This window comes from Terracoccus sp. 273MFTsu3.1 (assembly GCF_000383675.1).
Classification (GTDB): domain Bacteria; phylum Actinomycetota; class Actinomycetes; order Actinomycetales; family Dermatophilaceae; genus Terrabacter.
The window spans coordinates 115,218-172,888 of sequence record NZ_KB911825.1 but is presented as its reverse complement, the minus strand read 5'-3'; the positions used below and the strand labels follow the sequence as shown (position 1 = coordinate 172,888).

Annotated in this window: 44 protein-coding genes (2 of these 44 cut by a window edge); 21 read left to right on the top strand and 23 right to left on the bottom strand. The window is 72.0% G+C overall.

Features of this window, described 5'->3' with window-relative positions:
* The 5 genes from H283_RS0117610 to H283_RS0117590 form a co-directional block, all read right to left on the bottom strand.
* On the bottom strand, positions 1–1,296 hold the 5' portion of the coding sequence (locus tag H283_RS0117610) for a Na+/H+ antiporter subunit D (RefSeq protein WP_020144850.1). 339 nt of this gene lie to the left of the window's left edge; the window shows 1,296 of its 1,635 coding nt (coding positions 1–1,296); it begins with the start codon at positions 1,294–1,296; its stop codon lies beyond the left edge, outside the window.
* Positions 1,293–1,775, bottom strand: a complete 483-nt coding sequence (locus tag H283_RS0117605; RefSeq protein WP_020144849.1) for a Na(+)/H(+) antiporter subunit C — start codon at positions 1,773–1,775, stop codon at positions 1,293–1,295. Before H283_RS0117605 ends, H283_RS0117610 begins: the two co-directional genes overlap by 4 nt.
* Entirely contained in the window at positions 1,772–4,660 is a 2,889-nt protein-coding gene (locus H283_RS0117600; protein ID WP_043649991.1) for a Na+/H+ antiporter subunit A, read from the bottom strand. Before H283_RS0117600 ends, H283_RS0117605 begins: the two co-directional genes overlap by 4 nt.
* A gap of 177 nt (positions 4,661–4,837) precedes the next feature.
* Positions 4,838–7,294, bottom strand: a complete 2,457-nt coding sequence (locus H283_RS0117595) for an immune inhibitor A domain-containing protein (protein WP_020144847.1) — start codon at positions 7,292–7,294, stop codon at positions 4,838–4,840.
* Between the two features lie 227 nt (positions 7,295–7,521).
* The gene (locus tag H283_RS0117590) at positions 7,522–8,193 is read right to left on the bottom strand and encodes a hypothetical protein (RefSeq protein ID WP_156023288.1); all 672 of its coding nucleotides are present in this window, start codon (positions 8,191–8,193) and stop codon (positions 7,522–7,524) included.
* A gap of 71 nt (positions 8,194–8,264) precedes the next feature.
* Between H283_RS0117590 and H283_RS0117585 the strand changes: the two genes are divergently transcribed.
* From H283_RS0117585 to H283_RS0117565, 5 genes are all read left to right on the top strand, one after another.
* Entirely contained in the window at positions 8,265–9,032 is a 768-nt protein-coding gene (locus H283_RS0117585; RefSeq protein WP_043650066.1) for an SURF1 family protein, read from the top strand.
* Complete coding sequence (locus tag H283_RS0117580; RefSeq protein WP_020144844.1) at positions 9,029–9,424, top strand: DUF3817 domain-containing protein; 396 nt, start codon at positions 9,029–9,031, stop codon at positions 9,422–9,424. Before H283_RS0117585 ends, H283_RS0117580 begins: the two co-directional genes overlap by 4 nt.
* Before the next feature lie 9 nt (positions 9,425–9,433).
* Positions 9,434–11,032, top strand: a complete 1,599-nt coding sequence (guaA, locus tag H283_RS0117575; protein ID WP_020144843.1) for a glutamine-hydrolyzing GMP synthase — start codon at positions 9,434–9,436, stop codon at positions 11,030–11,032.
* Between the two features lie 498 nt (positions 11,033–11,530).
* Positions 11,531–14,197, top strand: a complete 2,667-nt coding sequence (locus H283_RS0117570; protein ID WP_156023286.1) for a hypothetical protein — start codon at positions 11,531–11,533, stop codon at positions 14,195–14,197.
* A 180-nt stretch (positions 14,198–14,377) separates the two neighbouring features.
* Positions 14,378–14,905: a hypothetical protein gene (locus H283_RS0117565; RefSeq protein WP_020144841.1), complete on the top strand. Its 528-nt coding sequence runs from the start codon at positions 14,378–14,380 to the stop codon at positions 14,903–14,905.
* 75 nt (positions 14,906–14,980) lie between these two features.
* On the opposite strand, the gene H283_RS0117560 is transcribed toward H283_RS0117565, so the two are convergent.
* A complete protein-coding gene (locus H283_RS0117560; protein ID WP_020144840.1) occupies positions 14,981–15,460 on the bottom strand; it encodes a hypothetical protein in 480 nt (159 codons plus the stop codon).
* 158 nt (positions 15,461–15,618) lie between these two features.
* Between H283_RS0117560 and H283_RS25625 the strand changes: the two genes are divergently transcribed.
* Together H283_RS25625 and H283_RS0117550 are read left to right on the top strand one after the other, a co-directional pair.
* The gene (locus H283_RS25625; protein ID WP_156023285.1) at positions 15,619–16,365 is read left to right on the top strand and encodes a phosphatase PAP2 family protein; all 747 of its coding nucleotides are present in this window, start codon (positions 15,619–15,621) and stop codon (positions 16,363–16,365) included.
* Between the two features lie 10 nt (positions 16,366–16,375).
* Positions 16,376–19,042, top strand: coding sequence for an asparagine synthase-related protein (locus tag H283_RS0117550; protein ID WP_020144838.1), 2,667 nt, complete (start codon positions 16,376–16,378; stop codon positions 19,040–19,042).
* Positions 19,043–19,086: 44 nt separating this feature from the next.
* Here the strand turns inward: H283_RS0117550 and H283_RS0117545 are convergent, their stop codons facing one another.
* The 3 genes from H283_RS0117545 to H283_RS0117535 form a co-directional block, all read right to left on the bottom strand.
* The gene (locus tag H283_RS0117545; protein WP_020144837.1) at positions 19,087–20,763 is read right to left on the bottom strand and encodes a long-chain-fatty-acid--CoA ligase; all 1,677 of its coding nucleotides are present in this window, start codon (positions 20,761–20,763) and stop codon (positions 19,087–19,089) included.
* Positions 20,764–20,895: 132 nt separating this feature from the next.
* Positions 20,896–23,232 (bottom strand): heavy metal translocating P-type ATPase, encoded by a 2,337-nt coding sequence (locus H283_RS0117540; protein WP_020144836.1) that lies wholly within the window; start codon positions 23,230–23,232, stop codon positions 20,896–20,898.
* Positions 23,233–23,339: 107 nt separating this feature from the next.
* Complete coding sequence (locus H283_RS0117535) at positions 23,340–24,161, bottom strand: PIG-L deacetylase family protein (protein ID WP_020144835.1); 822 nt, start codon at positions 24,159–24,161, stop codon at positions 23,340–23,342.
* A 35-nt stretch (positions 24,162–24,196) separates the two neighbouring features.
* On the opposite strand from H283_RS0117535, the gene H283_RS0117530 reads away from it, so the two are divergent.
* Genes H283_RS0117530 through H283_RS0117515 form a run of 4 tightly spaced genes read left to right on the top strand, consistent with a single transcriptional unit; the run spans position 24,197 to position 26,679 of the window.
* Positions 24,197–25,321 carry a glycosyltransferase gene (locus H283_RS0117530; protein ID WP_020144834.1) on the top strand — a complete coding sequence of 375 codons (1,125 nt, stop codon included), beginning with the start codon at positions 24,197–24,199 and terminating at the stop codon, positions 25,319–25,321.
* The gene (locus H283_RS0117525) at positions 25,318–26,028 is read left to right on the top strand and encodes an NUDIX hydrolase (RefSeq protein WP_020144833.1); all 711 of its coding nucleotides are present in this window, start codon (positions 25,318–25,320) and stop codon (positions 26,026–26,028) included. Before H283_RS0117530 ends, H283_RS0117525 begins: the two co-directional genes overlap by 4 nt.
* A gap of 51 nt (positions 26,029–26,079) precedes the next feature.
* Complete coding sequence (locus tag H283_RS0117520) at positions 26,080–26,433, top strand: hypothetical protein (protein ID WP_028785695.1); 354 nt, start codon at positions 26,080–26,082, stop codon at positions 26,431–26,433.
* Between the two features lie 30 nt (positions 26,434–26,463).
* A complete protein-coding gene (locus H283_RS0117515; RefSeq protein WP_020144831.1) occupies positions 26,464–26,679 on the top strand; it encodes a hypothetical protein in 216 nt (71 codons plus the stop codon).
* A gap of 23 nt (positions 26,680–26,702) precedes the next feature.
* Here the strand turns inward: H283_RS0117515 and H283_RS0117510 are convergent, their stop codons facing one another.
* From H283_RS0117510 to H283_RS0117490, 5 genes are all read right to left on the bottom strand, one after another.
* Positions 26,703–28,370: an RNA polymerase sigma factor gene (locus tag H283_RS0117510; RefSeq protein ID WP_020144830.1), complete on the bottom strand. Its 1,668-nt coding sequence runs from the start codon at positions 28,368–28,370 to the stop codon at positions 26,703–26,705.
* Between the two features lie 134 nt (positions 28,371–28,504).
* Positions 28,505–30,076, bottom strand: a complete 1,572-nt coding sequence (locus H283_RS0117505; protein ID WP_020144829.1) for an amidohydrolase — start codon at positions 30,074–30,076, stop codon at positions 28,505–28,507.
* Entirely contained in the window at positions 30,073–31,056 is a 984-nt protein-coding gene (locus H283_RS0117500; RefSeq protein ID WP_020144828.1) for a quinone oxidoreductase, read from the bottom strand. The genes H283_RS0117505 and H283_RS0117500 overlap by 4 nt, the downstream gene beginning before the upstream one ends.
* A 10-nt stretch (positions 31,057–31,066) precedes the next feature.
* The gene (locus tag H283_RS25620; RefSeq protein WP_156023284.1) at positions 31,067–32,548 is read right to left on the bottom strand and encodes a wax ester/triacylglycerol synthase family O-acyltransferase; all 1,482 of its coding nucleotides are present in this window, start codon (positions 32,546–32,548) and stop codon (positions 31,067–31,069) included.
* Complete coding sequence (locus tag H283_RS0117490) at positions 32,549–33,037, bottom strand: GNAT family N-acetyltransferase (RefSeq protein ID WP_020144826.1); 489 nt, start codon at positions 33,035–33,037, stop codon at positions 32,549–32,551. It abuts the gene before it with no gap.
* Positions 33,038–33,116: 79 nt separating this feature from the next.
* Here H283_RS0117490 and pcrA point away from each other — a divergent pair, with 79 nt between their 5' ends.
* The gene (gene pcrA, locus H283_RS0117485) at positions 33,117–35,606 is read left to right on the top strand and encodes a DNA helicase PcrA (RefSeq protein WP_020144825.1); all 2,490 of its coding nucleotides are present in this window, start codon (positions 33,117–33,119) and stop codon (positions 35,604–35,606) included.
* Between the two features lie 197 nt (positions 35,607–35,803).
* Here pcrA and H283_RS0117480 read toward each other — a convergent pair whose 3' ends face one another.
* A complete protein-coding gene (locus H283_RS0117480; RefSeq protein WP_020144824.1) occupies positions 35,804–36,640 on the bottom strand; it encodes a M23 family metallopeptidase in 837 nt (278 codons plus the stop codon).
* 212 nt (positions 36,641–36,852) lie between these two features.
* Positions 36,853–37,845, bottom strand: a complete 993-nt coding sequence (locus H283_RS0117475; protein WP_231372317.1) for an alpha/beta fold hydrolase — start codon at positions 37,843–37,845, stop codon at positions 36,853–36,855.
* A 79-nt stretch (positions 37,846–37,924) separates the two neighbouring features.
* On the opposite strand from H283_RS0117475, the gene H283_RS0117470 reads away from it, so the two are divergent.
* From H283_RS0117470 to sucD, 4 genes are all read left to right on the top strand, one after another.
* Positions 37,925–38,401, top strand: coding sequence for a cobalamin-dependent protein (locus H283_RS0117470; RefSeq protein WP_020144822.1), 477 nt, complete (start codon positions 37,925–37,927; stop codon positions 38,399–38,401).
* 229 nt (positions 38,402–38,630) lie between these two features.
* Positions 38,631–39,584: a type IV toxin-antitoxin system AbiEi family antitoxin domain-containing protein gene (locus tag H283_RS0117465; protein ID WP_020144821.1), complete on the top strand. Its 954-nt coding sequence runs from the start codon at positions 38,631–38,633 to the stop codon at positions 39,582–39,584.
* 416 nt (positions 39,585–40,000) lie between these two features.
* A complete protein-coding gene (gene sucC / locus H283_RS0117460) occupies positions 40,001–41,188 on the top strand; it encodes an ADP-forming succinate--CoA ligase subunit beta (protein WP_020144820.1) in 1,188 nt (395 codons plus the stop codon).
* Positions 41,189–41,219: 31 nt separating this feature from the next.
* Positions 41,220–42,113: a succinate--CoA ligase subunit alpha gene (sucD, locus tag H283_RS0117455; RefSeq protein ID WP_020144819.1), complete on the top strand. Its 894-nt coding sequence runs from the start codon at positions 41,220–41,222 to the stop codon at positions 42,111–42,113.
* Positions 42,114–42,260: 147 nt separating this feature from the next.
* Here sucD and H283_RS25615 read toward each other — a convergent pair whose 3' ends face one another.
* Positions 42,261–42,968 carry a polysaccharide deacetylase family protein gene (locus tag H283_RS25615; RefSeq protein WP_020144818.1) on the bottom strand — a complete coding sequence of 236 codons (708 nt, stop codon included), beginning with the start codon at positions 42,966–42,968 and terminating at the stop codon, positions 42,261–42,263.
* A 205-nt stretch (positions 42,969–43,173) separates the two neighbouring features.
* Between H283_RS25615 and H283_RS0117445 the strand changes: the two genes are divergently transcribed.
* Positions 43,174–44,478, top strand: a complete 1,305-nt coding sequence (locus H283_RS0117445; protein WP_020144817.1) for a DUF6350 family protein — start codon at positions 43,174–43,176, stop codon at positions 44,476–44,478.
* Between the two features lie 58 nt (positions 44,479–44,536).
* On the opposite strand, the gene H283_RS0117440 is transcribed toward H283_RS0117445, so the two are convergent.
* Complete coding sequence (locus H283_RS0117440) at positions 44,537–44,929, bottom strand: hypothetical protein (RefSeq protein WP_020144816.1); 393 nt, start codon at positions 44,927–44,929, stop codon at positions 44,537–44,539.
* Positions 44,930–45,125: 196 nt separating this feature from the next.
* Here H283_RS0117440 and H283_RS26855 point away from each other — a divergent pair, with 196 nt between their 5' ends.
* The 3 genes from H283_RS26855 to purH all read left to right on the top strand — a co-directional run bounded on the left by H283_RS26855 (position 45,126) and on the right by purH (position 51,494).
* Positions 45,126–49,007, top strand: a complete 3,882-nt coding sequence (locus H283_RS26855) for an immunoglobulin domain-containing protein (RefSeq protein WP_156023283.1) — start codon at positions 45,126–45,128, stop codon at positions 49,005–49,007.
* Positions 49,008–49,045: 38 nt separating this feature from the next.
* Positions 49,046–49,702, top strand: a complete 657-nt coding sequence (purN, locus tag H283_RS0117430; RefSeq protein WP_081633926.1) for a phosphoribosylglycinamide formyltransferase — start codon at positions 49,046–49,048, stop codon at positions 49,700–49,702.
* Between the two features lie 157 nt (positions 49,703–49,859).
* The gene (gene purH / locus H283_RS0117425) at positions 49,860–51,494 is read left to right on the top strand and encodes a bifunctional phosphoribosylaminoimidazolecarboxamide formyltransferase/IMP cyclohydrolase (protein ID WP_020144813.1); all 1,635 of its coding nucleotides are present in this window, start codon (positions 49,860–49,862) and stop codon (positions 51,492–51,494) included.
* Between the two features lie 87 nt (positions 51,495–51,581).
* On the opposite strand, the gene H283_RS0117420 is transcribed toward purH, so the two are convergent.
* Both H283_RS0117420 and arcC read right to left on the bottom strand, forming a co-directional pair.
* Complete coding sequence (locus H283_RS0117420; protein ID WP_028785692.1) at positions 51,582–52,718, bottom strand: ring-opening amidohydrolase; 1,137 nt, start codon at positions 52,716–52,718, stop codon at positions 51,582–51,584.
* Between the two features lie 5 nt (positions 52,719–52,723).
* Complete coding sequence (gene arcC, locus H283_RS0117415) at positions 52,724–53,671, bottom strand: carbamate kinase (RefSeq protein WP_020144811.1); 948 nt, start codon at positions 53,669–53,671, stop codon at positions 52,724–52,726.
* 251 nt (positions 53,672–53,922) lie between these two features.
* Between arcC and H283_RS25605 the strand changes: the two genes are divergently transcribed.
* Positions 53,923–54,168 (top strand): hypothetical protein, encoded by a 246-nt coding sequence (locus tag H283_RS25605; protein WP_020144810.1) that lies wholly within the window; start codon positions 53,923–53,925, stop codon positions 54,166–54,168.
* Between the two features lie 22 nt (positions 54,169–54,190).
* Here the strand turns inward: H283_RS25605 and H283_RS0117405 are convergent, their stop codons facing one another.
* The 3 genes in view from H283_RS0117405 to H283_RS0117395 are tightly spaced (at most 3 nt apart) and all read right to left on the bottom strand, a layout consistent with a single transcriptional unit that may run on beyond the window.
* Positions 54,191–55,027: an SDR family oxidoreductase gene (locus H283_RS0117405; protein WP_020144809.1), complete on the bottom strand. Its 837-nt coding sequence runs from the start codon at positions 55,025–55,027 to the stop codon at positions 54,191–54,193.
* 3 nt (positions 55,028–55,030) lie between these two features.
* Positions 55,031–57,073, bottom strand: coding sequence for a hydantoinase B/oxoprolinase family protein (locus H283_RS0117400; protein ID WP_020144808.1), 2,043 nt, complete (start codon positions 57,071–57,073; stop codon positions 55,031–55,033).
* A gap of 1 nt (position 57,074) precedes the next feature.
* Positions 57,075–57,671 carry the end of a hydantoinase/oxoprolinase family protein gene (locus H283_RS0117395; RefSeq protein ID WP_020144807.1) on the bottom strand. The gene runs 1,539 nt beyond the window's last position, so the window shows 597 of its 2,136 coding nt (coding positions 1,540–2,136); its start codon lies beyond the right edge, outside the window; the stop codon is at positions 57,075–57,077.

Here is a 57,671-nt window from a genome sequence, read left to right as displayed (position 1 = left end):
GAGGGTCAGCAGGCTCGTGACGATGCCGCCGACGACGAGCACCCAGGCGAGCGGCGTGCCGAGCTCGATCCCGGCGTGGAGCAGCCCGACCTTGGCGAGGAAGCCCGAGAGCGGCGGGATGCCCGAGAGGTTCATCGCCGAGACGAAGAAGAGCGTCGCGAGCACGGGGGAGGCTACGGCGAGGCCGCCGAGGCGGTCGAGGGACGTCGTGCCGGCGAGGCGCTCGACGAGGCCGGTGATGAGGAAGAGCGCCGTCTGGATCGTGATGTGGTGCGCGACGTAGAAGATCGCACCGGCGGTGCCTTCGGGCGTCGCCAGCGCGATGCCGAAGATCATGTAGCCGATGTGGCTGACGAGCGTGAACGACAGGATCCTCTTGAGGCCCGACTGGGACACGGCGCCGAGGATGCCGATGACCATGGTGAGCAGCGCGGCCCACATGAGCAGCCCCTGCAGCGGCGAGTCGGGGAAGAGCAGCGTCTGGGTGCGGATGATCGCGTAGACGCCGACCTTCGTCAGCAGGCCGGCGAAGACGGCCGTGACCGGTGCCGGCGCGGTCGGGTAGCTGTCGGGAAGCCACGCCGACATCGGGAAGACGGCGGCCTTGATGGCGAACGCCGTCAGTAGCGAGAGCTGGAGCACGAGCGCGACACCGGGGGCGAGGTCACCGATGCGGATCGCCAGCTGGGCGAGGTTGACCGTGCCGGTCGCGGCATACGCCGCGGCGATGGCGACGAGGAAGAGCGCGGAGCTGAGCAGGCTGACGACGACGTACGTCGTGCCCGCGTGGATGCGCGCGGCCGAGCCGCCGAGCGTGATGAGGACGTAGGAGCTGAAGAGGAGGATCTCGAAGCCGACGAAGAGGTTGAAGAGGTCACCGGCGAGGAACGCGTTGGCGACGCCGGCCGAGAGCACGAGGTAGGTCGGGTGGAAGATCGTGAGCGGGGTCTCGCTCTCGCTCTCGTCGTCGCTGTCGGCCTGGCCCTGCCCGATGGCGAAGACGAGCACGAGCAGCGTGACGATGCCCGACACGAGGAGCATGAGGGCGCTGAGGCGGTCGGCGACGAGCGAGATGCCGAGCGGCTCCTGCCACGCGCCGAGCCACAGCACCTGCGGGCCGTTGACGTCGGTCTGCCACAGGAGGACCCCGGCGACGACGACGACGGCGGCGAGCACGGCGATGCTGACGCCCCGCTGCAGGCGCGGGGACCGCCGGAAGGCGAGGGTCAGGGCGGCGCCGAGGAGCGGGAGCAGCACCGGCAGCGGCACGAGGTTGGGCACGGCGGTGACGTTCATGGTCGAGGGCTCCCGTCGCCGTCCGCGAGCTCGTCCGACGTCGTCGTCGACTCCTCGGACGGGTCGTAGGTCGAGGACGTCTGGTCCTCGAGGGCGAGGCGCTGGATGCGGGCGTCCTCGGCGTCGTCGGGCACGTCGTCGGTGCCGGAGATCTGCCACAGGCGGTAGGAGAGGGCGAGCAGGAAGCCGATGGTCGCGAGCGAGATGACGATCGCCGTCAGCACCATGGCCTGCGGCAGCGGGTCGCTGATCGCGGCGGGGTCCTCGCCGACGAACGGTGCGCGCCCGGCGCGCCCGCTGATGACGAGGTAGAGCACGGCGATGCCGTTGCCGATGAGCACCATGCCGAGCAGGACGCGCACGAGGCTGCGGTCGAGTGCGAGCGCCGTGCCGGCGGCGACGAGCCCGACGGTGACGAGGACGAGCGTGATGTTGGGCTGCAGCGTCGACTCGATGAGTCCGGGGGCGAGCGTCGTCATGAGCGGGCCACCTCTGCCCGGCCGCCCGAGGAGGCGTCGGTCTCGTCGGTCTCCGCGGCCTCCTCCTCGGCGATCTGCCGGTCGATGCCGGTGCCGAGGCTGCGGACGATGTCGAGCATCATGCCGACGACGATGAGGTAGACGCCGACGTCGAAGACGAGCGACGTCACGAGGTGCACCTCGCCCCACGGCGGGAGGGTGAAGTCGACGGCCGTCGTCTCGAGGATCGTCCCGCCGAACGCGAGCGGGGCGAGGGCGGAGCCGACCGCGACGAGCAGGCCGAGACCGACGAGGAGCCCGGCGTCGAACGGCGCGGCCTCGTCGAGCTCGTAGCGGCCGCCCGCGAGGTAGCGCACGACGAGCGCGAGTCCCGCGACGAGACCTCCGGCGAATCCGCCACCGGGCTGGTTGTGGCCGGCGAAGAGAAGGAAGAGCGAGGCCGCGAGCATGATGTGGAAGACGAGCCGCGTCACGACCTCGAAGATGACCGAACGCTTCTCCTTGCGCATCGTCCGCCCCCCGTGCAGCCACGTGCCACGGCCGGCGTTGCTCGACGGCAGCGACTTCGACGTCGCGCGAGAGATCCGGGTGTTGCGGGTGCGGACGAAGATGAGGCTGGCGATGCCGGTCGCGGCGGCCACGAGGACCGACACCTCGCCGAGGGTGTCCCAGGCGCGGATGTCGACGAGCGTGACGTTGACGATGTTCTTGCCGTGGCCGAAGGCGTAGGCCTCCGTGGGGAACCCGGCCGACACGGGCTCGGCGGTGCGGCCCCCGGAGGCCACGAGCGCGATGGCTCCGACGGACGCCCCGACGGCCACACCGAGCGCGATGCGCCACGTGCGCGACGGCGAGTGGGGGTGGCGGGTGAACTTCGTCGGCAGTCGGCGCAGCGCGAGGACGAAGACGACGAGCGACACCGTCTCGACGAGCATCTGGGTGATCGCGAGGTCGGGAGCCCCGTGGAGGATGAAGAGCAGCGAGACGCCGTAGCCCGTCGCGCCGACGAGCATGACCGCCGTGGGCCGGCGGCGGGTCACGAGCACGAGCACCGCGGCGGTCACGACGACGACCCCGACGACGGCCTGCCCCGGGTTGTCCCAGAGCCGGACGTCCGGGACCGTGCCGCGGGTCACGGCCGCGAGACCTGGCAGGGCGACGAAGACGATGAGGATGCCGGCCAGGTAGATCGGGAGCGAGCCACGTTGGGTCACGGCGGTCGTCTCGACGGCCCCGCGGTCGACCCACCGCAGCGTGCGGGCGAAGCCGCGCTCGCCGTCGACGAGCGGCGGGACGCCGGACTGCACCCGGGCGACGAGGTCTCGCTGGGCGAAGAGGACGAGCCCGACGGCCACCGACACGAGCGAGAGCATCAGCGGCACGGTGACGCCGTGCCACAGGGCGAGCGACTGCGGCTCGGCCCCGACGGGGAAGCCCACGGCATACGGCAGCAGCCACGGGGACTCGAGTGGCGACAGGAGGCCGACGAACAGGCACGCCACGCCGAGCAGCAGCGGTGCGAGGACGAAGCCCGGGTGCGCTGCCTTGACCGGGGTCGGGGCGACGCCTGGCTTGGTCGCGAAGGCGCCCCAGAGGAAGCGCGCCGTGTAGGCGACGGTCAGGGCCGACCCGGCGACGACACCGAGGATCGCCAGCCAGCTCCACGGGGCCGGGAGCGGCGTGGAGGTCTGGACGTCCTCCCACAGCGACTCGAGCGCGCTCTCCTTGGACACGAACCCCGCCAGCGGCACGATGCCGGCCATCGAGAGGCCGGCGAGCGTCGCGGGCACGGCGACCGGGAGCAGCCGACGCCCGACGCCGGACAGCTCGCGCAGGTCGCGGGTGCCGGTGCACTTGTCGACGACCCCGACGGTGAGGAAGAGCGTCGACTTGAAGAGGGCGTGCGCGATGACGAGGGCCAGCGCGGAGAGGGCGGACGCCTTGGTGCCGAGTCCGGCGATCGCGACGATGAAGCCGAGCTGGCTCACGGTGCCGTAGGCGAGGAGCAGCTTGATGTCGTGCTGTCGCAGGGCACGCCACCCGCCGACGAGCATCGTGAAGAGGCCGAGGCCCACGGTCAGGGCGTGCCAGGCCGGGGCCCCCGCGAAGGCCGGGGCGAGCAGGGCGACGAGATAGATGCCGGCCTTGACCATCGCGGCTGCGTGGAGGTAGGCGCTGACCGGCGTCGGCGCGGCCATGGCGCCGGGGAGCCAGAAGTGGAACGGCACGAGCGCCGACTTCGACAGGGCGCCGACGAGCAGCAGCACGACGGCGGTCACGGTCAGGGCGTCGAGCGGCGGCGGGTCGGCGATCAGCGCGGAGATCGAGTACGTGTGGTGGACCCCGAGGGTGATGATGCCGACGAGCATCGCGAGGCCGCCGAACGTCGTGACGAGGAGCGCCTGCATCGCCGCGCGGCGGTTGGTCGAGCTTGCCGGGTTGTGACCGATGAGCAGGTAGGAGAAGACCGTCGTCAGCTCCCAGAACACGTAGAGCACGAGCAGGTTGTCGGTGAGGACGAGGCCGAGCATGGCGCCGGCGAAGGCCGTGAACACCGAGGTGAAGCGCCACAGCGTCGGGTCGCGGTCGGTGAAGTACCACGTGCAGTAGAGCAGGACGAGGGCGCCGACGCCGGTGACGAGGAGGCCGAGCACCCACGAGAGCGTCGTGACACGGAAGTCGAGATCGATCCCGAGGCCAGGGACCCACGAGATCCGTTGTGTCGGAAGGTTGCCCGCGCGAACATCACTCGAGACGGAGACGAGCCAGACGAACGAGGCGGCAGGGGCGAGCGCGAGGACGGGGAAGGCCTTCGTGCGCAGGACCGTGGCGAGCCACGGCGCGAGGGCGGCGGCGAGAAGGTGCAGGAGCAACAGTTGCGCCACGGCGGCCCCTCGGTCGTCGGGTGTGTCGAGCTCGGTCCAGTTCTGCGTCGGTCGTGACCCAATCCTAGGTGCAGCGAAGGGCCCCGCCGACCACTGGTCGGCGGGGCCCTCCCTGTCAGCTGCGGATCCGGATCGCTCCGGACCGCGGTGCCGGGTCGTCCCGGTCGGGGCGTCCCCTCACTTCGGGGCGACGAGGACGTTGAGCGAGTTGCCCTGCTTCGACGTGCCGACGACCCGGATCGTCGTGCCCGTCTTCGGCACGTCGACGCTGTACCAGCCGGGCTGGTAGCGGCCCGGGTGGGTGCCGGTGGCTCCGTGCTGGTCACTGCTGAACCACCACGTCCTCGTGTCGTCGAAGACCGACTGGGCCGGCTTCGAGGCCACGGTGCCGGCGGTGCCGTCGGCCGGGTTGTGCAGCGTGATCGCGTCGGTGGCCTCGAGCCCGAAGGTCGAGTCGTAGGAGAGGATCCGGTTGCGCATCAGCGTGCCGTTGGACCAGTGCGTGAACTCGGGGTGGGCGTCGACCGGGAGGACGAGCCCGGACCCCGGGTGGTCACCGACGTTGTTGTCGTTCTGCGAGGTGTCCCAGTAGTTGATGAGCAGCCCGTTCTGGTACGGGTAGCTCTCGACGAGGTCCGGCTTCGTCGGGAACCCGAAGTTGTAGGCCGTCCTCAGCGACGTGTCGTAGCCGTCGTACTGGCGGTTCTCGGCGATGTACGCGTTGAAGAAGGCCCGCTGGACCGATCCGGCGGTGGCCCGGAAGCCGCTGCCGTCCGCGGGCGTGAAGGTCCAGCCCGCCGCGGTCTCGGCGCCGTCGAGCGGCTGGCCCGTGATCGCGATGGCGTCGAGCTGCAGGCCCGGCGGCGGGGTGTCCACCCCGGGCTGCCCGACCTGAGCGCCGTCGGCCTTGTAGCGGAACTGCACGAGCACGGTCTTGCCGGCCCACGGCGAGAGGTTCGCCGTGAGGTCGGTCCACGACGCCTTGACGCCGGTGATGCCCTGTCCGAGGTTGTTGCCGTTCGGGTCGGTGGTGCGTGACAGGTTCGTCGGCACCTGGGTCCACGTGGCACCGTTGTCGGCCGAGACGCGCAGGTAGGCGTAGTCCCAGTCCTCCTCGATGTTGTAGCGGGCCTTGGCCGCGAGGCCGACCGTGCCGGCCGGCAGGGTCACGGACCTCGTCATCGTCGTGTCGAGGTCGTCGGCCGCGTCGCTGTAGTACATCTTCGAGCCCTCGTAGGGGTCGCCGAGCTCGAGGGGCACCATCTTGTCCGGCAGCACGGTGAAGAGGGCCTGCGCCTGCTTCGTCGCCGGCACGTTGGAACCGAGGGTGTGCGAGGAGCGCTTGCCGGCGTTCGCGACGTCGTAGAAGGGCCCCTGCTTGCCCTGCGGCTGGAGCCAGCCGAGCTGGAAGAGCTCGTAGGCGCCGAGGTCGGTCGGGTCGTCGCCGATCCCGTCCGGGCCGCCGTCGCCGATGTTGGCGCCGGAGCTCATGAGAGTCCAGAAGGCCGTGTTGTTCTCGGCGCCGCCGGTGTTGCCGGAGGTGTCGTAGAGGTCCGGGAGGCCGAGGTCGTGACCGAACTCGTGCGCGAAGACGCCGAGGCCGCCGTTCTCCGGCTGCATCGTGTAGTCGCCGACCCAGACGCCCGTCGGGTTGTTCGGCACGAGGGAGCTCGAGACGAGGCCCGCGTTGCTGCCGACGTTGACGCCGGCCCCGAGCGGCCCGCCGCCCTGGACGGCCGCGAAGGAGCGGTGGCTCCAGATGGCGTCGGTGCCCTGGTTCGGGTCGCCGGCGGCCTCGTCGCCACCTGCGTGGACGATCTGGAAGTGGTCGATGACGCCGTCGGGCTCGTTGAAGTTGCCGTCGCCGTCGATGTCGTAGCGGTCCTGCTGGTCAAACGTCTTGAGGTACGTCTGGACCTGGGCCATTGTCTGGCCGGCGTCGAGCTGGCTCTTGACCCAGACCGCGAGGGCGTCACGGACGAGGGCGGTCGACGTGTTGCAGACGATGCTGCCGCAGTAGTTGCGGCCGTAGAGCGCCTCGTTGAAGGGCACCTTGACCCATTCGGTGACGTCGCCCTCGACCGAGTAGCGGCCGGAGGACTGGCGCTCGTAGTACTTCGCCATCCGGTTGAAGTACATGTCCTGGTAGTGCGCCCGGTTGTAGTCGGTCTGCCACAGCGTCGAGTTGTCGACGGCGCGGTTCGGCGCCGGGATCTCGTTGTGGCGCGGACCGGTCACGTCGGTCGTGCTGCCGTCCGGCGGCGGTCCCTGGAAGATCGGGTTGGGGTACTGCTGGTCGCCGAACTCGACGATGACGACGAAGATCTTGTCGGTGCCCTCGCGTTCGAGCTGGACGTGCTGTCCCTTGCCGAGCGTGGCGACCTTGCCCTGGGCGCTCGGGTCGCCCTTGAGCCGCTTCTCGAGCGCCTTCTGGCGCATGGCGTCCTGCTTCACGGCCAGTGGCGAGCGCAGGTTGTCGTTGCGGGCCTTGCCCGATGCCGCGTTGTCGGCCTTGGTCTTGCCGACGTTGGGAGCCGCCTGCACCGGTGACGCCGCGATGGCGCCGGTGACGAGAGCTCCGGTGGCGAGCAGGCCGATGAGCCTGCGACGCCCGGTGTGCAGTGATTGCCTCACGAGGACCGTCCCTAGAAGTGTGAGTTTCCTGTGGGATGCCGTGCCCGCCGCTGTTCTTGCGCTGCGCCCCCGAGGCGCGACTTTCGCAGTCAAGACCTGCGCGCGGCGAGGAAGGCCCTTCGCTCCCCGTCGTTACCAATTCGAGATCTGACGGTCCATGCCGTTCGTCGGGTCGGTGCGCGTTTGTCCGCGTCTGCGCCCGGTTGTGCCGTCTGGGCGTCGGGCCCTCAGAAGGTGATGAACGTGTCGCGCGCGAGGAAGAAGCCGTGCCGGCTCGCCTCGTCGATGCACGTCACGCCGAAGCTCTCGCTGAGACAGGCGGTCGTCCCCGACGGTGGGGTGCGTGAGCCGTAGCCGAGCTCGGGCTCCCCGCCCGTGCGGATCGTGTCGGAGTTGCACACCGGCACCGCGCCCTTGGGCCCGAGCTCGATGCGGCCGATGTCCGTCGGCCCACCGGCCGGGCAGATCGAGGGCAGCGGTGGGTCGATCCGGCCCTTCTCCACCTCGCACGCGGCCACGCCGGAGTCGGTGCTGCGGCGGCACACGATGTTGCCGCTCGGGCTGCGGAAACGGTCGCTGACGGAGGCCGCGGGGCGGCCCGCGTCGAGGCGCGCCTTCGCCTCGTCGAACGACCGGGGTGCGCCGCGCAGCCTGCCGACCGCGAGGGCCGTCGGCACGTCCGTCGAGGTCGGCGCGCTCGTCGGCACCTGGGTCGGCGTCGCCGCCGGCGTGCCGGCACGCGCCGTGCTCGGCGCGTCGACGGTCACGGTGACCGTGCGTCGCGGCGTCGGGATGTCGGTGGCGCCGCACGAGGCGAGCAGGGACGCCACGGCGAGGGTGGCGGGAACGACGACGGCGGCTCCCGGCATACCTGCTCGGCGTCGGCGCAACGAGGACATGGCGCAGGAGTCTGGCACGGATGGGCGCCCCGGGTCAGGTCGGAGCCCGGGAGGTGACCTACCCTTGGGGCGTGTTCCGGCGCCTGCTCACCCCTCGCTGGGTCGGCATGCTCGCCGCCCTGGCCGTCGTCGTCGCCGCGTGCGTCCTGCTCGGCCTCTGGCAGCTCGGCGTGGCCCGTGACTCCGGCCGCCAGGACGCCGTGGCCACGGCCTCGACGCTCGAGCGGGCGCCCCTCGAGCAGGTGACCGCGCCGCACAGCGACTTCAAGAGCGACTACTCCAACCGCGCCGTCACCGTCACGGGCACGTATGCCGCCGGGCGCAGCCTGCTCGTCGTCGACCGCCGGCTCGACGGCAGGGTCGGCTCCTGGGTCGTGACGCCGCTCGAGACCGCGGGTGGCACCGTCCCGGTGCTGCGCGGCTTCGTCGACGGGACACCGGCGTCCGTGCCGGCGCCCCCGACCGGTGTCGTCACGGTGACCGGCACGCTGGGCCCGGGGGAGTCGCCTCGCGACGGCGCCCCGCTGCCCGCGCCGCAGGTGCGCTCGGTCGACCTCGCCTCGCTCGTCAACGAGTGGCCCGGCGATCTCTACAACGTCGTCGTGCTGGCCTCGGCCGAGTCCGCCGGGCCCACGGTGGGCACACCGCTCGCGGCCGCCGGTCTGACCCGCGTCCCGCCGCCGCCGCTCGATGCCCCGCTCAACCTGCGCAACGCGGCCTACGCGGTCCAGTGGTGGGTCTTCGGGATCTTCGCGATCTGGATGTGGTGGAAGATGTTCCGAGCAGAGCAGCAGGCGGACGAGCCCGTCGCTGCACCGAGAGAAGGCGCGACGACGTGAGCACGTACCCCCAGACCCTGGCCAAGCCGCAGCAGATCCGGTCGGCGCTGTCGATCTACCGGGTCCTCGCGACCGTCGCCGGCATCGCCCTCTTCGTGCTGATCCTCGAGATGGTCATGAAGTACGTCTTCAAGCAGACCAACGTCCTCACCGAGTACTGGAGCCCGATCCACGGGATCATCTACTTCGCGTATGCCGTGTCGGTCGCCAACCTCGGCCTCAAGGCCGCGTGGGGCCCGGTGCGCATCGTCAAGAACCTCCTCGCCGGGTTCGTCCCGGTGCTCCCGTGGATCGCCGAGCGGCGCAACACCGTCCAGACCGAGGCGCTGCTCTCCCGGGCCTACGTCGCGGGCGACGGGACGTCGTCGGAGGAGCCTTCACCGGGCCGATAGTCTTGGCGCGTGACTGACGCCGTGCCGAACGAGCCGACCGACCTCCAGAGCCACCCCGTCCTCGTCGTCGACTTCGGCGCCCAGTACGCCCAGCTGATCGCGCGGCGCGTCCGCGAGGCGCAGGTCTACAGCGAGGTCGTGCCCCACTCGATGGCCGTGGTCGACCTGCTCGCCAAGGAGCCGGCCGCGATCATCCTGTCCGGCGGCCCGAGCTCGGTCTACGAGGACGGCGCCCCGCGCCTCGACCCGGCGCTGCTCGAGGCCGGTGTCCCGGTCTTCGGCATGTGCTACGGCTTCCAGTCGATGGCCCAGGCGCTCGGCGGCACGGTGGCCCGCACCGGCGCCCGGGAGTACGGCAAGACCGACGCCGCGATCAGCGACGTCGGGTCGACGCTCTTCGCCGGCCAGCCGCCGAGCCAGACCGTCTGGATGTCCCACGGCGACTCCGTCAGCGCCGCACCCGAGGGTTTCGCGGTGACGGCCACGACCGCGGGCACGCCGGTCGCCGCCTTCGAGGACGACGACCGACGCCTCTACGGCGTCCAGTGGCACCCCGAGGTGCTCCACTCCGAGCAGGGCCAGCGCGTCCTCGAGAACTTCCTCTGGAAGGGCGCGGGCATCGCGCCTGACTGGACGCCCGGTCACGTCGTCGACGACCTCGTGACGACGATCCGCGACCAGGTCGGTGAGGACCGCGTCCTCTGCGCCCTGTCCGGCGGCGTCGACTCCTCCGTCGCGGCAGCGTTGGTCCAGAAGGCCGTCGGCGACCAGCTGACCTGCGTCTTCGTCGACCACGGGCTCCTCCGCGAGGGCGAGGCCGAGCAGGTCGAGCAGGACTTCGTCCAGGCCACCGGCGTCGACCTCGTCGTCGTCGACGCCCGTGAGCGCTTCCTCGAGGCGCTCGCCGGGGTCACCGACCCCGAGACGAAGCGCAAGATCATCGGCGAGCAGTTCATCCGCGTCTTCGAGCAGGCCGCGCGCGACGTCGTCCACGACCGCGGCGACGAGGAGCACCCCGTCAAGTGGCTCGTCCAGGGCACGCTCTACCCCGACGTCGTCGAGTCCGGTGGCGGTGAGGGTGCGGCCAACATCAAGAGCCATCACAACGTCGGCGGCCTGCCCGACGACCTCCAGTTCTCGCTCATCGAGCCGCTGCGCACCCTCTTCAAGGACGAGGTGCGTCAGGTCGGTCTCGAGCTCGGCGTGCCCGAGGTCATCGTGTGGCGCCAGCCGTTCCCCGGACCCGGCCTCGGCATCCGGATCATCGGCGCCGTCGACGCCGAGCGCCTCGCGATCCTGCGCCGCGCCGACGCGATCGCCCGCGAGGAGCTGACGCGAGCGGGCCTCGATCGCGACATCTGGCAGTGCCCGGTCGTGCTCCTCGCCGACGTCCGTTCGGTCGGCGTCCAGGGTGACGGCCGCACCTACGGCCACCCCGTCGTGCTGCGCCCCGTCGCGTCCGAGGACGCCATGACGGCCGACTGGGCCCGGGTGCCCTACGACGTGCTCGCGACGATCTCGACCCGCATCACCAACGAGGTCGAAGAGGTCAACCGCGTCGTCCTCGACGTCACGAGCAAGCCGCCGGGCACCATCGAGTGGGAGTGACCCGCTGAGACCGGACGACCCGACGAGGGCGGCCCCGACCCGATGGTCGGAGCCGCCCTCGTCGCATCCCGCACCGTGACGTCGCGCGGCGTCGCGCGTAGCACCTCCTGGTGTCGCCCGTCGGGATAACCACAGACCGTCGTCCCCCAATTCTTGGGGAGTGCCACCCCCCACCGTGGCGCATGCCCGGCGGCGGCGTGGCTCCCACGATGGACGCAAGTCCTTGAGGGGGGATCGTGATGAGTCGATGTGACGCTCGTCCGGCACCGGGTCGACCGGCGACCCGCAGGCGCTGTGCCGCGCCGACCGGCCGGAAGGTCACCGACGGCCACGGACCTCGCCGGCGCGCCGCCGCCGCCACGCGCACCCCGGGCCCTGGAGCCGACACCCGGGCACCGTGCCGCCGCGACCCGCGGGATCGGTCGCGGAGCCCTGTTCAGGGCGGGCCACCCCACGTCAATGCCAGTCAACGCAGCAGGAGATGGATGGAGGACGCAGATGTCTAGTCAACTGGGGGGTGCGCTCACGAAGCGCCACGTAGGCGGACCGGATCCGGGGGGCGGTGTCCGGCGACACCGACTGCTCGCGGCCGCGGCCGCCCTCGCACTCGCCGCGGGCCTGGGACCCGTGGCGAGCAACGCGGCGCACGGCGCTGCCACCCCGCTGGTCGCCCCGGCGATCAACCCGGCGGTGGCGTCGAGCACGCAGTTCGACATCACCGGGTTCCTGCAGTCCGCGACCCTCGACTCGGCGAGCGACCCGCACTCAGGTGGCACGCTGACGCTGAACGGTCACACGGTCGTCGTCCCGAAGGAGACGATCGTCATCCTCCCGGCGAGCGCCCTGACGTGGCAGGAGCTCTTCACCCACGCACCGGCGCCGTACGGCCCGACCCAGACCGGCATGGCCCTGGGCGACAGCCCGAAGCCCCTCACGACGTACGAGGTGCACGTCGTCGGCAACCGCGTCGTCAACGGCAGCGGTGACCGCTACATCGCCGGGATGGTCGACATCTCCGAGCAGGACCTCAACAACGGGGCCGGCTACGTGAGCTACCTCAACTACTCCACCGGCGAGATGGAGGTCGGCGGCACGCCCGGCGTCGCAGGCACGGGCACGCGCGTGCGCATCAACGACCCCGCCATCGCCGGGTCCACGACGTCCGGTCGCTACGGCCGGGCGACGTCGCCGGACGACCGCTTCCAGGTCGACCAGGACAACCCGACGATCCTCGCCGAGACCGGCTTCCCGATGTGCATCCCGCGCAGCGCGCCGACGACGACGAACGACGACCCCGAGTGCCCGCAGACGAACCGTCCGGTCTACGACGGGACGACGGACACCTCGGGCATCACCCCGCAGCCCGCGCTCCCGGTGGCCGGCGCGGCATACACGATGTTCCGGATGGACTCGCCGGCCGACGTGGACGCCAACACGTGCGCCCGCGGGGCGTGCGCGGACCCGCGCAAGCAGGCGCCCTTCGAGATCGGCGACTACGTGACGTTCGCCGGCAACCTCATCCAGGACGGCGGGGCCAACGGTGGGCAGTACATCTCCGCCCACACCATCGTGGCGAGCCTCGGCATCTACACCCAGCCGGGCGTCGACCCCGCCTACGTGTCCGTCGACGTGTCGATCCTCGGCACCGGTGGCCTGACGATCTTCGGTGCCGGTGAGGCAGCCGTGCGCACGAGGTTCGAGGGCATGACCACCGACGAGACGCGCATGATCCGTCTCTACGGAGTGGACATCAACCCGGCCACGGGTGCGACGAGCGACCGCGAGTGGGGCACCATCATGCCCGACCCCGGGCCTCCCGGCGGTGCGGTGCGCGGACGCTGGCGGTTCCGGCCCCCGTGCACGGCGACGGTCCCGACCCAGAAGGCGTGCACGCCTCCACCCGGTGGGCAGTTCATCCCGCCCACGCGTGAGGTCCGCGCGGTCGTCGACGGGCTGTCCGAGTTCGTCCCGGGCACCCTGGATGCGAACCCCCGCAGCCAGGTCCCGGGCACCTCGAGCGCCAGGACCGCGGCCAACGGGATCTACTACGGGCAGTACCACGCCCCGATCGGTGAGTACATCTTCCCGGAGAACGTCCCCGGCTCCCCGGTGCCGGAGAACAACTTCAACTCGATCCCGTTCCTGGCGTACGGCGGATACTCGTCGCTCACCGGCGTCCAGGCCGGCGTCCTGAGCCCGTGGCCCAGCAGCGTGGCGGCACCGGCCGTCGTGTGTGCCGTGCCGACGATCAACGGTGCTCCGTACTCCGTCGCCAACGGTGGGACGATCCCGCTGTCCGGCAGTGTCACCGCCGGTGCCTCCACCCCGGTGACCCTCCAGTGGACGGCCGGGACGTCGGCCGGAGGCACGAACCTCAACGGTGCGCTCACCGGTGCCGGCACCACGACCCCGACGTTCAACGCGACGGGACTCGCAGCGGGCACCTACCACCTGACGTTCACCGTCTCGAACGCCTGCGGCGTCGCCTCCGACGCCACGACGATCACCGTCCAGGCGGCACCCAAGCCGACGATCAGCCCGATCCAGAACCAGACGGTGACCGCGGGCAACCTCGTCACCCTGACGGCGACGAGCAGCTCGCTGCCGGCGCCCACCTGGGTCTGGAGCCAGACGTCCGGCCCGGCCAACCCGGCCCTCAGCCAGACGCCGTCGGCGGCCACGGCCACCGGGTCGTCGCAGCTGAAGTTCACGCCGACCGTGGCGGGGACCTACACCTTCGGCGTCACGGCGACGAACGCCAACGGGTCCTCGCCGGCCACGTCCGTCACGGTGACGGTCACGGCATCGGTGCCGACCAACGTCACGCTGACCCCGGTCGAGTACCGGACGTCCAAGCAGCGGCTGATCGTGACCGCGACGTCGACGGACACGACGGTCAGCAGCATGCGGCTCCTGCCGTACCTCACGGAGACGGGCACGATGTTCGACCCGGCGACGCTCGGCGCTGCGAACCTCACGGTCTCGCTCGTCGCGCCCGGCTCGTTCACCGTCACGGCCGTCGGGGCCCCCGCCCCGGCCTGCAACCTCGGCGGCGTGTATGCCACCCCGTGTGCGCAGACGCCACTGACGGTGAAGTCGCTCAACGCGGCCGGCTCGGTGATCGGCACCAGCGGCCCGTCGAGGCTCGACAAGATCCGGCAGTAGGCGCAGGGCACGGTGGCTGTCGGGGCCGCACCCCCCGACCCCGACAGCCGTCCGCAGGAGCCGTCGGGGCCGGGGCCCGCACCTCCCGGCCCCGACGGCGAAGCAGATGGACCCGGGGGACCGCCTCCTCCTCCCCGCGGAGGCGGTCCACCGGGCTCCGTCCACGACGAGGAGGGCCCCATGTCAGCCCGACCGGAGACCTCGCCCGCGCAACGTCTCGCCGCGGCGGCCACCGCGCTGCTCGTCGGCGCGGCGCTGTCCGGGTGCGCGGGCGGGTCCGACCCCCGACGGTCGCCTGCAGCGCTTCCTGCCGCGACGCCGCTGGTCGCCGCGACGTCGATGGCCGCGGACCCGGGTCCGGCCACCCCGAGCGGGACCGCCGAGCCGAGCGAGCCGGGTCGGCTGGTCGTGCCCGCGCCGCGAGCGGCCCACGTCGACCGGATCGAGGTCGGCAAGTGCTGGACCAACGCGACGAGAAGCCAGGGCGGTCAGCTGCTCATCGCCGCGCGGAGCTCGGACCCGGCCGCGCACCTGCGCGCCTACCGAGCGGACGGCTCCCTCATCGGGGATGTCGCCAACGGTGGCGGACAACGCTACGGCGGCACCGTCTTCGCCTACGAGCGCACCGACCCGGTGCACGTCACGATCCGCAGCAGCGCCGGCGGCAGTGTCACCGTCGCCACGACGTCGTTCCGCGTCGAGGACTGAGCCCCGGCCCCACGGTCAGGTATGCCGGGTGGCGGGCCACCCGGCATACCTGTCCGTCGCGAGTGGTGGCGAAGGTCAGAGGCCGGTGGCTGCGATGTAGACGGCGGGGTTGCCGTTGGGGTTGACCAGCACGGCGGGCATGTGGCAGTAGTCGGGCAGCCACACGGTGTCGTCGATGCGCGCGTCGCCGGCGGCGTCGAGCGGAGCAGCCATCGTCGTGGCGACGGGCATGCCGTTGCAGACGACCGTCGCGGTGATCGTCTTGACCATGCCGGTCCCGACGCCCGGGATCACCAGGCCCTCGACCCGCACACGGACCCGCCCGTTCTCACGGACGCGGGCGAAACCCTCGTCGACGACCCAGGGGCGAGGGGCTGGGGGAACCATCCCGATCATCGGACCGCCGGGCATGCTGCCCTGCAGGTCGGCGCGCAGGATGGTGTGGCCGGACCCGCCCGAGGAGCCGTGGCTGGCTGACGCAGCGGGGGCGACGAGCGCGGTGAGGCCGAGGACGGCGCCGGTGACGAGGGAAGCTGTGCGAAGCGTTCTGTGCATGTCGTGCTCCTCCGGTTGGTGGTGTGTCGCGGTGGGGGACGGGCCGTGGTCGACACGACGCGGCTCCTCATCCGAAGACGTCGGCAGCACACCGGTGAGTTCACACCGGGACGATGCGTGTGGTCCTCCGCCACCGGTCCCCTCGTTACCGTGGGGTCATGACGACCCGCGCGAACCGCCGGCCGGCGCGGGATCCCTCGCCGCCCGCGGGTGCTCCGGCGCCGGGGCACCCCGACGGGCTGTGGCACCACGTGTCGGGGCCGGCCGTGGCGCTGCTGCTCGGCGCGGGCTTCGTGCTCCTCACGCTGAGCGTCGTGCGGCACGGCGCTGCGATCAGGCTCGACGACCGCGTGCTCGCGCTGACCCCGGGGCGGGGCACCGGCCCGGTGCTGCCGGACCTGCTGACCTTCGGCATCGTGCAGCTGGCGACGCCGGTGCTCTCGGTCGCCGTGGTGGGCGCCGTCACGATGGCCGTCTGCCTGCGGACGGGTCGGTGGAGCCCGTTGCTGCTCGCCGCACCTTCGATCGTGGTGGTGTCGACCACGGTCCTCCTCGGCAAGGGCCTCATCAGCCGGACGTCCCCCGCTGTCCCCGGCATGCTCGGCGGCGACGGCTCCTACCCCTCCGGCCACACCGCCACCGCGCTCGTGTGCGCAGGTGTCACCGCAGAGCTGGTGTCGCGCCTGCGTCCGCGACGCCGGACGACGGCCTGGGCCGCTGCCCTGGTGTGGAGCGGGCTCGTCGTGGTGTCCCTCCTGTGGCTGCACTTCCACTGGCTCAGCGACGTCGTGGCCTCGCTCCTGCTGGGATCGCTCGTGCTGTGGCTGATGCTCCGGTGGCCGCTGCGCCTCGGGCGGGCGGTCGGCGCCCCGTGGCTGGACGAGGGGCCTCCCACGGCCCGTTAGGGTTGACGCCATGTGTGGAATCGCGGCCTACTGCGGGTTCGAGGCCGACGAGGCCCTGCTCGACCGACTGCTGGCGACGCACCCCGGTGCCGGTCCTGGCGCGACGTCCCGCGACGGAGACGCCGGCCTCGGAGTCCGCGCGGGACAACCGCAGGAGGCGGCCGACCACCACGACGCAGACGTGGCCAGGCTGGCAGTGTCCCGTGGTGGACGGTTCACGCTCGCCCTCGACGGCGAGCTGTACAACCGCGCCGAGCTGCGGGCCGACCTCGAGACCCTCGGTCACGACTTCGGTGTGGGCAGCGACGCCGAGGTCGTCCTCGCGGCCTTCACCGAGTGGGGGACCGACGGCCTCGACCGGCTCGACGGAGCCTTCGCGCTCGCGGTCTGGGACCGGGACACCCGGCGGATGACGCTCGCACGAGACCACTTCGGCGTGCGTCCCCTCTACCTCGCCCGGGCCGGTGAGGGGTGGCTCGTCGCGAGCGAGATCCGCGGCATCCTCGACAGCGGCCTGCACGAGCGTCGCCCCGACGACCGCACGATCTACCGCTACCTGCGCTTCCGCGTCCACGACGACGGCCGGTCCACCTTCTTCGCAGGCATCGAGCGCGTCGGGGCGGGCGAGGTCGTCACCCTCGGGGCCGACCTGCCCGGTGGTGTGGAGCGTCGTCCCTTCACCAGGCTGCGCGAGGAGCTGTTGGCCCTCGGCAAGGCGCCGCGGCCCTACTCCCCGTCGGTCGCCGCCGAGTTCCGGACCCTGCTGACGGCTGCCGTGCGACGCCGCGCCACGTCGTCGGGTCGCGTCGGCACCGCCCTGTCCGGCGGTCTCGACTCGGCGGCTGTCGCGGCGCTGCTCGACGTCGTCGAGCACGAGCCCGGCCGGTCGGCCGCCGATCCCGTTCAGGACACGTGGTCCGCGATCTACCCCGGTTCGCGCAACGACGAGCGCACGCACGTCGACGCCGTCGTGGCCGCGCTCGACGGGCGGGTGCGCGAGCATCGCATCGAGCCGTCGCCGACCGAGTTCAAGCAGGACCTCCGCGACCTCGTGCGCACCCAGGAGGAGCCGCTGGTCTCGACCGGTGCCTACACGCAGTACCGCGTGCTGCGCGAGGCGGCCGACCGTGACGCCGTCGTCCTCGACGGCCACGGCGGCGACGAGACCCTGGCCGGCTTCGGCCCGCACCACCTCATCCACCTGCGCGAGCTGCGCCACCGCAGCGCGGTGAGTGCCGCCTCGGAGCTCGGGCGCTCGCTCGACGTGCTCTACCGCCGGGGCCGGCCGCTCATCGGCGACCGGCTGCACGGCCGCAAGGACGTGCCGGTGGCCTCCCTGCTCGACGCCGACTTCGCCCGCGCCCACGCCGCCGAGGGCTACGACGTCGAGAAGGCCGACCTGCGGGCCCGTCTCGTGGACGACGTCTTCACCGGCTCGCTGCCGGCCCGTCTGCGCTACACCGACAAGAACGCGCGCCGCTTCGGCGTCGCCGTGCGGATGCCGTTCGTCGACCGCGACCTCGTGCGGTTCGTCTTCGGCCTCGCCGACGACGCCCTCGTCAAGGACGGCGTCGGCAAGCGCGTGCTCCGTGACGCGATGCGGGGACTGCTGCCCGACTCCGTCGTCGACCGTCGCGACAAGGTCGGCGCGACGACGCCGCAGGGCGAGTGGTTCATGCGCCTCAAGAACCACATCTACGGCGAGTTCCTCTCCGAGTCCTTCGCCAACCGGCCCTACTTCGACCAGACGGCGGTGCTGCACGCCTTCGAGGGCTGGATCAAGGGCACGAACTCGATCGACTCGATGACCGTGTGGCGCATGCTCAACCTCGAGCTCTGGCTCCAGGAGTTCTTCGACGAGCGCGAGCCGCAGGACCCCGGTCAGGCAGCGCACGTCAAGACCGACTACGAGCCAAACGCCCGCAAGCAGCTCGACCTCGTGACGGAGGACGGCACCGCGGTCCGCCGCTACCCCTTGCGCACGGAGCTCTACGCGCGCGAGGACGACCTCGAGGCCAAGACGCTCGGCTACATCGACCGCTTCTTCTCCGGCCTGCCCGAGGCCGGCCCCGAGCACGCAGCAGCCACGAGCGGCCGGTGGTACTTCTTCATCTCCGAGAAGATCGTCGCCATCACGCAGGGGCGCTCGTACTTCATCTGGGACATCAAGGTCGGCCGCCCGGCCCGGCTGCTCAGCCGCTACGTCACGCGCACCCCGGCCGGCATCGGCCTCGGCTCGCCCTTCACCATGCAGCTCGCCATCGAGGAGGCGGGCCTGCCGCGGGTGCTCTTCGCCTCGGCAGGTGGTGCCGTCGGCAAGGTGCTCGGCAAGCGGGGCCTGTTCTACGACCTCGTCGGCGGTGACATCCGTGCCATCGACGGTCCGACCGAGTACTCCGTCTACCCGGCCAACGTGTCGGCCAAGCTCGGTCCCAAGGACCCCGACGACGTGGCCGCACACCTGTCGGCAGCCATCCGCGCGCGGGTGCCGGAGGCCTACCGCGACACCTTCGGCGGCACGGTCGTCATGGACGCCAACGACATCGGCCGCAACGTCCTCGGCAAGGACGCTCCGGGAGCCAAGGAGCGCTACGAGCTGATGTTCGCCGACAACCCGCTGGGACAGGGATCCGAGCAGACGCCGATGGCCATCGTCTTCGAGACGCCCTCTGCCTGAAGGACTTTCGGCCGTATGCCGTCCGGCGGTGAGGGTGCCGGGCGTCAGCTCTCGATGAGCGACTCGCGCACCTGCTTGCGCAGGACCTTGCCGATCTGCGACCGAGGCAGCTCGTCGACGACGACGACACGGCGCGGCACCTTGTAGGCGGCGAGGTCCGCCCGGCAGCGGGCGCGCACGTCCTCGACGACGAGCTCGACACCCGGCTCGGTCGTCACGGCCGCCACGACGTCCTCGCTGCCGTCGTGCTTCGGCAGCCCGACGACGGCGGCGTCGGTGATGCCGGGGACGGTGCGCAGCACGGCCTCGACCTCCGACGGCATGACGTTGAAGCCGCCGGTGATGATGATCTCCTTGATGCGGTCGACGACCGAGACGAAGCCGTCGGGGTCGACGACGACGATGTCGCCGGTGCGAAACCAGCCGCCGTCGAGCAGGGCCGCCGCGGTCTCTTCCGGCCGGCCCCAGTAGCCGCCGAAGACCTGCGGCCCCCGGATGAGCAGCTCCCCACGCTCGCCCGGGTCGCGGTCGCGGGTCGGGTCGTCGGGGTCGACGACGCGGATGTCGGTGCTGGGGAAGGGCACGCCCACGGCGCCGGGCCGGCGGTCGCTCCCGATGGGGTTGCCGAGGGCGACGGGCGAGGTCTCGGTGAGGCCGTAGCCCTCGACGAGCAGGCCGCCCGTCACCTCCTCCCAGAGCTCGAGCGTCTCGCGGGGCAGCGCCATGGCACCGGAGATCGCGAAGCGCGTTGCCGTCAGGTCGATCCCGCGCTCGCGGGCGGCGGTGGCGAGGCGCTCGTAGATGGGTGGCACGGCGGGCAGGAACGTCGGTGGGTGCTTCTTCGCGGCGGTGAGCACGAGGTCGACGTCGAACCGGGGGAAGAGCACGAGGCGAGCCCCCATGCTCATCGCGAAGGTGAGGCACAGCGTGAGTCCGTAGGCGTGGAACATCGGCAGCACGGCATAGACGACCTCCTGACCCGGGGTCAGGCCGGGCACCCAGGCACGTCCCTGCGCGGCGTTGGCCATGAGGTTGCCGTGGCTGAGCATCGCGCCCTTGGGGACGCCGGTCGTGCCGCTCGTGTACTGGATCGCGGCGAGGTCGTGGACGGACGGCCCGGGCGTCGACCGGTCGAGCGGACCGTGCCTCAGGACGTCGGACCACGGGGTCGTGCCGGGAGCCGGCCCCGTGAGCTGCGCGCGCAGCGCCCGGACCCGGGGGACCGGCAGCCGCAGTCCGAGGCGCTTCGTCCAGGGCATCGACGCGGTGATGTCGACGGCGACGACGTGCGCGACACCCGAGAGTGCGGTGATCGTCGTGGCCATGCGGTCCCACGCGATCGCGACGGTCGCACCGTGGTCACCGAACTGGTGAGCCGTCTCGGTCGGGGTGTAGAGCGGGTTGTGCTCGACGACGACCGCTCCGAGCCGGAGCACGGCGTAGAACGCGACGATGTGCTCGGGGCAGTTCGGCAGGACGAGCGCCACCCGGTCGCCCGGACGGACCCCGAGCCGGCGCAGGCCCTCGGACGCCAGGTCGACCCGGCGCCCGAGGTCGGAGTAGGACAGCTCGGCGCCGAAGAACTCGAGCGCCGGACGGTCGCCGTAGGTGGTCACGGCCTCGGTCAGCAGGTCGACGAGCGAGGAGACAGGTGGCTCGATCTCGGCCGGAACACCCTTGGCGTAGTGGGCGACCCACGTGTGCTCCAGTCCCGCCGTCATCCGAGCCTCCGCTCCGGTGGTGCTGCCGCGCAGTGCGGCACGACCAGTATGGCGTGGTCGGCGGGACCGCACGGACGGCCCCCGCCCGGGCACACGGCATACGCCGTCGGCATCGTGAGGGGGCCCGTCCCGTCAGCCGGGTGCACGGTGACGACCGACGCGTCGGGCGGGCGCGGAGACGAGGGGCCCCGCTGGGACGAGCGCGAAGGCGCCCTCCTCCTCCTGGCTGTTGTGGAGGCGGCACACGGCGTACAGGCCGTAGAGCAGCCGCCTCAGCTCGGTGACGTCCTCGGGGGCGACGGAGCCGGCCTCGATCCCGTCGAGCAGCCGGCGCAGCCGCGACACCTGGTGCTCGATCTCCGCGTGCGTCCGCCGCATGGTCGTCGTGGCCGGCCCCCCGAGTGCCCGGGCCACGAGGGGCATGAGCTCCGCCTCGTCGTCGCGCTCGTGGGGGAGCAGCTCGGCCTCGAGCCGGTCGAGGAGCGCTCGCACGGGGGCGAGGTCGCACGCGTGGGTGTGCAGACCGTCGGCGACGGCCCGGACCTGCTCGACGGCGGCGATGGCGATGTCGTGCCCCTCGCGCAGGCGACGCGCCGTGGCGACGTCCTCGGCCGACATGGGGATGCTGTGCAGCGGGGTCGGGAGCAGGGCACGCAGGGCGATGCCGATCGCGAGGACGTCGATGCCCTCCTGGAGCACTGCGCCCGCCGCCGGCGCCAGGAGGCCGGCCGCTGCGGCGACCATGGCGACGAGCGAGAGACCCATCCCGACCACGACGGCCTCCAGCGCGACCCGGCGGGACCGGCGCGCGATGAGGATGGCGTCCGCGACGGCGTCGACCCGGTCGACCGTGAGCACGACGTCGGCGGCCTCCGACGACGCCGTCGCGCCACGGGCGGCGAGGGCGACCCCGACCCCGGCGGCCGCGAGGGCGGGCGCGTCGTTGACGCCGTCGCCGACCATGATGGTGCGCGCGGTGGCCGACTCGTCGCGGATGGCCGCGAGCTTGTCGGCGGGGTCGCGGTCGGCGAGGACGGCGTCCACGCCGACGATCCGGCCGACCGTCTCGGCGATGTCGGCGCGGTCACCGGAGAGCAGGACGGTCCGCCGGATCCCGGCCTCGCGCAGGGCCGAGACCATGCGCGGAGCATCCGCCCGCACGGGGTCCTCGAGCAGGAACGCTCCGGCCGGCAGGCCGTCCAGGGCGACGAAGACCGTGAGGCACCCGTCGAGCGCGGCCCGGCGGCGCACCTGGCGCAGCCACGCCGGGTCGGCACCGACGATCCACCGGGCCTTGCCGAGACGGACCGTCGTCGTGCCGACCCGGCCCTCGAGGCCGTAGCCGTGCACCTCGTGGACGGCCGTCGGGAGCACGAGGTCGAGGTGGCGGGCCCGAGCAGCCCCGACGAGGGCGCTCGCGAGCGGGTGGGGCGAGACCTGGTCGAGCGAGGCCGCGAGGCGCAGCACGTCCGCGGCGGGCGGGGCTCCCGGGGCGACGACGACGGCCGTGAGCTCGGGCCGCCCGTGGGTGAGGGTCCCGGTCTTGTCGAAGAGCACGACCTCAGCAGCCGCGAGGGCCTCCAGGGCCGCGCCGCCCTTGACGACGACACCGATCCGCGAGGCCCGGGACAGGCCCGACATGATCGCCACCGGAGCGGCGAGCAGGAGCGGGCACGGGGTGGCCACGACGAGCACCGCGACGGCTCGCAGCGGGGACCCGGCCAGGGCCCAGGCCGCGCCCGCCAGCGCGAGGGTCAGCGGGACGAAGAGCACGGCGAAGCGGTCCGCCGTGCGGACGAAGGGGGCCGAGGTCGCCTGCGCCTGCTCGACGAGTCGCACGACGTTCGCGTAGGTCGACTCGGAGGCCGACGTGGTGGCCACGATGTCGACCGGAGAGCCGGCGTCGACGACCCCGCTGCGCACGTCGTCCCCGCTCGGCCGCTCGACGGGCATCGGCTCGCCGGTCAGCGCCGACTCGTCGAACGTGCCGGCCTCGAGCAGCCGGCCGTCGACCGGCACGACCTCGCCCGTGCCGACGACGAGCACGTCACCCGGGGACACCTGCTCCACCGGTATGCGGTCCACGCGGGAGCCCGTGCGCCGCCGGGCCGTCCGCGGTGTGCGCTCGACGAGCAGGCGCAGCTCACGGTCGGCGCGGGCCGCCGCCCGGGCCTCGAGCAGACGGCCGCTCGCGAGCATCAGGGTGACCACGGCTCCCGCGAACTCCTCCCCGACCCAGAGCGCACCCGCCAGGGCCAGGACGGCGATGACGTCGACCGTGGCGCGGCGCTCGGCGACCGACCGCACCGTCCAGAGGACCGAGAGTGCGAGCCCGAGCACGGTGGCGGCCACCCAGAGCGCGCGGGACAGCTCCTCCCTCCCCGACAGGGCGGCGAGCGCGCCGCCGGCCAGCAGGGCGGCCGACGCGACGAAGAAGACCGCCGGGGAGCGGCCGCGCCACCAGGTCACACCTCCATGGTCCGCCGCCCGCGACCCCACAGCGCGCGTTCGGGACGGGCGTCACACCGTCCGGGCCCCGTCTGCGGGGCGCACCCGTCGAGAGGCCGGGAGGTGGGTCAGGCGACGCCGTCGAAGACGTCGCGGCGGATCGGGTCACCGGGGCGAGCCGAGCGGTCGACGAACCACTCGCGGCCGAAGACGAGGTCGTAGAGGGGGCGCGGGATCCGCAGGAAGGCGGCCAGGGTGCGGTCGGCGCCGCCGTCGGCGCTGGCCTGCGAGGCGTGGGCGCGCATCGAGGCGCGCTTGGCCGCGATGTGCCGGCGGACGCTGATCCGGTGGGTGATCTCGCTGCGCGCCGAGAAGGCGCGGTCGAAGCTCGACCGGTCGAACTCCGGCGGGAAGCGGTAGACCTTCGCCGCGAGGTCGATGGCGCGGCAGATCGTGTCGCGGGGGACCGTCGCCTCGAGCACCTTCGGGGTGCCCGCGAGCGCGGCGGCACGGGTGCCGACGACGTGGACCTGCTTGTGGTCCGGGTGCCCGTAGCCGCCGTTGGGCTCGTAGTGGAGCAGGACGTCGACGCGCTCCTCGCGGAGGATCGCGGCGAGGCGCTGGGCCGCCTCCTCGACGTCGACGCGGACGAAGCGCGTCGCGCCCGGCGGGTCGGGCGCCACCTCCGGACCGAGGCCGCTGTCGGCGTAGCCGAGGTGCTCGACGCGGGCGACGCCGAGGGCCCGGGCGCTCGCGCGCAGCTCGTCCATCCGGGTCGCGGCGAGCGTCCCGTCCCCGGTGAAGTCGGTGGAGGCCAGGCCGAGCTCGCCGTCCGTCGCGACGACGACGACGACCCGGTGGCCCTCCGCGGCGGCGCGCGCCATGGTCCCCGAGGTCAGCAGGGCCTCGTCGTCGGGGTGCGCGTGGAAGGCGAGGAGCGTGTGCGGCACAGTCACCCATCTTGGCCCATGGCACAGTGTCTTCCGTGAAGGTGGCGCTCCTGTCCGACTGTTACCTGCCCCGACTGGGCGGGATCGAGGTCCAGACGCACGACCTCGCGCAGCACCTGCAGGCCGCCGGCCACGAGGTCGAGGTCTTCACGGCGACTCGCGGTGCTGGAGGTGAGATGCACGGCGCCGTCACGGTCGTCGACGGCGTGCCGGTGCACCGGCTCGCGGCCCGCATGCCGTGGGAGCTGCCGATCAACCCGTTCGCCCCGGCCGAGCTGCGCCGACGGCTCGTGGCCGGGGGTTTCGACGTGGCCCACGTGCAGACCGGTGTCGTCTCGCCCTTCGCGTGGGACTGCACGCGGGTCACCGTCGGCCTGGGACTGCCGACCGCGATGACGTGGCACTGCATGCTCGCCGGGATGGCGCCGGTCTTCGACGCGGCCCGCTTCGTGCGGCGCTGGGCCGCGCGAGGGGTCGCGATGTCAGCGGTGTCCGACGTCGCCGCCGAGCCGCTGCGTCGGCTCGTCGGATCGGACGCGGCGGTGGGAGTGCTGCCGAACGGCATCGACGTGGCGCGCTGGGCCGTCGGTCCCGTCACGCGCCGACCGGGCCCGCTCCGACTCGTGACCGCGATGCGCCTCGCCGCGCGCAAGCGTCCCGCGGCGCTCGTCGAGCTCGTCGCCGAGGCCGAGCGGGTGGCCGGTCCGGGCTCGGTGACGCTGACCGTGCTGGGGGAGGGGCCCGACCGGCGCAAGGTCGAGGCCCTCGTGCGCGATCGCGGGCTCGACTGGGTGTCGCTGCCGGGGCGGGTGTCGCGCGACGAGCTGCGAGAGAGGTATGCCGCCGCCGACGTCTACCTGTCGCCGGCCCGTCTCGAGTCGTTCGGGATCGCAGCCCTCGAGGCGCGGACGGTGGGCCTGCCGGTCATCGGGCGATCCGGTTCAGGGGTGGGCGAGTTCGTCACCGACGGGGTGAACGGCCTTGTCGTGTCGAGCGACTCGGAGATGTCCGGTGCGATCGCCCGACTGGCCGCGAACGTCGGGGAGGTCGACCGCCTGCGACGGTGGAATGTCGAGCACCCGCCCGACCAGGAGTGGTCGCGTGTCGCGGCGCTCGCCGTGTCGGAGTACGAGCGGGCCGTCGGGCTGGTGCGGCGATGAGGACCAACGTGCCGGGTGGGCTCCGCGTCGTGGGGGTCCGGGGCGACGGCACGCGGGTCGCCGATGCCCGACTGGGTCACGGCGAGCACCCCGACGTCGTGCTCGGCGCGGCAGGCTGGCTCGTCGAGTCCCCGGTCTTCGCGACGGTGGTGGACGACGGGGTGCTCGAGGTCGGGTACCGCGTGCGCGAGCTGGACGGCATACGCCCTCGGGCCGAGGCGGTGTCTCGGGACGCTGGGGTCGGCGACGACGAGGTGGGCGAGCCCTACCAGCGGGTCGCGGCGTACGCCGTCGTGACGAGCGGACGCGGCCTGCTGCTGACGCAGTTCAACACCCAGACCCACGTGTCCGGGGACTGGGGGCTGCCCGGCGGTGGCCTCGACGACGGTGAGTCGCCCGTCGAGGGTGTCCACCGGGAGGTGTGGGAGGAGACGGGGCAGCGCATCGAGCTCGGCGAGCTGCTCACGGTCCAGTCGCAGCACTGGGTGGGGCGTGCGCCGTCGGGTGTGCTCGAAGACTTCCACGCCGTCCGGATCGTCTATGCCGCAACGTGTCCCGTGCCCACCGACATCGTCATCCACGACGTCGGGGGCACGACGTCCGACGCACGATGGGTGCCGTACGACCGGATCGGCGACTATCGCCTGACGTCCTCGTGGCGGCGGCTGGCCGCCCTGCACGAGCTGGCGGGTGAGCCGGGGTCCTAGCCGGGGAGGGGCGCGCTCGCACGACGTACGACGCTCCGTAGGATGTCGGCCATGGACCTCGTCTACAACCTCCTCGTCGCCCTCCACCTGCTCGGCATGGCCGCGGTCGTCGGAGGCTGGATCGCCGTCCGCAGCGGCCGCACCGTCATCGCTCCGATCGTGTGGGGTGCCCGTGCACAGCTCGTCACCGGCCTCGCGCTCGTCGGCATCGCCTCGGCGATCAAGGACGACGACCACACGGTCAACAACACGAAGATCGCCGTCAAGCTCGTCATCGCGCTCGTCGTGCTCGTCGCCGCCGAGATCGGCGCCGCCCGCGGCCGCAAGGGTCAGGACACCGGCAACCTGCTCGACATCGCTGGCGGTGCCGCGGTCGTCAACGTGCTCGTCGCCGCCCTCTGGTGACCGGGGCCCCGCACCCGGAGGGTTGCTGAGATGCGTTGGAGCGCAGGCGTTCTCGCTGGTCTGCTCATCGGCCTCGTCTGGCTGACGGTGGGACTCGTGCTCGTGGTCGTCGGGCGTCGACGTGCCGTCGAGTCCCGCGCCGAGGGCGCAGGCAACATGGCAGTCATCGGCTGGTTCCTGCTCGCCGTCGGTGGCTTGACGTGGTTCGCCACGCTGCTGCTGGCCGTCGTGCCCGGTGGTGCCTGAGCCCCACGTGGTCCCGCGGCGCTCTAGCCCACGGTGAAACGTGCGCCGAGCGCGATGACCGGCGGCACGTCGCTCGAGGTGAGGAACTGCGACACCCGCCGCACGACACCGGTCTCGACGTTCCACGCCATGATCCACGTCCCGCTGGGAGCCTCCGACACGTAGACGAGGTCGCCGTGCACGGTCCAGCCCAACACGGAGCAGCAGTCCACCGCCCGCGGCTGCTCCTCCCCGAAGACGAGCATGCGGTCGCGGCCCAGGCTGTTCGTCGCGACGATGACCTGTCGAGGGCTCACCGCCTCCACGTCCCGAGCAGCGCCCGCGGCGAGTCTGAACGCTGAGGCGAACTGCCTTGCGTCGGAGACGGTCTCGCCCACCGGTGCGATCCTCGGCCAGCCGACGCTTCGCGGGCGCGTGCCCACGTCGGGGGCGTGCTCGTCGAGGAGGGTGTGGCCGCCCTCGACCCGGAACTCACGCGCGCCCGGCCGTCGCGGCGGCTGTGGCGCGGGTGGGCTCGACGAGAGGCCAGGCGACCACAGCCCGTCGGCCGAGCCGGCCAGGAGATGGTTTCCTCGCCAGGCCGCCCACTCGAGCGTGCGGGACGGGACGGCGACGGAGTGCACCTGACGGGTGTCAACGTCGAAGACGACGACCTTGCCGGGCTGGGCGAAGGCGAGCGACGTCTTGTCGCCCGAGAACGCCCAGATGCCGAGCGGCGGGCGGATCTGCCCCGAGGCGGTGCGGACGTCCGTCAGCACGACGGTGTCGAGCGTGAGCAGCTCACCGTCGCCGTAGAGGAGCACGGGCACCCAGCGCCCGGGTGCACGCCGCTCGAGGTAGACGGCGTCGCCGAAGGCACCCAGGCCGGTGGGGCGCGGTCCGCTCGCCAGGTGATGCTGCCGGCCGGGGTCGATGACGGCGGGCATTCCCACGTCGAGCACCGGCTGGTCGGCCTCGGCGCCGGCCGGCGGGGCGACGACGTATCTCAGGCCTCCGGAGGTGGTGTGCCAGACGGCCTGCTGGAGCAGTGGCACCTGCGTGAGGCTGACGGGCGACGATGTCGAGGCGGGGGTGATGACGGGGTCGCGGCCGCCGAGGGCCGCGCCTCCGACGACGAGCGCGGCCGCCGCGAAGGCCGTGACGGCACGGCGTCGCGTCGTCGCCCGGCGCAGCAGCGCGTCGTGCCACGCGCGCTCCGCCAGGTCGACCGCGCGGACACCGGCGACCGCGGTCTCCAGGGTCGCGGTGACCGCGTCGTCCGTCAGCGGAAGGGGTGCCCCCGACGCGAGCGCCGCGCGCGCTCGACGCTCGGCCCGGCGCACCTTCTCGGGCGAGAGTCCGACGACCTCGGCCGTGTCGTCCACCGACCGGCCCTCGTACCGGCGCAGCACGAGAACGGTCCGTTCGCGGGGCGTCAGGTCACGCAGAGGCGGTGGCAGCCCGCTCGGGATGCGGCCGGCGTGCACGTCGTCCTCGGCGGCGCCCACGGCCGAGTGCAGCACGCGCGTCCGGACGTACGCGTCGGGGTCGCCCTGACGCACGTGGTGCCAGTGCAGGGCGACGCTCGTGAGGGCCGAGAGGACGACCTGCTCGGCCCGCTCCGGGTCCCCGCCGACGAGGCAGGCGGCGCGGTGCAGTCGCAGCTGCCGTGCTCGCGCCCACGCGGCGAAGTCAACGTCGATCTCGCGCATCCGTCCTCCTCCTCCAAGGATGGACGCCTGGCGACTCCCAGGACAGGGGATGCCAGGGGCCGCCCCGGAGGCGGTGCCTCAGGGGCCGCCCCCGAGGCCGTGGCTCAGGCGCGGCCAGTCCCTGCCGGCGGGTGTCAGCTGCGCTCGTGGACCAGCTCGCCACCCACCCGTGTCTGCAGCACCACGGTGTCGCGGATCTCGGCGGGCGCCGACTCCTCGAGCGCCCACAGGTCACGGTCGACCGCGACGAGGTCGGCGAGCTGGCCCGGCACGAGGCGGCCCACGTCGGTGCGCCCGACCGACTCGTGGGCGGCGACCGTGAAGGCGTGCACGGCTTCGGTCAGGGTGACCCGCTCCTCGGGGCGCCAGCCGCCGAGCGGCTGTCCGTCGGCCCGTTGCCTCGTGACGGCGGCGTGCAGGCCGTGGAACGGGTTCGGGTCCTCGACCGGCGCGTCCGATCCGAACGCCACGTGCACCCCGGCGTCGAGGAAGCTGCGCCACGCGTACGAGGCGAGCCGCCGCGGGCCGATGATCTCGTCGGCGAGCTCGAGGTCCGCCGTGCAGTGGCTGGGCTGCATCGAGGCCACGACGTCGAGCGCCCGGAAGCGCGGGATGTCGACGGGCCGCACGTGCTGCGCGTGCTCGATGCGCAGGATCCGCTCCAGCCCCTCGGCCCGCACCGCCTCGAAGGTGTCGAGGACGAGTCGGTTGGCCTCGTCGCCGATGGCGTGCGTGACGACGTCGAGACCGGCACGGGCGGCGGTCAACGTGCGCTCCAGCAGCGTCTCGTAGGGCATCGCGGCGATGCCGCAGCCCTCGTGGCCGATGAACGGTTCGGTCATGTGGGCGGTGTGCGATCCGAGCGCACCGTCGCTGAAGAACTTGACCGGCCCGACCCGGAAGACGTCGTCACCCTGGCCCGAGCGTCGCCCCTCGGCGATCGCGAGCTCGAGGTCGGGGTCGCGCGTGCACTTCGTGACCCGCAACCGCAGGGCGCCGTCCGCGTGCAGCTCGGCGTAGGCGGCGCGCGCCGCCTCGCCGTCGATGTCGGTGATGCTCGTGAGTCCGACGGAGAGGAGCCAGTCCTGGCACCGCTCGAGCCACGGCCGCAGTGGTGACTCCTCGTGCGGGATGACGGCGAGCAGCTCCTGCGCGGACTCGCGCAGGATCCCGGTGGGCTCGCCCGTGGCGTCGCGCACGATCTCACCGCCGACCGGGTCGGGGGTGTCCCGCGTGATGCCGGCCCGTTGCAGCGCAAGGGAGTTGGCCCAGATCGTGTGCCCGTCGACGCTCGACAGCGCGGCGACGCGGTCTCCGGAGACCGTGTCGAGGGCGTGCCGATCGGGCTGCTCCGGGACGGCCCAGCGGTTGTGGTTCCAGCGTCCGCTGTGCAGCACCTCGCCCTCGGGCAGCGTCTCGGCGTGCGCCCGGACGAGCTCGAGCGTCTCCTCGAGCGACCGTGCCTCGCGCAGGTCGACGGACGACAGGTCGCGTGCGAGCCATTCCGTGTGGATGTGGGCGTCGTGCAGGCCGGGCATGACGAGCGCCCCCGGGAGGTCGACGGTGTCGGTGTCCGCACCCGCCGCCTCGACGGCGTCGCCACCGACCGCGACGACGCGGCCGTCCTCGACGAGCAGCGCGGTCGTCCAGGGGACACCCGCGTCGCCGGTCCAGATGCGGTCGTGCCGGAAGAGCGTGCGGCTCATGCGGTGGGCACCAGGATGAGCTTGCCCGTCGTGCGTCGACCCTCGAGGGCCTCGTAGGCCGCCGCCGCCTCGGTCATCGGGTAGCGCCCGCCGACGTCGATCTTCAGCGAGCCGTCGGCCACCGCGCCGAGCACCTCGCCGGCCCGCCACTCGTACTCGTCGCGCTCGGCGACGTAGTGCGCCAGCGTCGGACGCGTCAGGAAGAGGGACCCGCCGCTGTTGAGGCGCTGGATGTCGAAGGGGGGCACCTGCCCGCTGGCCCCACCGAAGAGGACCATCGTCCCCCGCGGACGCAGCGAGGCGAGCGACGCGTCGAACGTCGACTTCCCGACACCGTCGTAGGCCACGTCGACCCCGCGTCCGGCAGCCGTGCGGACCGCGGCGGCCAGGTCGTCGACGGTCGAGTAGTTGATGAGGTGCTGGGCACCGAGCGCCTCGGCGATCGCGAGCTTCTCGTCGGAGCCGGCCGTCGCGACCACGGTGCCGCCGCGGGCCGTCACCATCTGCACGAGGAGCTGCCCGACGCCACCAGCCGCGGCGTGCACCAAGGCGACGGTGCCCGGCCCGACGGCATACGTGCTCGTGACGAGGTAGTGGGCCGTGAGCCCCTGGAGCATGGTGGCGGCCGCGACCTCGAGGTCGACGCCGTCCGGGACGGGGACGAGGAGGAGGGCCGGCTTGTTGACGAGCGTGGACTGGCTCCCGGACGACTGGCACCAGGCCACCCGGTCACCGACGGCGAGGTCGGTCACGCCGGGGCCGACCGCGGTCACGGTGCCGGCACCCTCCTCGCCGAGGACGAACGGGGTCGGCACGGGGTAGACGCCCTGGCGCTTGTAGACGTCGATGAAGTTGACGCCCGCGGCGGCCACCTCGACCTGGACCTCACCGTCGGAGGGGGCGGGGACCTCGTGGTCGCGGACCTGCAGGACGCTGCGGTCGCCGGGCTCGGAGACGAAGACGCTGGTCGCTCGGTTCATGCTCGCCACCCTACGACTGCGCCGGCCTCCTCCTCGGCCCGGTGGGCCCGGTGCGCCCGGTGCGCCCCGTGGGTCCGGCGGACCCCGCTTCGCCGATGCGCACGAGCAGGGCGAGCTCGTCCTCGAGTGCCGCGAGGAGCGACTCGGGGTCGGGGACGACGGACTCGTCGGCCATGATCCCGATGCGGACGGCGTCGGCGTACGTGACGATGCAGAAGCCGAGCGTGTGTCGCCCCGACCCGGGCACCCACCCGAGCACGCCCGTCACGGGGACGCCGCCGAGGTAGCGGACCTCGCGGGGCCCTGCGACATTGGTCGTCACGCCGATCGCCTTGTCCGCGAAGAAGTCCACGAGCCGGCGTTCCAGCTCGGCGGGGAAGCGGCCGATGACGGAGATGAGGGCGAAGGTGAGCGCCGCCTCGGGCGACGCCTTGAGCCAGTCCATCCGAGCCTTCGACAGGACGAGGCGCCCGAGGGGCGTGGCGTCGCGGCTCGGGAAGCGCAGGAAGACGAGCGCGAAGCGGTTGCCGAGCTCGCGCGGGAGCGGCTCGTCGAGCGGTCGGACGTTGACCGGCACCATCGTCACGAGGTCGACCGGCTCTCGGCCACGCCCGTCCTGGTAGGTGTGCAGGGCGCCGGCGACGGCGCTCAGCAGCACGTCGTTGAGCGTCGCGCCGACGAGGCGCCCGGCCTGCTTGAGCCCGGGAAGGGGCAGCGGCTGGGTCCACACGAGACGCTTGCGGTGCCCGGGGACGCCGCCGACGGCGCTCCTGGGGTTCGTCGTCAGGAGGAGGTCGGTAACGACCTGTCCGGTACGGAGGGCGAGCCCGGCGGCATCTGTCACGGCAGCGCGGGCGCCCTTGGAGCGCAGGCGATCCCAGCCCGTGCGCGTCGTGGCCCGGGCGAGCCTCAGACCAGACGCGACAGCCCCAGCGCTCGACGGCGCCCCGAGGGGGAGGGTCGCGAGGTCGGTCGTCGCCGGCGGGCCGACGAGGTCGCCGGGCCGCCCGTCGGCGTCCTCCGTGAGACCGAGCAGCACCCGGGTCAGGGCGATGCCGTCTGCGAGCGCGTGGTGGATGCGGAAGACGAGGGCGGCGCCCGCTCCGTGGCCGTCGACGAGGTGGACCTCCCAGAGCGGGCGCGAACGGTCGAAGGGCCGCGGCAGGTGCTCCTCGACGTATGCCTGCAGCTCGGCGTCCGCCTCGGCCGCGGTCCCCTCGCCGGAGAGGGTCACCCGCGTCACGTGCCGGGTCAGGTCGAAGTCGGGGTCGTCCTCCCAGCGGTGGCCGGACAGCCCCCGGGGTCGCCGCGCGCGCTGGCTGAAGACGGGGTACGGCTCGATGATCCGCTCGCGGACCACGTCGAGCACGCGGTCCCAGTCGGGCCGCGACTCCAGGAGGACGACCGAGACGATGACCATGAGGTTGGTCGGGCGGTCCATGTTGAGCCAGAGGACGTCGGCCGACCCCATCGGCCGCGGCGGGCGTGCCACCTACGGGCCCGCCAGTCGCGAGAGCGCGTCGCCGTCGAGACGGAAGGTCGTCCAGTCGTCGAGCGAGCGGGCGCCGTGGGCGCGGTAGAAGTCGATGGACGGCGTGTTCCAGTCGAGCACCGACCACTCGAGGCGTGTCCAGCCGCGCTCGACGCAGATGGCGGCGAGGCGCGAGAGCAGGGCCGTGCCGAGCCCGTGGCCGCGCTGCTCGGGGTCGACGAAGAGGTCCTCGAGCCAGATCCCGGCCCGGCCGGTCCACGTCGAGAAGCTCCGGAACCAGATCGCCATGGCGACGACCGTGCCCTCCCGCACCCCCACGAGGGCGTATGCGGTGGGGTCGCCCTGCGAGGGGAAGAGGGCCTCGCGGAACTGCTCGGGTGTCGCCGTCGCGGAGTCCGGCTCCTTCTCGTAGGCCGCGAGCCCCTGCACGAGGCGGATGAGGTCGGGGACGTCGTCGGCCGAGGCCTCACGGATCTGGAAGTCGCTCACGCCGCCATCCTCTCCCGACCCGCGCGGCTGTGCGTCGTGGTCCGGCGCTGTGGGTGGTTCGACGTAGGCTTGGTCGATCATGAGCACGCTCTTCGACGACCTCCCCATCCCCGGTTTCGAGCACGGTCAGGGCGCGCCCTCCGGCGGGTCCGGGCGTCCCGGGCGCGGCGCAGACGTCACCGAGCAGGGCGTCCCCACCTGGGCCGAGGCCGCCGCCCGCGGCGGTGTCGAGACCGCACCGCAGGGACGCGCCGACCTCGACCCGACGGTGCTGCTCGAGGGCCTCAACCCGCAGCAGCGCGAAGCCGTCGTCCACGAGGGCACCCCGCTGCTCATCGTGGCCGGTGCCGGGTCGGGAAAGACCCGCGTGCTGACCCACCGCATCGCGTGGCTGCTCGGCGAGCGCGGTGCCCAGCCGGGGCAGATCCTCGCCATCACCTTCACCAACAAGGCGGCGGCCGAGATGCGTGAGCGGGTCGCCGCGCTCGTCGGGCCCCGCGCCCGTGCCATGTGGGTCATGACCTTCCACTCGGCCTGCGTGCGCATCCTGCGCCGCGAGGCGGCCAAGGTGGGCATGAAGTCGACGTTCTCGATCTACGACGCCGCCGACAGCCAGCGCCTCATGAGCCTCGTCCTTCGCGGCCTCGACCTCGACCCGAAGCGCTACCCGCCGCGGGGCTTCTCGGCGCAGGTCAGCAACCTCAAGAACGACCTCATCGACGAGGAGACCTACGCCGGTCAGGTCACCGAGGGCAACCACTACGAGCGCACCGTCTCCGACGCCTACACGCAGTACCAGCGCCGCCTCCGTCAGGCCAACGCCCTCGACTTCGACGACATCATCATGATGACGGTCAACGTCCTGCAGGCCTTTCCCGACGTCGCGGAGTACTACCGCCGCCGGTTCAGGCACGTGCTCGTCGACGAGTACCAGGACACCAACCAGGCGCAGTACCAGCTCATCAAGGAGCTCGTCGGCGAGGTCAACGGTCCCGAGGGCGCGTACGCCGTGCCGCCGGCCGAGCTGTGCGTCGTCGGCGACTCCGACCAGTCGATCTACGCGTTCCGCGGAGCGACGATCCGCAACATCCTCGAGTTCGAGAACGACTACCCCGACGCGCGCACCATCCTGCTCGAGCAGAACTACCGCTCGACCCAGCGCATCCTGCGGGCTGCCAACTCCGTCATCGCCCGCAACGAGGAGCGTCGCGCCAAGAACCTCTGGACCGACTCCGGCGACGGCGCGATGATCACCGGCTACGTCGGTGACAACGAGCACGACGAGGCCGCCTTCGTGGCCAAGGAGATCGACGACCTCGCCGACCAGGGCGTCAAGCCGGGCGACGTCGCCGTCTTCTACCGCACGAACGCCCAGAGCCGTGCCATCGAGGAGGTGCTCGTGCGGGTCGGCCTGCCCTACAAGGTGGTCGGCGGCACGCGCTTCTACGAGCGCCGCGAGGTCAAGGACGCGCTGGCCTACCTCCGGGTCGTCTCCAACCCGACCGACACCGTCAACCTGCGCCGTATCCTCAACACTCCCAAGCGTGGCATCGGTGACCGGGCCGAGGCGTGCGTCGCCGCCCTCGCCGAGCGCGAGCGCATCCCGTTCGTCGCGGCGCTCGGTCGGGCCGAGGACGCACCGGGCATCGCGACGCGCTCGGTCGCGGCGATCCAGGGTTTCACGGCGCTGCTCGAGAAGCTCCGCACCTCCTACGAGGCGGACGACAGCGTCGCCGCGCTGCTCGAGATGACGCTCGAGGAGAGCGGCTACCTCGCCGAGCTGCGCGCGAGCCACGACCCGCAGGACGAGACCCGCGTCGAGAACCTCGCCGAGCTCGTGGCCGTCGCGCAGGAGTACGACGACCGCCGCGCCACCGAGCTCGAGGAGTCGGGCGGCGAGCTGCAGCCCGGCGTCGAGCCCGAGGACGTCGGTCCCGCAGGCGCGCTCGAGGAGTTCCTCGAGCAGGTCTCGCTCGTCGCCGACGCCGACGAGATCCCCGACGAGCCCGAGGCCAAGGCACAGGGCGTCGTCACGCTCATGACGCTCCACACGGCCAAGGGCCTCGAGTTCCCCGTCGTCTTCCTCACCGGGATGGAGGACGGCACCTTCCCGCACATGCGCGCCCTCGGCGATCCCAAGGAGCTCGAGGAGGAGCGCCGTCTGGCCTACGTCGGCATCACCCGTGCACGCGAGCGGCTCTACCTCTCGCGTGCGGCCGTCCGCTCCGCCTGGGGGGCGCCGCAGTACAACCCACCGTCGCGCTTCCTCGACGAGATCCCGGGCGACCTGCTCGACTGGCAGCGGCTCGGCCCGTCGTTCAGCGGGGCCCGCGGCTCCGACCGTCCGGCCGTGGCGACGCTCGCGGCCCGGCCGGGCGTCCGCAGCGCCGGCAAGCGTCCGGTCATCGCGCTCCAGTCGGGCGACCGCGTCAGCCACGACTCCTTCGGCCTCGGCACCGTCGTGCGCGTCGAGGGCGACGGCGACAAGTCGATGGCGCACGTCGACTTCGGCGCCGAGACCGGCACGAAGCGCCTGCTCCTGCGCTACGCCCCGCTCGTCAAGCTCTGAGCCCAGCGACCCGGAGCGGGCCCTGACCTGCGGTCACGACCGAAGGCGTATGCCGTCTGCCCGGGTCCCAGCGTCAGCCGGGTTCCGTTGCGGCACAGTGGCATACGGCATACCCGGTCGGCTACGGCCGTGGGTCTGCGGACGCGACGAGGCCCGTCCCCCGGAAGGGACGGGCCTCGTGACGTGGACGGCCTCGGTCAGAGGTTGACGCCGTGCGCGGCGAGCCAGGTGCGAGGTGCAACGGCCGACCCGTCGTCGGGGTGGATCTCGAGGTGCACGTGCGGGCCCGTCGAGTTGCCGGTGCTGCCGCTGTAGGCGACGCGCTGGCCGGGGGAGACCTCGTCGCCGACGGACACGAGCAGGCGGCTGTTGTGCGCCATCCACGAGACGGTGCCGTCCCAGTAGCGGATCTTGACCATGTTGCCGTAGCCCTCGTTGGACCAGCCGGCGAAGACGACGGTGCCGCTCGAGAGGGCCCGGACCGTGCTGCCCGTGGGGCACGCGAGGTCCTGCGCCGGGTGCATCTTGCCCCAGCGGAAGCCGAAGCCGGAGGTGAGGGTGTAGCCGGCGACGGGGGAGACCCAGCGGTGGGCCATGGCGATCGCACGCTCGCGGGCGGCGGCCTTGGCCTTCGCGGCGGCGACGGCCTTCGCCTTCTCCGCGGCGGCCTTGGCGGCCGCGGCCTTGTCTGCAGCGGCCTGGGCCTGCGTGGCGGTCTGCGCGGCGGAGGCGGTCGCGCTGACGATGAGCGTCTTGGCGTCGCGGGCCATGTCACGCGAGGAGCGGGCGCCGGACCGGCTCGCGGCAGCGGCTGCGACGACGTCGGGGTCCGCGGTGAGCCCGAGACCTGCGACCGAGTTGGAGACGTTCTTCATGGCAGCCGCCTCGGGGCTCAGCTCGCTCGCGCCGGCGTCGCGGATGACGAGGCCACCGGCGATGGTCGAGGAGAGCAGAGCGACGGGGACGACGAACTGTCGACCCCGTGAAGGCTTGGCTGCCGGCCTGTGCCGGCCGGAGTAACTGGTTTTGGGCACGAAAGAGATACCTATCGGTCACAGATTGCGAGTCGCCAGCCTAACGTGACCATTTCGTTATCCAAAATCACGCCACGTTTCTGGACGTCCCGGCGTCGCGGTGGAGGGTCGCGACTGCGCACGACACTAGGGCATGCCGAGACCCTGGTGCGGGATTTGCACAGGAGGATCTGCGCGAATTGTCGGCCCCTCGTGACTGGGGGTCGGCCGGGTCAGCGCGAGGGCGCGACGCGACCCGCGGTGCCACTCCGACGGGTCGTCGACGTGCTGCTGCGCCGGCTCCCCAGTGAGCTGACCCCGGGGGTGACGGTCGCCCCCGAGGTGTCGAGGTGGGCGAGGGCCGTGGAGATCCCGTGCACGACGCTGCTCGTGATCGGCAGGCTCATGTGGCCGACGCCGTGCAGGGCGACGTTGTGGACCGTGAGGTCGTCGTGGTGGAGGGCGGCGTTGCGCTGGGGCACGACGACCTGGTCGAGGTCGGACCAGTAGACGAGGAACCGGGTCTGGCACTCCTTGACCGGCGCGGCGAGCTCGTCCATGAGGGCGCTGCCCGGGCGCAGCTGACGGGTCAGCCCGTTGTTCCACGTGTAGGCGAGGTAGCTGCCCTGGTGCGGGGTGCCGAGCGTGACGAGCGTGTGCACGTGCTGGTCGCCGCCGAGCCGGGTCACGTAGTAGCGGGCGATGAGGCCGCCCATCGAGTGGCCGATGACGTGGATCCGCTCGTAGCCGGTCTCCTCGACGATGCGCTCGACCTCGGCGCCGAGGGCGGCCGCAGCAGCACGGACGTCGCCGGTGAAGATCGAGTAGTTGATCGTCTCGATGCGCCCGAAGCCGCGGCGGACGAGGCCGCGCCGCAGGACGGTGAAGATCGAGCGGTTGTCGACCATGCCGTGCACGAGGAGGATCGGCGTCTCGGCCGCCTCGACGTTCTGGATCGCGAGTCCCCGCTGGCTCGGTGGCAGGTGACCGAGGCGGTAGCCCTGGCGGCGGTCGCTGGCGCGCGATCCGAGCAGTCCGAGCGGGTAGAGCCCGAGGTGCAGCCCCATCCACGTCGCCTCGAGGGCCGCGCCCGCGATCCCGGTCGGGGTCAGGAGCGCACCCGCCAGCTCCCCGACGGTCGCCACGAAGCCCCGAGGGCCCGCCGCGGCACCCTTCGGGGTGTCGGCCTGTCGCGGCGTCGTCGCCGCCCGTGCTGCCACTGCCACGACCCGAACGTACCCCGACCGGTGGGCGATGCATCACTATTGCGCGTCGCGTCTCGCGGGGCTGGCTAGAGTGCCCGGCATGAGCGAGTCCCTGGGCGCCGACGCCGTTGCCGTGACCGACGACGAGACCGCGAGCGCGACCGGAGCGGGTGCGGCGTCGACCGACGTCATCCGCGTCGTCGTGGCCAAGCCGGGTCTGGACGGCCACGACCGGGGCGCCAAGGTCGTGGCCCGGGCGCTGCGCGACGCGGGCATGGAGGTCATCTACACCGGTCTGCACCAGACTCCCGAGCAGATCGTCGAGGCGGCCATCCAGGAGGACGCCGACGTCGTCGGGCTCTCCGTCCTCTCGGGCGCCCACATGACCCTCTTCGCGCGCGTCGTCGAGCTCCTCGCCGAACGCGACGCGAGCGACATCGTCGTCTTCGGCGGCGGGATCATCCCCGAGGACGACATCCCCGAGCTCGAGAAGCTCGGGGTGGCCAAGGTGTTCACGCCGGGCGCGACGACGATGGAGATCGTCGGCTGGGTCCGCGAGCACGTCCACGCCGCCTGACCCACCCGACCACCCCGCGCACCCCCCGCGCGGGCCCGACGTTTCGCGCGCTCGACGCCCGAGCGCGCGAAATCTGACACGAGCGCGCTGAATTCTGCGCGCCTGATGCCTGTTTCGCGCGCCCGGGCCGTCCCGGCCACTGTCCACACCCCACCGACCCTAGGCCTCGTCGTCCACAGCGGGCAGACGCCGCCTGCGCGCCACCACCTCGAGCGGACAGCCTGCGAGGGTGAACCTCGAGCTCATCGCCAGACACGGAGTCTTCAGCGCACGAGAAGCCCTGCGCGCCGGCATCGACGGACGGGCCCTGGCCCTGCTGTGCCGCCGCTCGACGTGCACGCGGCTCACCCATGGGTGGTATGCCGTGGGCGTCCCCGCGAGCGAGCGTGACCGTCACAGGCTCAGGGCCATCGCGCTGTCCCGAGCCTACGAAGGGGCGGCCGTGGTGAGTCACTCGTCGGCGCTCGTCGTGCTCGGGCTGCCACTGCACCGCGTCGGCCTCGATGTCGTACACCTGACTCGCGTGCGGCCGGCCGACGCCGAGCCGCCCAAACCTTGGAGTGGTCAGTCGCGCCGTCGGTCCGGGCTCCTGCTCCACCGCGAGCAGGAGGGAGTCCCCTGGAGCGGTGTCGAGCCGGATGGTTCCCACGGGGAGACGGTCCCACTGGCACCTGTCGCGCACGCCGTCGTCGGTAGTGGGCTCGTGGGTGACCCCACGGGAGCCCTCGTGGCTGCCGACGCCGCCCTCGCCCGAGGTCTGCTGACGACCGAGTCGCTGTCCGGAGCCCTCGCCGACTTCGAGGGCCACCGGGGGGTGGGCCCCGTGCGCGCCGCGCTCCGGTGTGCGGACGCCCGTCACGAGTCTCCGGGTGAGTCCCTCACGGCCTTCGTGCTGCGTGGGCTCGGCCACGAGGTCGAGCCGCAGTTCACGGTGGTGACCGAGGGCAAGACCTACCGGGCCGACTTCCGGATCGCCGGCACCCGCGTCCTCGTCGAGTTCGACGGCAGGGTGAAGTACGCCTCCGGCGCCGGCGCCGTCCTCTTCGACGAGAAGCGTCGGGAGGACGCGCTGCGCCGGTCCGGGTGGGTCGTGGTTCGGCTCACCTGGTCCGAGCTCGCGCGGCCGGGGCTCGTGCAAGGGCGCGTCCTCGAGGCCCTACGCCTGGCAGCCGTCGCCGCCTGAGAGGGCGCACGTCGTCAGCACCGCCACCAAAGCGCGTGACTCACCCGGCATACTTCCGGATCGCGCGCTCACACCAGAAGCGCGCGATCCGCCGACCGGGCGCGCGAAAAGTCCCGCGCATCTGGTGTGTTTCGCGCGCTCGCACCAGAAGCGCGCGAAACGGGGGGCGCGCGAAACGGGGGCCGCGCGAAACGGGGGCAGTGGAGGGGGAGGTGGCGGTGTGATCTTCGTCCGGTCGGGCGCACCCGATGGGGTCGCCACAGGTCACAGCCACTAGAGTCCGAGGGACAGCCTGATTCGGTTGCGCCTCGGCGCAGGGCCCGTCCTGGCGCGAGAGCGTGAGCACGTGAGCCCCGGGACGCCGCAGCGACGCGATCGACGACGATTCGAATCGACGACGAGGACGGACCCCACCCGTGGATCTCTTCGAGTACCAAGCCCGCGACATGTTCGAGAAGCACGGGGTGCCCGTGCTGGCCGGCGCCATCGCCACCACCCCTGAGCAGGCCCGAGCGGCCGCTGAGCAGATCGGACCGAAGTCGGGCGGTGTCACCGTCGTCAAGGCGCAGGTGAAGACCGGCGGCCGTGGCAAGGCCGGTGGCGTCAAGGTCACGAAGAGCCCCGACGAGGCCCAGGCCGCCGCCGAGACCATCCTCGGGATGGACATCAAGGGCCACACCGTGGGCACCGTGATGATCGCCCAGGGCGCTCGCATCGCCGAGGAGTACTACTTCTCGATCCTGCTCGACCGTGCCAACCGGACCTACCTCGCCATGTGCTCCAAGGAGGGCGGCATGGAGATCGAGGAGCTCGCCGTCGAGCGCCCCGAGGCCCTGGCGCGCATCGCCGTCGACCCCAACACGGGGATCGACGCCGCCAAGGCGCAGGAGATCGTCGACGCCGCCGGCTTCGACGACGCCGACAAGGCCGCCATCGCCGACACCATCCAGAAGCTGTGGACCGTCTACCGCGACGAGGACGCGACGCTCGTCGAGGTCAACCCGCTCGTCAAGACCGAGGACGGTGACATCGTCGCCCTCGACGGCAAGGTGACGCTCGACGAGAACGCCGGCTTCCGCCACGCCGACCACGAGGCGCTCGAGGACAAGGCCCACGCCGACCCGCTCGAGGCAGCGGCCAAGGAGAAGGACCTCAACTACGTCAAGCTCGACGGCTCCGTCGGCATCATCGGCAACGGCGCGGGTCTCGTCATGAGCACCCTCGACGTCGTCGCGTACGCCGGCGAGGAGTTCGGCGGCCAGAAGCCGGCCAACTTCCTCGACATCGGTGGCGGCGCCAGCGCCGAGGTCATGGCCAACGGCCTGCACATCATCCTCTCGGACCCGCAGGTCAAGAGCGTCTTCGTCAACGTCTTCGGCGGGATCACCTCCTGCGACGCCGTGGCCAACGGCATCGTCGGTGCGCTCGACGCGCTCGGTGACGAGGAGGACCGCCCGCTCGTCGTGCGCCTCGACGGCAACAACGTCGAGGAGGGTCGCCGCATCCTCCAGGAGCGCAACCACCCGCTCGTGACGATCGAGCCGACGATGGACGGCGCCGCGCGCCGCGCCGCCGAGCTCGCCGCCCGGCCCGCCGCCAACTGACCCCTCGCCACAGAAGAGAGAACGAGCGAACATGGCTATCTTCCTCAACGCCGACTCGAAGGTCATCGTCCAGGGCATGACCGGGTCCGAGGGCATGAAGCACACCCAGCGCATGCTCAAGTCGGGCACCGACATCGTCGGCGGCGTCAACCCCCGCAAGGCCGGCACGACGGTCGACTTCGAGGGCGGCGTCTCCGTCCCCGTCTACGGCACGGTCAAGGAGGCCATCGAGGCCACCGGCGCCAACGTGTCCGTGATCTTCGTGCCCGCACAGTTCACCAAGGCCGCGGCCGTCGAGGCGATCGACGCCGAGATCCCCCTCGCCGTCGTCATCACCGAGGGTGTCGCGGTCAAGGACACCGCGGAGTTCTACAACTACGCCAAGGAGACGGGCACGACGCGCATCGTCGGCCCGAACTGCCCCGGTCTCATCACCCCGGGCGTCAGCAACGCCGGCATCATCCCGGCCGACATCTCGGGCACCGGCCGCATCGGCCTCGTCTCGAAGTCGGGCACGCTGACCTACCAGATGATGTACGAGCTGCGTGACTTCGGCTTCAGCTCGGCCGTCGGCATCGGTGGCGACCCGATCATCGGCACGACGCACATCGACTGCCTCGAGGCGTTCCAGAACGACCCCGACACCGACGCGATCGTCATGATCGGCGAGATCGGTGGCGACGCCGAGGAGCGCGCGGCCGCCTACATCAAGGAGCACGTCACGAAGCCGGTCGTCGGCTACGTCGCCGGCTTCACCGCCCCCGAGGGCAAGACGATGGGCCACGCCGGCGCCATCGTCTCCGGCTCGTCGGGCACCGCGCAGGCCAAGAAGGAGGCCCTCGAGGCCGCGGGCGTCAAGGTCGGCAAGACGCCGTCCGAGACGGCCGACCTCATGCGCGAGATCATGAAGGACCTTGCGAAGTAGCCTGCGCCAGCAGCGTTTCCGAGCGGGCGGTCACCTCCGGGTGGCCGCCCGCTCTGCTGTCATCGGAGGGCGTATGCCGTGTGGCCGGCCACGTCGCGCCCGGCGCCCGGGCGCATGGCCCGGCGCGACGGCATACGCGATCGGTGGTCAGCAGGCCATGAGGCCGATGACGAAGCCGCGGGCTCGCAGCCTCGGGATGAGCAGGTCGAGCGCGGCCACCGTCTGCGACCGGTCGCCGCCGCCGTCGTGCAGGAGGATCCGCGAGCCCGGCCGCACGGCTGCCAGGACCCGGCTCACGATGACCGACGTCCCCGGGCGCGACCAGTCACGCGGGTCGACGGTCCAGAGGATCTGGCGCTGGCCGCGGTTCGCGATGATGGTCGCGATGCGCGAGCTCGTCGCACCGTAGGGCGGGCGCACGCAGCGCGGCCGGTAGCCGAGCGCCGACTCCATCCGGTTGAGCTGCGACGTGACGGCCGAGGTCGACAGGGTCGTGAGGTCGGGGTGGCTCCACGTGTGGTTGCCGATGAGGTTGCCGTAGGTGCGCAGGCTGCGGGTGACCGACGGGTACCACGAGACGTTCTGGCCGAGCTCGAAGAAGACGGCGTGCACGCCGTACTTCCGCAGGACGGCGAGGACCCTCGGGGTGTAGGTGGGGTTGGGACCGTCGTCGAAGGTGAGGTAGACGGTGCCCGCGTACGCGACGGGCACGGAGGCGACCTCGAGCGGCGCGGCGGCGACGACGCCGGTGCGCGGGGACGGGGTCGGGGCCGGGGCGGTCGGGCCGACGGCGGCCACGGTGATGGCGAGCACTGCCAGCAGGGGTGCCAGCAGGTGGAGGATTCTGCTGCTCATGATGGGTCATCCCCTTCTCCTCCATCGTCCGCCCGACGGGTCCGGAACGTGGCGCTTCCGGGCTGATCCGTGCCTCACACCGGTGCCTGTGTCCTGGCATCGACGGCCCACACGCGGGTCATCGGCGTGGGCGCTCGCTCCGCGGCGGCGATCTTGTGACCATGGGAGCGACCACGCACGAGCCCGCAGGACCCGCAGCGCAGGAGTGAGACCACTGGCCCCGCCGAGCACGACCACGACGTCGACGACCACGACGTCGACGACCAGCCCCTCGACGGCGATGCCGGCCGCCCTGCGTGCCGGAGCCCTGGCCGCCGTGGGCACGTGGTCGGTCGTCGTCCTGCCCGCGCTCGTCGGCTGGCTGGCCGCGCCCGAGAGCTCGGTCGGATGGTTCTCGGCGGTCTCGGTCGCCAGCGCCGTCTGGTTCCTCGGCCACGGACAGTCCGTCGGTGCCGGGACCGTGGCGATCTCCATGACGCCCCTGCTGCTCCTGCTCGTCTTCGTCCTCATCGCCTACCGCTTCGCCCGTCGCCTCGCGGCCACGGAACGGCTGCGCGTCGGCGCGACCGACTGGAGCCGCGTCGCGCAGTGGGGCGTCGTGCCGGGCTTCCTCATCGGCTACGGCCTCGTGTCGGCGGTCTTCGCGCTCTTCACCCTCGGGGGCCCGGCGACGCCCGGTGTCGCCGCGGTCGTGGGGTCGCTGCTCGTGCCGCTGGCGGCGCTCGGCTTCGTCATGCTGCGGCCCGACGACGAGACCGCTCCGGCCTTCGTGCGCACGTGGTTCCGACGCGGCCCGACGTGGCTGCCGACGGTGTGGCGCACCGGTTGGCGCGGGGCGGGCGTGCTGCTCGCCCTCGGGTTCGTCGTCGTCGTGGTGCGGCTCGTCCTGTCGTGGTCGACGGTCGCCGACATCCAGGACCAGTACGGCGCGAACCTCGGCGCGGTCGCCATCATCGCGCTCGCGCAGGTCGCCCTCCTCGGCAACGCGGCCACGTGGGCGCTGTCGTTCCTCGCGGGCCCGGGTTTCCAGGTCGCCCTCGGCTCGACGATCTCCGCCGGCGCCGCCCAGCCCGGGCTGCTGCCGCTCGTGCCCGTCCTCGGTGCCCTGCCGCAGGCGAGCGACTACCCCGCGACGATGTATGCCGTCGTGCTGGCTCCGGCGCTCGTCGGCGTGTGGCTCGGTCGTCGGGTCGACGCCGAGCTCGAGTTCTTCGGCAACGTGCGGGCCAGGCTGTCCGCCACGGCGGTCGCGGCGCTCGTCGCGGTCGCGGTCGTCGTCGCCCTGACCGCGCTCGGCAACGGTGCGGTCGGTGTCGACCGGCTCTCGGCCGTGGGGGCACACCTCTGGTCGTTCGGGGCCGCCCTGACGGCGGAGGTCGTCGGTGGCGCGCTGCTCTTCACGGGTGTGCTCGTGCTCCGCGACCGTCGCGCCGAGCAGCGCGAGCGCGAGTCGGCGGTGGCGCCGCGGGCCGGTGCGGACGCGGAGACCTCAGCCCCTGACGAGCACTGACGGGGACTGACGGAGACTGACTGACTGGGGGACTGGCGAGGAACGGTCGGGGTGGGCCTCAGCGGACGACGAGGCCGATCATCCCGGCGTCCTTGAGCGGCGCGCAGTCGCCCTCGGCGATGCTCGTCTGCGCCCCCGCGACGCACTCCTCGTAGGCGTGGACCGAGTCGTAGAAGACGACCTGCAGCGCCAGCGACGACAGCAGCATCCCGGAGATGACGAGGGTCACGACGGGCCAGATCTTCTCCTTGCCGCCGCGCGCCGACAGGAAGCGCAGCAGGCGCACGGTGAGCACGATCGCGAGCACGAGCGGCAGCACCGCGACGAAGCGCTTCGGCAGCGGGAGGTACATCGCCACGAGGCCGAGCAGCACGAGGAGCGCGACCGGCAGGGTGCGCTTCGCCTTCTCACGGGCGAAGGCGATCTCCTGCTCCTGCTGCGGGTCGGTCATGCGGTCCATCCTCGCCCATCGGGAGCACCGCATCCCGCAGGGGAGCTGTGCAGATCGGCATCGCTTCGGCGCCCGCACACCCAAACCGCCCCCTCCCGTCCGCGGGGTTGCCCATCTGACGATTCCTCGATGGAACGTCGGGCAGACTGCCATGCTGAGTTCGCGGGGGTGCACTCGGCAGAGGAGCCCAACCGTGATGAGCCGATTCTCGCGAATGGTGGCCGTATTCGGCCTCGTGACCGCCTCAGGACTCACGGTCGCCGCCGTAACGCCGTCACATCCCGCCGCAGCCGCCGAACCACCGACGCCACCGCCGATCATCAAGCTCTTCGAGCTGGTGCAGGATCCCGTCCTGCACATACCGCGGCCGCAGCCGTACTCGGCTGAGACCCAGGCGGCGCTCACGGCCTTCGAGACCAAGGCGGTCGCCGAGGTGCTCGAGAACAAGTCGCTCCCACCGAGCGACGAGCTGAGCGTCCGGGCGCTCGCCCGCGATGACGTCCGGACCCAGCTCTGGGCCGACCTCGGGGTGATCATGCTCAAGCCGGCCGCGAGCAGAACGGCGACGGAGGGACTCGTCCACGCGTGGTTCTCGGCCAAGGTGCGACGCACGCAGATCGGCGCTGCGAAGGCCGCCGTGGGTGAGTACATCAAGTGGTCAGGACTGAGTGAGAGCACGTACACGAAGACGGACACGTATGACCCCCAGCCGCGGAACGGCTCCGACGGCTACTGCAACTACCACCCGCCGGGCCGGTACGATACCACGGCCGAGTACAACGGACGAGGGACGACGATCTGCACTGAGTCAGGGCTCACGATCTTCAGCTTCCTCGTCTTCTCTCCACCCCGGCCGTCGTATGACCAGTTCGTGAAGTACGGGCAGTACCTCCAGCTGGAGTCGCTCTCACAGGGAGTGACGAACGCGTGGAATCCACTGACGTACAACGACTTCACCGTTCATGCAGGTCAGGTTTCCGCATTCGTGGGGATGGGTGTCGCCTTGGCCGCCAGCGGGGCGGCGATCCCCATCGCGCGGGCGTTGGCCGTCCCGTTGGGTGCGGACAACCTCTTCGTGACCAAGCTCTTCCCGTTCGCGGCACGGGCGAAGTTCATCGCCAGCCCCGCCCTCCAGGGGGCCGAAGCCACGATCAAGATCGCCGAGGCTGCCGCCGCTGACGCTCAGGCGCTGCGCTCGTTCACGGCGCTCAGGGCGGCGAACTCCCTCAAGGCCGGGGCCGTGACCGCCATCGCCGACGCGGAGGCGGCAGCTCGCGCTGCACGAGCGGCTGCGATGGCCGAGGCCCGGCTGACGGCCGGGATCAAGGTCTTCGGCGCCGTCACGTCGGTGGTGGGCGCCATCGTCGACATCGTGGTCACCACCACCATCGCATCGATCCAGATCAACAGTGACCTCGAGGCGCCGAAGAAGCTGGCCGAACTGCTGACCAAGGCGCAGGGGACCCCCGATCTGGCTGCGCTGATGAAGCAGGCTGAGGCCTATCCGGGAATGATGGCCACCTTCCTCAACGAGACCTTCCCCGAGCCCGAGTGGGGCTGCTCGGGTTTCATTCAGGTCGGCGTCGAGCTGCACGAGTGCGCGAACGCGCCCGCCAGCGGAAGCGACGGCAACGCTCCTGCGTGGACCGAAGCGGAGCCGCAGTTCCTCAACGGTGTCGAGTCCGGGGGAGCCGTCACCAGCTGGAGCCAGGCGCCGCGAATCTCCGTGGACCTGCCCGACGACGAGGGGTCGCTCTGGGTCCGACCGCACGGGGAGGGCTGGTGGATCCTGCAGCAGGTCCTTCCGGACGGCACGGTGACGCCGGAGTGGCAGTCGACGTGGTTCCCGTTCCGAGGGCCCGGCGGTGGGACCTACATCGCTGAGCGCACCCAGAACGCGACGGGCAAGTACTTGTTCAACATCGCCCCGGTCGGCGCCACGGCGCTGGACAGCTCGTGCTACCCCGGAGGCGGCGCCATCGCGCCGAGCGGGATGGCATGGATGTCGTGCCTTCGGGACGACATCACGTACGTCGACGGCCAGGGGCGGACCGCGAACGTGCTCGAAATGGTCCACGGCACGCCGCCGGACCCCGCCGCCCCACCGGCCTCGCCACAGATCAGGCTCGATGGACCGTGGGAGGCCACCCGAGGAGTTCCGGTCACCTACACCGCATCGGTGCTCGACGACTCCGGCGCGCCGTTGACATACGAGTGGCTCTACTCGTGCACGACCGCGGCCAACGGCTTCTGCATCGTCTCTGGCTCGTCGACTCTCGTCCTGGCGTTCGAGCAGAGCGGATCAGGTCACGTGGGTGTCAAGGTCACCAACGGCGCTGGCGGCTTTGCCTCGGTCACGCGCTCGTTCACGGTTTCCGAACCGTCCAACACGATCGGCTTCGACACGCCCGCCGACATGCAGTTCACGCGGAGCATCACCTACGGCCGACCCTACGAGACCCAGGGCGTCCGTGCCTCGGCGACGTCTCAGCTCCCCGTCACGCTCTCCGTCGACCCCGCATCGCAGAGCGTGTGCCGGCTCGACTCGGGCACCGTCACCGCCACCGGGGTGGGCACGTGCAGCATCACGGCCTCGCAGGCAGGGGACGGTGTCTTCCCGGCGGCGACCCCGGTCAGCAGGGCGTTCCAGGTCAGGCCCAGCGAGTTCCTCATCACCGTGAGCGACGGACCACTGCAGTACTCGGACCCGGCGTCTCCGCTGTCACCATTCGTCCCTGAACCCCTGGCCCTCGACGGGATCACCGGCACGCTCTCCGGATGCGAGCGGCTCATCGGTCTCGTCTCCGTGGCCGGGGAGGTCACGGCGGAGCCGGGTAGCTACCCGCTCAACGGCTGCGGCGGCCACTCGAGCGACCACTACGTCCTCAGCTACAGCGGGGCCACCACCGTCACCCCGGAGGACGCCACGCTGACCAGCACCACCCGAGCGGTGACGTCGCCCGGGCTCGCCGTCATGACCGCCACGTTGGCCCAGGTGGACGACGGCCACCCAGGGGACATCACCCGGGCACGGGTGGACTTCCAGCTCTTCCGCTCTGCCAACCAGACGGATACGCCGGACTTCCAGGTGGTCAACCAGGCAGTGAACGCGGACGGCCTCGTGGCGCGGACACTCGAGGGTCTCCCGGCCGACACGTACCGGCTCGTCGTCCGCACCTCGCCGAACGCGGTGTTCGCGGCGACCGCCTCCGAGCAGAGCCTGGTCGTCGAGGCGGCCGTGGCGCCCTCCATGGGTCTCGTCCCGCAGGACACCACGGTGACCGCGGGCGAGTCGGTGACCTTGACCTCGAGCGCGACGGGCAATCCGGCACCGACCGCACAGTGGTACCGCGTCACGGCTGGACCGACCTTCACGGCGATCCCCGATGCCACCGGCCCGACCCTCACGCTGCCGGCAGTGACGTACGCGCAGAACGGTGAACAGTACGTCGTCAGGTACACGAACGCCACGGGGACGGCGAACTCGGGAATCGTCACGCTGACGGTCCTTCCGGCTGCGCCACGTGTCGTGACCTCACCCAGCAGCAGCAAGGGTCTCGCGGGAGGCACGGCGACCTTCACGGCTGCGGCTTCCGGTGACCCCCAACCGAGCGTGCAGTGGTCTACCTCGGCAGACGGTGGCGTGACGTGGACGCAGATCGCCGGCGCCACCACCGCCCAGCTGACTCTCACCGATCTCCGGTCGTCCCAGTCCGGGACGAAGTACCGCGCCGAGTTCACCAACATCGGCGGCTCCGCCGTGACCGGTGTGGCCGTGCTCACCGTGGTCACCCAGGCCCCGCGCGTCACGTCCGACCCACAGGACGTCACCGTGAGGTCCGGCGCGAGTGCGACGTTCACGTCCGCGGCGAGCGGGGCACCGTCACCCACGGTGACGTGGCAGAGGTCGAGGGACCGGGGCCGTAGCTGGGTGACGATCCCGGGCAGCAACTCCACGCGGCTCGTCGTCGCGGGTGTCACGCAGGCGGTCACGGGAACCCGGTACCGCGCCGTGTTCACCAACGAGGCCGGTGTCGGTACCAGCCGGGCGGCCACGCTCACGGTGCGACCCCGGTGAGGGTCTCGGCCTGCGCAGGGGGCCCCTAGACTCGCGCCATGACGAGAGCCGCTGCCCGCGCATCGACACGGACTGACGGTGGCACCGCCCGTGACCAGGTGCCCGTCGTCGTCCTCGTGTCGGGTTCCGGCACCCTGCTGCAGTCCCTTGTCGACGCCTCGGCCGACCCGGGCTACGGCGTGCGCATCGCGGCGGTGGGGGCCGACCGCCCGTGCACGGGGCTCGAGCGGGCCGAGCGAGCCGGCATACCGACGTTCGTCGTGAGCCCCTCCGACTTCGAGGACCGGGCTGCGTGGGACGTCGCGCTCGCGGAGCAGGTCGCCGCGGCCGGACCACGTTTCGTCGTCACGGCCGGCTTCATGCGGATCCTCGGGCCGGCGACCCTCGGGGCGCAGCCCGTCGTCAACACCCACCCGGCCCTGTTGCCGAGCTTCCCCGGCGCGCACGGCGTGCGCGACGCCCTCGCCTACGGCGTCAAGGTGACCGGCACGACGTGCCACGTCGTCGACGCCGGCGTCGACACCGGTCCGATCATCGAGCAGCGGGTCGTGACGGTCGAGGACGACGACACCGAGGAGAGCCTCCACGAGCGGATCAAGGTCCAGGAGCGTGACCTGCTCGTCGACGTCGTGAGCCGACTCGCGCGCGAGGGCTTCGCCGTCGACGGGCGACGAGTTCGGATCGGACGGGCCTGACCGCTACGCTGGTCGCACACGACTGGCGCGGGTGGGACACCACCGGGGAGTGACGTCGGGAGCATCGACCGCCTGGGTGCCTCGCGAGAACGGATGCCATCAGGTCAGACCGACCGGATGCGCCGCGACCGATGTCACCGAACCAGGAGTGCACCCCATGACTGCTGCCCCGTCCGCCGCGACGTCCACCGACACCGACGGCCGCCGCCCGATCAAGCGGGCCCTCGTCTCCGTCTACGACAAGTCCGGCCTCGACGAGCTGGCCCGGGCCCTCGACGCCGCCGGGACGGCCATCGTCTCGACGGGCTCGACGGCGAAGACGATCGCCGCCGCGGGCGTGCCCGTGACGCAGGTCGAGGAGCTGACCGGCTTCCCCGAGTGCCTCGACGGCCGGGTCAAGACGCTCCACCCCAAGGTGCACGCCGGCATCCTCGCGGACACCCGCAACGAGGGCCACATGCAGCAACTCGCCGACCTCGGCGTCGAGGCCTTCGACCTCGTCGTCGTCAACCTCTACCCGTTCCGCGAGACCGTGGCGTCCGGGGCGAGCGAGGACGAGTGCGTCGAGCAGATCGACATCGGCGGCCCGTCGATGGTGCGCGCCTCCGCCAAGAACCACGCGAGCGTCGCGATCGTGACGAGCCCGACGGCATACGACCACGTGACGCAGGCCCTCGCGGCCGGCGGCTTCACCCTGACCGAGCGTCGCCGCCTCGCGGCCGAGGCGTTCGTCCACACCGCGAGCTACGACAACGCCGTCGCGAACTGGATGGGCAACGTCGTCGCCGACACGAGCGACGGCACGGGCTTCCCCGCGTGGACGGGTGCGACGTTCGACCGCTCGGCAGCCCTGCGCTACGGCGAGAACCCGCACCAGAGCGCCGCTCTCTACCGCCACTGGCGCCCCGGTGTCGCGAGTGCGGAGCAGCTGCACGGCAAGGAGATGTCGTACAACAACTACGTCGACACCGACGCCGCCGTGCGTGCCGCGCACGATCACGGCGACCAGCCGACCGTCGCGATCATCAAGCACGCCAACCCGTGCGGCATCGCCGTCGGGGACAGCATCGAGCAGGCCTACGAGCGGGCCCACGCGACCGACCCGGTGAGCGCCTACGGCGGCATCATCGCGGCGAACCGCACCGTCACCGCTGAGATGGCGACTGCCGCGAAGCCGGTCTTCACCGAGGTGATCATCGCGCCGGACTACGAGCCCGAGGCCCTCGAGATCCTCACCGCCAAGAAGAACCTCCGCGTCCTGCGCCTGCCCGCCGGCATGGCCGCGGCCGCCGACCCGATCGAGACGCGCGCCATCAGCGGCGGCCTGCTCGTGCAGACCGTCGACAAGGTCGACGCCGTCGTGCGCGGTGAGGGCGACGCCGTGACCGGCGGCGACGACGCGGCGAACTGGCGGCTCGTCGCCGGAGAGGCCGCGGACGACGCGACCCTCGCCGACCTCCAGTTCGCCTGGCGCGCGATCCGCGCCGTGAAGTCCAACGCGATCCTGCTCGCCAAGGACGGAGCGGCGGTCGGCGTCGGGATGGGCCAGGTCAACCGGGTCGACTCGTGCTACCTCGCCGTGCGCCGCGCGGGGGAGGAGCGGGCCCGTGGCTCCGTCGCCGCCTCCGACGCGTTCTTCCCGTTCGCCGACGGGCTTCAGATCCTGCTCGACGCCGGCGTCCGCGCGGTCGTGGCGCCCGGCGGCTCGATCCGCGACGAGGAGATCATCGAGGCCGCGAAGGCCGCCGGCGTGACGATGTACTTCACCGGAACGCGTCACTTCTTCCACTGACACCACCCTCGAGTGGCCCCGCAGTCACACGTGTTGCTGTGACGACGGGGCCACTCGACAAGGTGGGTGGAGCTCCGAGCTGTCGGGTCAGCGGGTCCAGCGGTAGCCGGTGGGCTCGCCCTCGCCGAGGTCGACGATCGCGGCGACCGGACCGCCACCGTCGGGGCCCTGGTGCGCCGCCGACACCGAGACGAAGACGGCCGGGTCACCCGTCACGGAGGCGGTGACGCCGCCGACGGCCGACTTGATCTGGCGGTGCCAGTGCACGTCGGAGTCGTCGAGCATCGCGTTGCGTCGACCGTGCACGGTGCCGTCCTGGCTCACCTCGCACTTGAGGAAGACGTTGACGAGCCGGCCCTGGATGTCGCTGCTGTGCGGGCGCTCCGGCAGGTCCAGCCCGGCGTCCTTGATCGCGCCCCACACGCCGTCGGCGTCGAGCGCGTCCTGCATGACCGAGTGGCCGATGCGGTAGCGGCCGCCGATGCCCGTGGTGTTGCCGACGACGACGACCTGCGCCTGGTCGAGCTCGACGCCCGAGCTGCAGGAGGCGACCGACGAGAAGAGCGACCGGTCGTGCATGATGTCGGCGTCGGTCGGCATCTCGATCTCACCGAGGGCGACGGCGATGCCGAGGCCGGTGGTCCCGTTCGAGAGGTCCATCGACTCGTGCGTGTGCTCGGTCCAGACCTCGTGACCCCGGGACTTCGCGTCGCGGATGGTGTGGATCGTCAGGAGCGGTGTCTTGGTCTGGACGTAGTGGACGTCCGCCGGGTCGGTGATGCCGGCACGCTCCATGGCGACCTTCACGGCGTCGGCGACCTTCTGGACCATCGCGACGTAGCCGATCTCCTCGGGCTTGATCGGCTCGCTCATCGCGAAGCCGACGGTCAGCCTGGGCTCGTCGGACTGCTCGGCCCGGTCGGCCGGGACGGTGGCGAAGATCGTCGCGTGCGGACTGATGATGCCGTCCGTGCCACCGGACCACACGATCGGGACCTGCTTGACCTGGTCGGCCGGGGCGCCCTTCTCGACGAGGACCTCACGGAAGGCGCGGTCGGCGATGATGCGCGTGTAGTCGTTGACGCCGCCGTTGCCCTCGGTCTTGCCGATGATGGCGACGACGCGGCTCGCCTCCATGACGCCGTCGTCGATGAGCGTGGCGAGCTCCGACGCGTCGGCGACCGAGTGGATGGGGACCTTGCGCACCTCAATGGCTTCGGGCACGTGAATCACCTTTCTCTTTCAGGGTTTTCGATGACGGTGCCGACGTGGCCGTCGACGGCGGTGGCGAGCTGGTCGAGGGCCGTGATGATCGATCGTGAACCGCCCGACCGGACGAAGCGCAGGGCGGCCTCGACCTTGGGCCCCATCGAGCCGGACGCGAAGTGGCCGGCGGCGGCATACGCCTCCATCTGCTCGAGCGTGACGTGCTCGATGTCGTGGGCGTCGGGGGTGCCCCAGCCGGCGACGGCGTGCGCGACGTCGGTGGCGATGACGAGGACGTCGGCGTCGACGGCGCGCGCGAGCAGCGCCGCGGTGAGGTCCTTGTCGATGACGGCCTCGACGCCCTGGACGCTGCCGTCGTCGGCGCGGACGACGGGGATGCCACCGCCCCCGGCCGTGACGACGACGTAACCGGCTGCGAGGAGCGTGTGGAGGGTGTGCGTCTCGAGGACCTCGACGGGCTCGGGCGAGGCGACGACACGGCGCCACCCCTTCTCGCCGCGGTCCTCCCAGCGCTCGCCGTGGTCGATGAGCGTCTGCGCCTGGTCGCGCGGGAGGAAGCGCCCGATCGGCTTGGTCGGGTGGGTGAAGCCGGGGTCGTCGGCGTCGACGAGCGTGCGGGTGATGATCGCGGCGACGCGCCGCTCGACGCCACGGGCGGCGAACGCGGCCTCGAGGGTGTCGAGCAGCGTGAAGCCGATGGTCCCCTGCGTCTGCGCGCCGCACCAGTCGAGCGGGACCGGCGGCACGACGCTCGCGGCGAGCTCGTTCTTGACGAGGAGGTTGCCGACCTGCGGTCCGTTGCCGTGGGTGATGACGACCTCGTGCCCGGCGGCGACGAGCTCGGCGAGGTGGTGGCTCGCCGTGGCGATCGCCGCGCGCTGGGCCTGGGGTGTCGCGCTGCCGTCGGGCCCGGTCATGGCGTTGCCGCCCAGCGCCACGAGCACCCTCACGGCGCGTCCTCGGTCGTCATGGCGAGAGCCTAGGGAGCGCGGCCGAGCGGGCGCGTTGTCACCTCCTGCCCAACACGGCCCCTCACATTGGCAGATGTATGCCGTCGGGTGCAGCGCGCGACCGTGCCGAGCCGGCAGGTGGTGGCCGTCACGAACCACGCGCGGCATACCGGTCGGGCGGGTACGAGGAACATAATGTCCGAGGGGGCGCCGTCCGGGGTGCCGCCGACCGAGCCGAGAGGTGGGGCATCGTGGGAGTCGGAGTCCTGCTCGCCGTCGTGGGGGCCATCCTGACCTTCGCGGTGCGGGCCAACACGTCCGTCATCAGCCTGCCCATCGTCGGCGTCATCCTCATGGTCGCGGGCGCCGCGCTCATCTGGCACGGGAGCAAGGGCACCCGTCGCAAGCGGATCATCACGCGCGAGGAGCGCCCGAGCGGCGCGACGACCCCGACGAGCACCGTGCGACAGACCATCGAGGAACGCGACATCGACTGAGCCGCAGGTGTCGGGCAGGCGCTCAGGTGCGGGTCAGGACGCCGGCCCACGGGCGCGGCTCGCGGCCGAGCAGCCGACGCAGGGGAGCGGCCTCGCCCACGAGGCCGCCGCGGTCGTAGGAGGCGAACATCGCCAGCAGGTCGTCGCGCGCCTGGGCCGTGAGCGACGCGCCGGGTCCGGCGACCCACTCCGCGAGCTCCACGCGCAGGGCCTCGACGGGGTGCCCGAGCACGGCGGCGGCGACGTGCGCCTGCTCGCGCACCGAGAGCACCTCCGGCCCGGCGAGGTCATGGGTGACGCCCTCGTGGCCGGGGCGGGTCAGCACGGTCGCCGCGACCTCGGCCACGTCGTCGAGGTCGACGTTCGTGAACGGGGTGTCGAGCGAGTAGGGGACCGCGAGCCGACCGGCGTGGGCAGCGTCGAGGAGGTTCTGGTGGTATGCCGCCGGGCGGAGCACCGTGGCCCCGGGCAGGTGGCTGCGCACGACCTTCTCGGCCTCCGCCTTGCGCAGATGGTGCGGCATCGACGAGTCGTGCGGGTGCAGCACGGAGTGGAACACGAAGCGGGTCACGCCGGCCCGCAGTGCAGCACTGGCGACGCGGTCGGCGATGGCGACCTCGTCGGGGTGGACGTTGGGCGCGAGGTGATAGACCGCGTCGACCCCGTCGAAGGCGTCGTCGAGACCGAGCCCGGACTCGAGGTCAACGACCGAGATCGACCGGGCCCCAGCGGCATACGCCGTCTCGGACCGTTCCGGCGATCGCACGGCAGCGCGCACGGTGACGCCGTGTGACGTGAGGGAGCGCGTGACGGCGCGGCCGGTCTTGCCGGCCGCGCCGATGACGAGGACCGTCGTCACCGCTCAGACCCAGTCGACATCCGCCGCAGTCCGTCCCGCGGCGAGCGTCACGTAGCCGGGGCCGCGGTCGAAGAAGGGCTGCTCGTCCGCGCGGTCGCCGCGCAGCTGCTCACGCAACGCGTCCGACGCGGCGCGGTCGATGACGGGCTCGTCGAGGTCGCCGGTCGCGACGACGCCGTAGTCGCGGCGCACGCCGTCGAAGGAGACCTTGCCCCAGCGCAGGTCGCGCTCGACCTCCTCGTAGGGCCGGTCGAGCGGGTCGCCCCAGCCGCCGCCACCCGTGGTGCGGATGCGGATGACCTGGCCGGCCTTGACGACCTCGGCGTCGGCGAGGGCGTCGACGGTGCGCTCCTCCGGACCGCCCACGTCGACCGTGACCTCGAAGGGACGACCGGCCTTGCCGCCCTTGACGCCCCAGCAGGCGAGGATCGACCGGTCGGCAATTGACATGAAGTGGGCGTCCTTGAGCATCCGGATGTGCTTCTCGTAGCCGAGGCCGCCGCGGTGCCGGCCGGCGCCACCGGAGTCGACGGCGAGACCGAGGCGCTCGACGATGAAGGGGAAGCGGCTCTCGGTGAACTCGGTCGGCAGGTTGCGGCTGTCGGGGACGACGTGGATCGTGTCCTCGCCGTCGGCGTAGTAGCGGCCACCCGAGCCTCCGCCGAGCACCTCGCGCATGAGGTAGTCGTTGCCGTCGCGGTCCTTGCCGTAGACGCCGGTGTAGCGGATCGTCTCCTGGTCGGCCGGCATCTTGCCGTCGACGGCCTTGGCGACGACGCCGGCGAGGACGCCGAGCAGGCGCAGGATGACGAAGGTGCGGGCGTTCGTCGGCGCGGGGTAGATGGGCGTGAGGAGCGTGCCCTTCTCCGGGAACCTCATCTCGATGAGCGGCACGATGCCCTCGTTGACGTCGAGCTCGGCCATCCGCTCGGGGGTGTCGGCCAGGTTGCGCAGGATGGGCGCGAGCCACTTCTTGAGGAAGTTGCCGCCGACGTAGTCGCCGCAGTGGTTGATCGGGCCCTTGGCCTGCGGCGCCGTGCCGGTGAAGTCGATGACGAGCTTGGGGCCACCGTCACCGGGGCCGGGACCGCCGCTCGACTGCTTGGTCAGGGTGATCCGCTGGGTGTGCAGCTTGGGCTCGTCGACCCCGTCGTGCTCGGCGTAGTCCTCCCAGACGTACGTGCCGTCGGGGATCTTGCTGAGGATCTCGCGGCGGTAGGTCTCGGTCGTCTTGTCCAGGATCGCGTCGAAGGCGGCCTCGATCGTGTCGCGGCCGTAGCGCTCGAAGAGCTCGCCGAGGCGCCGGGCGCCCATGAGGCAGGCCGAGCACTCGGCGTCGAGGTCCGCGGCGAGGCTGTCGGGCATGCGGCTGTTGCGCGTCATGATGCGCAGCGCCGCCTGGTTGGGAACTCCCTGGTCCCACAGCTTGATCGGCGGGACCGAGAGGCCCTCCTCGAAGACCGTCTGCGCGTTGCTCGGCATCGAGCCGGGCACGGCGCCACCGATGTCGTCGTGGTGACCGAACGCCTGGACGAAGGCGACGACCTCGCCGCCGGAGAAGACCGGCACGGTGACGCAGAGGTCGGGCAGGTGGCCGATGCCGCCCTCGGACTCGTAGACGTCGTTGTGGAAGAAGACGTCGCCCTCGCTCATCTCGGCGAGCGGGAAGTCGCGGGCGATCGGGTGCACGAGCGCGCTGTACGAGCGGCCCGTCAGCTTGCGCAGCTGGCGGTCGTGGATGCCGGCGCGGAAGTCGTGCGCGTCGCGGATCATGGGCGAGCGCGACGTGCGGGCGATGGCCGTCTCGACCTCCATCTCGACGCTCGCGAGCGTGCCCTCGACGATCTCGACGAGGATCGGGTCGACCGTCGTGCCCTCGGGCGTCAGGCGGTTGCCGTGCTCGTATGCCGTGGGGAGCCCCGCAGGGTTGACCGCAGCGCCGTCGTGGCCGGCTGCGGGGCCGGCCACGTGCGCGGGCTGCTGCGACCCGGTGGCGGCGTCGACGGGGGCGAGGCGGGTGGCCGCGGTCTGGCAGGAGAAGCACATGTCAGGCCTCCGGGGTGGTCGTCGGGGCGGCGGTGGACCGGGTGATGACGAGGTTGCCGAGCGTGTCGACACGGACGACGAAGCCGGGGTGGACCGGGACCGTCGACCCGAACTCCTCGATCACCGCTGGACCCTCGACCGTGTCGCCCGCGAGCAGGTCGGGGCGCCACCAGACGTCCGTGTCGACGTAGCCGGCGTCGGCGTCGAAGCACACCGGGCGGACGCTGCGGTGGGCCCGCTCGCGGACGTCGGCCGCGCCCTCCGACGGGGCGAGGTCGCGCAGCTCGGGGCGGGTGATGGGGCCGACACCCGTGACGCGGAGGTTGACCCACTCGACCTGCTGGGTCGGGTCGCCCCGGAAGTCGTAGCCGTAGAGCGCGCGGTGCTCGTCGTGGAAGCGTGAGGCGACGCCCGCGGCATACGCCTCGTCGACGTCTCCCTCGGGCGCGGCGACGCGGACCTCGTAGGCCTGGCCGAAGTAGCGCAGGTCTACGGTGCGCGTGTAGCGGTGGCTCTCGCGCGCGAAACCCTCGCCGTCGAGGGCGCTCGCGGCCTTGGCCGTGAGGTCGTCGAACGTCTTCTGCACGGCGGCGTGGTC

What these genes read in the sequence shown, in the direction of transcription:
- H283_RS0117605 (WP_020144849.1), bottom strand. Translation starts at nt 1,775, where the DNA reads ATGACGACGCTCGCCCCCGGACTCATCGAGTCGACGCTGCAGCCCAAC.
- H283_RS0117590 (WP_156023288.1), bottom strand. Translation starts at nt 8,193, where the DNA reads ATGTCCTCGTTGCGCCGACGCCGAGCAGGTATGCCGGGAGCCGCCGTC.
- H283_RS0117570 (WP_156023286.1), top strand. Translation starts at nt 11,531, where the DNA reads ATGTCTAGTCAACTGGGGGGTGCGCTCACGAAGCGCCACGTAGGCGGA.
- H283_RS0117565 (WP_020144841.1), top strand. Translation starts at nt 14,378, where the DNA reads ATGTCAGCCCGACCGGAGACCTCGCCCGCGCAACGTCTCGCCGCGGCG.
- H283_RS0117560 (WP_020144840.1), bottom strand. Translation starts at nt 15,460, where the DNA reads ATGCACAGAACGCTTCGCACAGCTTCCCTCGTCACCGGCGCCGTCCTC.
- H283_RS25625 (WP_156023285.1), top strand. Translation starts at nt 15,619, where the DNA reads ATGACGACCCGCGCGAACCGCCGGCCGGCGCGGGATCCCTCGCCGCCC.
- H283_RS0117550 (WP_020144838.1), top strand. Translation starts at nt 16,376, where the DNA reads ATGTGTGGAATCGCGGCCTACTGCGGGTTCGAGGCCGACGAGGCCCTG.
- H283_RS0117545 (WP_020144837.1), bottom strand. Translation starts at nt 20,763, where the DNA reads ATGACGGCGGGACTGGAGCACACGTGGGTCGCCCACTACGCCAAGGGT.
- H283_RS0117525 (WP_020144833.1), top strand. Translation starts at nt 25,318, where the DNA reads ATGAGGACCAACGTGCCGGGTGGGCTCCGCGTCGTGGGGGTCCGGGGC.
- H283_RS0117520 (WP_028785695.1), top strand. Translation starts at nt 26,080, where the DNA reads ATGGACCTCGTCTACAACCTCCTCGTCGCCCTCCACCTGCTCGGCATG.
- H283_RS0117515 (WP_020144831.1), top strand. Translation starts at nt 26,464, where the DNA reads ATGCGTTGGAGCGCAGGCGTTCTCGCTGGTCTGCTCATCGGCCTCGTC.
- H283_RS0117510 (WP_020144830.1), bottom strand. Translation starts at nt 28,370, where the DNA reads ATGCGCGAGATCGACGTTGACTTCGCCGCGTGGGCGCGAGCACGGCAG.
- H283_RS0117505 (WP_020144829.1), bottom strand. Translation starts at nt 30,076, where the DNA reads ATGAGCCGCACGCTCTTCCGGCACGACCGCATCTGGACCGGCGACGCG.
- H283_RS0117500 (WP_020144828.1), bottom strand. Translation starts at nt 31,056, where the DNA reads ATGAACCGAGCGACCAGCGTCTTCGTCTCCGAGCCCGGCGACCGCAGC.
- pcrA (WP_020144825.1), top strand. Translation starts at nt 33,117, where the DNA reads ATGAGCACGCTCTTCGACGACCTCCCCATCCCCGGTTTCGAGCACGGT.
- H283_RS0117470 (WP_020144822.1), top strand. Translation starts at nt 37,925, where the DNA reads ATGAGCGAGTCCCTGGGCGCCGACGCCGTTGCCGTGACCGACGACGAG.
- sucD (WP_020144819.1), top strand. Translation starts at nt 41,220, where the DNA reads ATGGCTATCTTCCTCAACGCCGACTCGAAGGTCATCGTCCAGGGCATG.
- H283_RS25615 (WP_020144818.1), bottom strand. Translation starts at nt 42,968, where the DNA reads ATGAGCAGCAGAATCCTCCACCTGCTGGCACCCCTGCTGGCAGTGCTC.
- H283_RS0117440 (WP_020144816.1), bottom strand. Translation starts at nt 44,929, where the DNA reads ATGACCGACCCGCAGCAGGAGCAGGAGATCGCCTTCGCCCGTGAGAAG.
- H283_RS26855 (WP_156023283.1), top strand. Translation starts at nt 45,126, where the DNA reads ATGAGCCGATTCTCGCGAATGGTGGCCGTATTCGGCCTCGTGACCGCC.
- purN (WP_081633926.1), top strand. Translation starts at nt 49,046, where the DNA reads ATGACGAGAGCCGCTGCCCGCGCATCGACACGGACTGACGGTGGCACC.
- purH (WP_020144813.1), top strand. Translation starts at nt 49,860, where the DNA reads ATGACTGCTGCCCCGTCCGCCGCGACGTCCACCGACACCGACGGCCGC.
- H283_RS0117400 (WP_020144808.1), bottom strand. Translation starts at nt 57,073, where the DNA reads ATGTGCTTCTCCTGCCAGACCGCGGCCACCCGCCTCGCCCCCGTCGAC.